The sequence below is a fragment of the Hathewaya limosa genome, from assembly GCF_030815255.1.
Taxonomy (GTDB): domain Bacteria; phylum Bacillota; class Clostridia; order Clostridiales; family Clostridiaceae; genus Hathewaya; species Hathewaya limosa.
Window position 1 is genome coordinate 1 of the sequence record NZ_JAUSWN010000009.1, and the last position, 57,671, is coordinate 57,671.

60 protein-coding genes and 1 riboswitch (1 of these 61 running past the window's edge) are annotated in these 57,671 nt (G+C 27.0%); of the genes, 6 read left to right on the forward strand and 54 right to left on the reverse strand.

What is annotated here, in order from left to right; translation table 11 throughout:
* Positions 1-103: 103 nt before the first annotated feature.
* The 43 genes from QOZ93_RS06150 to yedE all read right to left on the reverse strand — a co-directional run bounded on the left by QOZ93_RS06150 (position 104) and on the right by yedE (position 37,481).
* Entirely contained in the window at positions 104-1,000 is an 897-nt protein-coding gene (locus QOZ93_RS06150) for an RluA family pseudouridine synthase (RefSeq protein WP_307355532.1), read from the reverse strand.
* A gap of 77 nt (positions 1,001-1,077) precedes the next feature.
* Positions 1,078-1,458: a RidA family protein gene (locus QOZ93_RS06155; protein ID WP_162630432.1), complete on the reverse strand. Its 381-nt coding sequence runs from the start codon at positions 1,456-1,458 to the stop codon at positions 1,078-1,080.
* A gap of 17 nt (positions 1,459-1,475) precedes the next feature.
* The gene (locus tag QOZ93_RS06160) at positions 1,476-2,771 is read right to left on the reverse strand and encodes an LCP family protein (RefSeq protein ID WP_307355533.1); all 1,296 of its coding nucleotides are present in this window, start codon (positions 2,769-2,771) and stop codon (positions 1,476-1,478) included.
* A 10-nt stretch (positions 2,772-2,781) separates the two neighbouring features.
* Positions 2,782-3,348 carry a bis(5'-nucleosyl)-tetraphosphatase (symmetrical) YqeK gene (yqeK, locus tag QOZ93_RS06165; protein WP_307355534.1) on the reverse strand — a complete coding sequence of 189 codons (567 nt, stop codon included), beginning with the start codon at positions 3,346-3,348 and terminating at the stop codon, positions 2,782-2,784.
* A gap of 18 nt (positions 3,349-3,366) precedes the next feature.
* Positions 3,367-3,969 carry a nicotinate-nucleotide adenylyltransferase gene (nadD, locus tag QOZ93_RS06170; protein WP_111942972.1) on the reverse strand — a complete coding sequence of 201 codons (603 nt, stop codon included), beginning with the start codon at positions 3,967-3,969 and terminating at the stop codon, positions 3,367-3,369.
* Between the two features lie 70 nt (positions 3,970-4,039).
* Entirely contained in the window at positions 4,040-4,327 is a 288-nt protein-coding gene (yhbY, locus tag QOZ93_RS06175) for a ribosome assembly RNA-binding protein YhbY (protein ID WP_111942974.1), read from the reverse strand.
* Positions 4,328-4,337: 10 nt separating this feature from the next.
* The gene (gene obgE, locus QOZ93_RS06180) at positions 4,338-5,615 is read right to left on the reverse strand and encodes a GTPase ObgE (RefSeq protein WP_111942976.1); all 1,278 of its coding nucleotides are present in this window, start codon (positions 5,613-5,615) and stop codon (positions 4,338-4,340) included.
* A gap of 258 nt (positions 5,616-5,873) precedes the next feature.
* Positions 5,874-6,182: a 50S ribosomal protein L27 gene (rpmA, locus tag QOZ93_RS06185; protein WP_307355606.1), complete on the reverse strand. Its 309-nt coding sequence runs from the start codon at positions 6,180-6,182 to the stop codon at positions 5,874-5,876.
* Positions 6,183-6,186: 4 nt separating this feature from the next.
* Positions 6,187-6,519, reverse strand: a complete 333-nt coding sequence (locus QOZ93_RS06190; RefSeq protein ID WP_111942980.1) for a ribosomal-processing cysteine protease Prp — start codon at positions 6,517-6,519, stop codon at positions 6,187-6,189.
* A gap of 3 nt (positions 6,520-6,522) precedes the next feature.
* Positions 6,523-6,834, reverse strand: coding sequence for a 50S ribosomal protein L21 (gene rplU, locus QOZ93_RS06195; protein ID WP_111942982.1), 312 nt, complete (start codon positions 6,832-6,834; stop codon positions 6,523-6,525).
* Between the two features lie 168 nt (positions 6,835-7,002).
* Positions 7,003-8,397, reverse strand: coding sequence for a ribonuclease E/G (locus QOZ93_RS06200; protein ID WP_307355535.1), 1,395 nt, complete (start codon positions 8,395-8,397; stop codon positions 7,003-7,005).
* A 10-nt stretch (positions 8,398-8,407) separates the two neighbouring features.
* Complete coding sequence (locus QOZ93_RS06205) at positions 8,408-9,121, reverse strand: TIGR03936 family radical SAM-associated protein (protein ID WP_307355607.1); 714 nt, start codon at positions 9,119-9,121, stop codon at positions 8,408-8,410.
* Positions 9,090-10,961, reverse strand: a complete 1,872-nt coding sequence (locus tag QOZ93_RS06210) for a TIGR03960 family B12-binding radical SAM protein (RefSeq protein ID WP_111942988.1) — start codon at positions 10,959-10,961, stop codon at positions 9,090-9,092. Before QOZ93_RS06210 ends, QOZ93_RS06205 begins: the two co-directional genes overlap by 32 nt.
* A 65-nt stretch (positions 10,962-11,026) precedes the next feature.
* Entirely contained in the window at positions 11,027-11,887 is an 861-nt protein-coding gene (locus tag QOZ93_RS06215; RefSeq protein ID WP_307355536.1) for a M50 family metallopeptidase, read from the reverse strand.
* Positions 11,888-11,912: 25 nt separating this feature from the next.
* Positions 11,913-12,401 (reverse strand): hypothetical protein, encoded by a 489-nt coding sequence (locus tag QOZ93_RS06220; RefSeq protein WP_307355537.1) that lies wholly within the window; start codon positions 12,399-12,401, stop codon positions 11,913-11,915.
* Between the two features lie 122 nt (positions 12,402-12,523).
* Complete coding sequence (gene rodA / locus QOZ93_RS06225) at positions 12,524-13,612, reverse strand: rod shape-determining protein RodA (RefSeq protein ID WP_307355538.1); 1,089 nt, start codon at positions 13,610-13,612, stop codon at positions 12,524-12,526.
* 134 nt (positions 13,613-13,746) lie between these two features.
* Positions 13,747-14,010 carry a cell division topological specificity factor MinE gene (minE, locus tag QOZ93_RS06230; RefSeq protein WP_111942996.1) on the reverse strand — a complete coding sequence of 88 codons (264 nt, stop codon included), beginning with the start codon at positions 14,008-14,010 and terminating at the stop codon, positions 13,747-13,749.
* A gap of 10 nt (positions 14,011-14,020) precedes the next feature.
* Positions 14,021-14,818 (reverse strand): septum site-determining protein MinD, encoded by a 798-nt coding sequence (minD, locus tag QOZ93_RS06235; protein WP_111942998.1) that lies wholly within the window; start codon positions 14,816-14,818, stop codon positions 14,021-14,023.
* 20 nt (positions 14,819-14,838) lie between these two features.
* Positions 14,839-15,471: a septum site-determining protein MinC gene (gene minC / locus QOZ93_RS06240; protein ID WP_111943000.1), complete on the reverse strand. Its 633-nt coding sequence runs from the start codon at positions 15,469-15,471 to the stop codon at positions 14,839-14,841.
* A 179-nt stretch (positions 15,472-15,650) separates the two neighbouring features.
* On the reverse strand, positions 15,651-18,821 hold the full coding sequence (locus QOZ93_RS06245) for a penicillin-binding transpeptidase domain-containing protein (protein WP_307355539.1): 3,171 nt from the start codon (positions 18,819-18,821) through the stop codon (positions 15,651-15,653).
* A 10-nt stretch (positions 18,822-18,831) separates the two neighbouring features.
* Positions 18,832-19,323: a rod shape-determining protein MreD gene (mreD, locus tag QOZ93_RS06250; RefSeq protein WP_307355540.1), complete on the reverse strand. Its 492-nt coding sequence runs from the start codon at positions 19,321-19,323 to the stop codon at positions 18,832-18,834.
* 14 nt (positions 19,324-19,337) lie between these two features.
* On the reverse strand, positions 19,338-20,186 hold the full coding sequence (gene mreC / locus QOZ93_RS06255; RefSeq protein WP_307355541.1) for a rod shape-determining protein MreC: 849 nt from the start codon (positions 20,184-20,186) through the stop codon (positions 19,338-19,340).
* Positions 20,187-20,189: 3 nt separating this feature from the next.
* Complete coding sequence (locus tag QOZ93_RS06260; RefSeq protein ID WP_111943008.1) at positions 20,190-21,209, reverse strand: rod shape-determining protein; 1,020 nt, start codon at positions 21,207-21,209, stop codon at positions 20,190-20,192.
* 20 nt (positions 21,210-21,229) lie between these two features.
* On the reverse strand, positions 21,230-21,916 hold the full coding sequence (gene radC / locus QOZ93_RS06265; protein ID WP_307355542.1) for a RadC family protein: 687 nt from the start codon (positions 21,914-21,916) through the stop codon (positions 21,230-21,232).
* A 25-nt stretch (positions 21,917-21,941) separates the two neighbouring features.
* Positions 21,942-22,520: a Maf-like protein gene (locus QOZ93_RS06270; protein WP_307355543.1), complete on the reverse strand. Its 579-nt coding sequence runs from the start codon at positions 22,518-22,520 to the stop codon at positions 21,942-21,944.
* A 290-nt stretch (positions 22,521-22,810) separates the two neighbouring features.
* Positions 22,811-23,578: an SPOR domain-containing protein gene (locus QOZ93_RS06275; protein ID WP_307355544.1), complete on the reverse strand. Its 768-nt coding sequence runs from the start codon at positions 23,576-23,578 to the stop codon at positions 22,811-22,813.
* A 155-nt stretch (positions 23,579-23,733) separates the two neighbouring features.
* Complete coding sequence (locus QOZ93_RS06280; RefSeq protein WP_111943016.1) at positions 23,734-24,240, reverse strand: GNAT family N-acetyltransferase; 507 nt, start codon at positions 24,238-24,240, stop codon at positions 23,734-23,736.
* 148 nt (positions 24,241-24,388) lie between these two features.
* Complete coding sequence (locus QOZ93_RS06285) at positions 24,389-24,907, reverse strand: hypothetical protein (protein WP_307355545.1); 519 nt, start codon at positions 24,905-24,907, stop codon at positions 24,389-24,391.
* A 63-nt stretch (positions 24,908-24,970) separates the two neighbouring features.
* Positions 24,971-25,588 carry a superoxide dismutase gene (locus tag QOZ93_RS06290; protein ID WP_307355546.1) on the reverse strand — a complete coding sequence of 206 codons (618 nt, stop codon included), beginning with the start codon at positions 25,586-25,588 and terminating at the stop codon, positions 24,971-24,973.
* A gap of 49 nt (positions 25,589-25,637) precedes the next feature.
* Positions 25,638-26,525, reverse strand: a complete 888-nt coding sequence (locus QOZ93_RS06295; RefSeq protein ID WP_307355547.1) for a YitT family protein — start codon at positions 26,523-26,525, stop codon at positions 25,638-25,640.
* Between the two features lie 73 nt (positions 26,526-26,598).
* On the reverse strand, positions 26,599-26,931 hold the full coding sequence (locus QOZ93_RS06300) for an energy-coupling factor ABC transporter substrate-binding protein (RefSeq protein ID WP_307355548.1): 333 nt from the start codon (positions 26,929-26,931) through the stop codon (positions 26,599-26,601).
* A complete protein-coding gene (locus tag QOZ93_RS06305; protein WP_307355549.1) occupies positions 26,918-27,649 on the reverse strand; it encodes an energy-coupling factor ABC transporter permease in 732 nt (243 codons plus the stop codon). Before QOZ93_RS06305 ends, QOZ93_RS06300 begins: the two co-directional genes overlap by 14 nt.
* Entirely contained in the window at positions 27,636-27,779 is a 144-nt protein-coding gene (locus QOZ93_RS06310; protein ID WP_307355550.1) for a hypothetical protein, read from the reverse strand. Before QOZ93_RS06310 ends, QOZ93_RS06305 begins: the two co-directional genes overlap by 14 nt.
* A 16-nt stretch (positions 27,780-27,795) precedes the next feature.
* A riboswitch (cobalamin riboswitch) is annotated at positions 27,796-27,979 on the reverse strand.
* A 104-nt stretch (positions 27,980-28,083) separates the two neighbouring features.
* A complete protein-coding gene (yfcE, locus tag QOZ93_RS06315) occupies positions 28,084-28,629 on the reverse strand; it encodes a phosphodiesterase (protein ID WP_307355551.1) in 546 nt (181 codons plus the stop codon).
* Between the two features lie 137 nt (positions 28,630-28,766).
* Positions 28,767-29,144 (reverse strand): hypothetical protein, encoded by a 378-nt coding sequence (locus QOZ93_RS06320; RefSeq protein ID WP_307355552.1) that lies wholly within the window; start codon positions 29,142-29,144, stop codon positions 28,767-28,769.
* A gap of 170 nt (positions 29,145-29,314) precedes the next feature.
* On the reverse strand, positions 29,315-30,196 hold the full coding sequence (locus tag QOZ93_RS06325) for a M15 family metallopeptidase (protein ID WP_307355553.1): 882 nt from the start codon (positions 30,194-30,196) through the stop codon (positions 29,315-29,317).
* Between the two features lie 110 nt (positions 30,197-30,306).
* Positions 30,307-32,763, reverse strand: a complete 2,457-nt coding sequence (locus tag QOZ93_RS06330) for a heavy metal translocating P-type ATPase (protein WP_307355554.1) — start codon at positions 32,761-32,763, stop codon at positions 30,307-30,309.
* 26 nt (positions 32,764-32,789) lie between these two features.
* Positions 32,790-33,056 carry a metal-sensing transcriptional repressor gene (locus tag QOZ93_RS06335; protein ID WP_307355608.1) on the reverse strand — a complete coding sequence of 89 codons (267 nt, stop codon included), beginning with the start codon at positions 33,054-33,056 and terminating at the stop codon, positions 32,790-32,792.
* Positions 33,057-33,232: 176 nt separating this feature from the next.
* Positions 33,233-35,158, reverse strand: a complete 1,926-nt coding sequence (locus QOZ93_RS06340; RefSeq protein WP_307355555.1) for a GTP-binding protein — start codon at positions 35,156-35,158, stop codon at positions 33,233-33,235.
* Between the two features lie 142 nt (positions 35,159-35,300).
* A complete protein-coding gene (locus QOZ93_RS06345; protein ID WP_307355556.1) occupies positions 35,301-35,843 on the reverse strand; it encodes an ECF transporter S component in 543 nt (180 codons plus the stop codon).
* A gap of 110 nt (positions 35,844-35,953) precedes the next feature.
* Entirely contained in the window at positions 35,954-36,187 is a 234-nt protein-coding gene (locus QOZ93_RS06350) for a putative Se/S carrier protein (RefSeq protein WP_111943040.1), read from the reverse strand.
* A 9-nt stretch (positions 36,188-36,196) separates the two neighbouring features.
* Positions 36,197-36,400 (reverse strand): sulfurtransferase TusA family protein, encoded by a 204-nt coding sequence (locus tag QOZ93_RS06355; protein ID WP_111943042.1) that lies wholly within the window; start codon positions 36,398-36,400, stop codon positions 36,197-36,199.
* Complete coding sequence (gene yedE, locus QOZ93_RS06360; RefSeq protein ID WP_307355557.1) at positions 36,390-37,481, reverse strand: YedE family putative selenium transporter; 1,092 nt, start codon at positions 37,479-37,481, stop codon at positions 36,390-36,392. Before yedE ends, QOZ93_RS06355 begins: the two co-directional genes overlap by 11 nt.
* A 181-nt stretch (positions 37,482-37,662) precedes the next feature.
* Here yedE and QOZ93_RS06365 point away from each other — a divergent pair, with 181 nt between their 5' ends.
* A complete protein-coding gene (locus QOZ93_RS06365) occupies positions 37,663-38,811 on the forward strand; it encodes an aminotransferase class V-fold PLP-dependent enzyme (RefSeq protein WP_307355558.1) in 1,149 nt (382 codons plus the stop codon).
* 82 nt (positions 38,812-38,893) lie between these two features.
* On the opposite strand, the gene QOZ93_RS06370 is transcribed toward QOZ93_RS06365, so the two are convergent.
* The gene (locus tag QOZ93_RS06370) at positions 38,894-41,050 is read right to left on the reverse strand and encodes a YhgE/Pip domain-containing protein (RefSeq protein WP_307355559.1); all 2,157 of its coding nucleotides are present in this window, start codon (positions 41,048-41,050) and stop codon (positions 38,894-38,896) included.
* Between the two features lie 350 nt (positions 41,051-41,400).
* Between QOZ93_RS06370 and QOZ93_RS06375 the strand changes: the two genes are divergently transcribed.
* Both QOZ93_RS06375 and QOZ93_RS06380 read left to right on the forward strand, forming a co-directional pair.
* Positions 41,401-42,630, forward strand: a complete 1,230-nt coding sequence (locus tag QOZ93_RS06375) for an aminopeptidase (protein WP_307355560.1) — start codon at positions 41,401-41,403, stop codon at positions 42,628-42,630.
* A gap of 101 nt (positions 42,631-42,731) precedes the next feature.
* Positions 42,732-43,004, forward strand: coding sequence for a hypothetical protein (locus tag QOZ93_RS06380; protein ID WP_307355561.1), 273 nt, complete (start codon positions 42,732-42,734; stop codon positions 43,002-43,004).
* A 58-nt stretch (positions 43,005-43,062) separates the two neighbouring features.
* On the opposite strand, the gene QOZ93_RS06385 is transcribed toward QOZ93_RS06380, so the two are convergent.
* Positions 43,063-43,302 carry a GIY-YIG nuclease family protein gene (locus QOZ93_RS06385; RefSeq protein WP_111943056.1) on the reverse strand — a complete coding sequence of 80 codons (240 nt, stop codon included), beginning with the start codon at positions 43,300-43,302 and terminating at the stop codon, positions 43,063-43,065.
* A gap of 42 nt (positions 43,303-43,344) precedes the next feature.
* Positions 43,345-44,757 carry a DEAD/DEAH box helicase gene (locus QOZ93_RS06390; RefSeq protein ID WP_111943058.1) on the reverse strand — a complete coding sequence of 471 codons (1,413 nt, stop codon included), beginning with the start codon at positions 44,755-44,757 and terminating at the stop codon, positions 43,345-43,347.
* A 145-nt stretch (positions 44,758-44,902) separates the two neighbouring features.
* Here QOZ93_RS06390 and QOZ93_RS06395 point away from each other — a divergent pair, with 145 nt between their 5' ends.
* Positions 44,903-45,517, forward strand: a complete 615-nt coding sequence (locus tag QOZ93_RS06395; protein ID WP_111943061.1) for a hypothetical protein — start codon at positions 44,903-44,905, stop codon at positions 45,515-45,517.
* Positions 45,518-45,622: 105 nt separating this feature from the next.
* Here the strand turns inward: QOZ93_RS06395 and QOZ93_RS06400 are convergent, their stop codons facing one another.
* The 6 genes from QOZ93_RS06400 to QOZ93_RS06425 all read right to left on the reverse strand — a co-directional run bounded on the left by QOZ93_RS06400 (position 45,623) and on the right by QOZ93_RS06425 (position 52,946).
* Positions 45,623-46,114: a flavodoxin family protein gene (locus tag QOZ93_RS06400; protein WP_307355562.1), complete on the reverse strand. Its 492-nt coding sequence runs from the start codon at positions 46,112-46,114 to the stop codon at positions 45,623-45,625.
* 46 nt (positions 46,115-46,160) lie between these two features.
* Entirely contained in the window at positions 46,161-46,637 is a 477-nt protein-coding gene (locus QOZ93_RS06405) for an LURP-one-related/scramblase family protein (protein ID WP_307355563.1), read from the reverse strand.
* Between the two features lie 274 nt (positions 46,638-46,911).
* Positions 46,912-48,273: an MATE family efflux transporter gene (locus tag QOZ93_RS06410; protein WP_307355564.1), complete on the reverse strand. Its 1,362-nt coding sequence runs from the start codon at positions 48,271-48,273 to the stop codon at positions 46,912-46,914.
* A 143-nt stretch (positions 48,274-48,416) separates the two neighbouring features.
* Positions 48,417-49,709, reverse strand: coding sequence for an NCS2 family permease (locus QOZ93_RS06415; protein ID WP_307355565.1), 1,293 nt, complete (start codon positions 49,707-49,709; stop codon positions 48,417-48,419).
* A 280-nt stretch (positions 49,710-49,989) separates the two neighbouring features.
* Positions 49,990-51,102, reverse strand: coding sequence for a THUMP domain-containing class I SAM-dependent RNA methyltransferase (locus QOZ93_RS06420; RefSeq protein WP_307355566.1), 1,113 nt, complete (start codon positions 51,100-51,102; stop codon positions 49,990-49,992).
* Positions 51,103-51,251: 149 nt separating this feature from the next.
* Positions 51,252-52,946, reverse strand: a complete 1,695-nt coding sequence (locus tag QOZ93_RS06425; protein WP_307355567.1) for a M3 family oligoendopeptidase — start codon at positions 52,944-52,946, stop codon at positions 51,252-51,254.
* Positions 52,947-53,260: 314 nt separating this feature from the next.
* Here QOZ93_RS06425 and QOZ93_RS06430 point away from each other — a divergent pair, with 314 nt between their 5' ends.
* Together QOZ93_RS06430 and QOZ93_RS06435 are read left to right on the forward strand one after the other, a co-directional pair.
* Positions 53,261-54,184, forward strand: coding sequence for a glycosyltransferase family 2 protein (locus QOZ93_RS06430; protein WP_307355568.1), 924 nt, complete (start codon positions 53,261-53,263; stop codon positions 54,182-54,184).
* Positions 54,184-54,579, forward strand: coding sequence for a GtrA family protein (locus QOZ93_RS06435; protein WP_111943077.1), 396 nt, complete (start codon positions 54,184-54,186; stop codon positions 54,577-54,579). The genes QOZ93_RS06430 and QOZ93_RS06435 overlap by 1 nt, the downstream gene beginning before the upstream one ends.
* Before the next feature lie 113 nt (positions 54,580-54,692).
* Here QOZ93_RS06435 and QOZ93_RS06440 read toward each other — a convergent pair whose 3' ends face one another.
* Positions 54,693-56,480: a DUF6311 domain-containing protein gene (locus tag QOZ93_RS06440; protein WP_307355569.1), complete on the reverse strand. Its 1,788-nt coding sequence runs from the start codon at positions 56,478-56,480 to the stop codon at positions 54,693-54,695.
* A 331-nt stretch (positions 56,481-56,811) separates the two neighbouring features.
* A protein-coding gene (locus QOZ93_RS06445) for an NCS2 family permease (RefSeq protein ID WP_422723874.1) crosses the window boundary here: on the reverse strand, positions 56,812-57,671 show its 3' portion. Its footprint extends 448 nt past the window's final position; 860 of the gene's 1,308 nt are visible here — the last part of the coding sequence; its start codon lies beyond the right edge, outside the window; its stop codon occupies positions 56,812-56,814.

The following is a 57,671-nucleotide window of genomic DNA, read 5'->3' on the forward strand; positions in this document are numbered from 1 at the left end:
TATAGAAGGTAAAATATTATTAAATTTTCTATAAAACACAAAAAAACGCTGCCGCGTTAGTATAAATTTTTATGCTAATGCGACAGCCCCTTTTTTATTATTTTTATTTTAACATTTCAATTAACTTATTCATATCTTTTGGTAATTTTGATTCTAAAAATAATTCTTTCTTTGTCTTAGGATGTGGAAATCCTAACTTATATGCATGCAATGCTTGCCTATTTATGTATTGTAATTCTTCTTCACCATATAAGCTATCCCCATAAATAGGGTGTCCTATATAACTTAAATGAACCCTAATTTGATGAGTTCTTCCCGTTTCTAACTTTAACCTTACTAAAGAAGCATCTTTAAATTCCTCTATAACCTCATAATAAGTAATAGCCTTTTGACCCTCTTCCATTACTTCTCTTTTTAGACTTTCAGCACATCTTCTTCCTATGGGTGCATCTATAATACCTTTTTTCTTTTCTAACCTTCCATGTACTATTGCTAAATAAATTTTATCAATATTATTCTTTTCCATCTCTTTAGCCAGTGCCATATGAGAATGTTGATTTTTAGCTATAATAATAAGTCCTGATGTATCTCTATCTAATCTACTTACTAATCTCACAATACATCCTTCATTATTTTCTTTGAAATGATATAACACTCCATTCGAAAGAGTTCCGCTTTGATGACTTCTAGTTGGATGAACTACCATAAAAGGTGGTTTATTAATTACTATAATATCTTCATCTTCATAAATAATATCAAGTTCCATTTTTTCTGGTGTAATATTTTGGCTTTCTTCACTTTGAAGATCTATCTCTATAATATCATTAGACTTCATTACATAATTAAGTTTTACAATCTCACCATTTACTCTTATTCTTTTTTCTATAGCAGCTTTTTTAATCAATCTACTTGAAAGTTCCTGTTCATACTTTAAATATTCTCTTAACTTAATTTTCTCTAATATTTCTTTTACTTCTATTTTTAAGGTATTTTTGCTCATGCCTTATCTAAAGTTCCTTTCTTTTATATATAAAGTAATTTTAAGGCTCTGCTTTATTTTAGCAGAGCCTAGTTTTTTTAAACATATGCTATAGCTTCTATTTCAATCAATCCATCTTTAGGTAACTTAGCTACTTGAACACAAGATCTAGCTGGTGCATTTTCCTTAAAATATTCTCCATATACTTCATTAACATCTCCAAACATATTCATATCCTTTACAAAGATTGTTACCTTTACAACTTTATCTAAAGAACTATTTTGTTTTTCTAATATAGCTTTAACATTCTCCATAGATAATTTAGTAGCTTTTTTAATATCTTTACTTTCCATTTCTCCTGTTGCAGGATCAATTGGTAGCTGTCCTGAAGTAAAAATTAAATCTTTAATTTGAATTCCTTGAGAATATGGTCCTATAGCTTTTGGTGCCTTTTCTGTTGAAATAACTTGTTTCATTATAAAAACCCCTTTCATAATTATTCATTAATATAATCATGGTCATATCCCAATAATACAACCACATCATAATCGCCATCTTTTTTTTCATCATTATATTCTACATTTGTAATCTTAAAATCTTCCTTAATTACATTAGCAACATCTTTATTTAATCCATTAAATATAATTTTAGTTTTATTTTCCCCTGTTTTATTACCTGATGTAATATTTTTATATCCCTTTTCTTCTATATACTTCTGCAAATCTTTAGCAAGCCCTGCTTTTTTAGTTTGATTTAAAATATTTATTTTTATTTGATCTTTATTTATACTTATATAATCAGAATTTTTTATAGAACTTAAAACATCTGAGGATAATTTCTCACTATATACAAAATAAGAAATTCTATTTATATATCTTCCTTCTCCTCCTAGAGTTCTAATAGATATATCATTCTTTTTAACTCTCATTAATTTTAAAGAATAAGAGATTATATCTCCAGCACTCATATTAGTTTCTACACATTTAGGAATAGTAGAAACTATTTTAGGTAATCTAGGTATTATGGTAGGACTTTTTACCTTTTTAAACACTTCTTGTAAAAACTCATGTTGATTTTTAATTCTTCCTATATCACCTTCTGCAAGTCCTGTTCCATCATTATTTTTTCTCCATCTAAAGAATTGTTCAGCCTTTGCACCATCTAGATGTTCCTTCTGACCTTTTTTAAAATCAATATGCAAATCTTGTGCATCATCATCATATTTCATATTGGTCATAATTTCCATATCAATACCACCAATAGCATCAATTAGTCCTCTAAAACCAGAATAATCAACTTTGGCATAATAATCTATATGAATATCTAATAACTCTTCTACCTTTTCTACAGTCATCTTAGGCCCACCTAATGCATGAGCAACATTAATTTTTTGAGTTCTTCCATTTATATCTACTTTAGTATCCCTTGGTATAGAAACTAAGTTAAGTTTATGCTTTTTTAAGTTATAATTAATTAAAATCATAGTATCAGTTCTTTTGGGGTCATTAGGATTATCTGGATCTCCTATATCTACTCCCATAGCTAGAATATTAATAAATTCCTCATTTTTAGGTTTTGTTGAATTTAGTTCTACTGCATTGTTATTAAGTTTTCCTAAATGGTGCATAGCATATGCTAAAAAACTACAAATCAACACTAAAAAAATTACAAATATGTTTCTAAAAAAATGTCTCTTTTTCTTCTTTTTATATTTTTTAGAAGAATCATTTTTCTTTTCGCTTAATTTTGTCTTTTTTCTATTCTTTGAAGAATTCTTTTTTTCTTTACTCATAATTACCTCACTACATATTTTTTAAAATATAGTTTCTAGCCTTTATAGTATCTAAGTGCAAATACTCTCCTTTTTTAACTACAAATTCTATAGTATTATCAAAGGCTTTTAATAATGCTTTATCCAAATCCTCTTTGGCTAATTTTCTTAATTCTTCTACACCAGGATATACTCTATTTTCTTCAATAAAATCTGCTAAATAAATAACCTTTTCTAGTATAGTCATATCTTCTTTTCCTGTGGTATGATAAATTATAGCTTGCAAAACTTCTTCATCTGTAACATTCATCACATGTTTTGCTATATATGCACTACAAAATCCATGCATAATTTGTGGATTATTTTTTATAAGAAAGTCCAATTTATAATTTTCTTTTTTTAAGATTTCTATAATTTCTTCATCACACATATTTTTTGCTACATCATGTAATAATGCTCCCAATTTAGCTTTATTTTCATCACAACCATATTTTTTTGAAAGCTCTTCTGCAGCTTTAACTACACCTAAAGTATGTTTAAATCTATTTTCTTTAAGATGTGCTTTAAGATATTCTACCATCTTTTCTTTAGGCCACACTTATATCACCACCACTGTTTATTTATATAAATTTAATGCTCTAATAGTATTATATACCCCTTTAGGCATTAAATAATCTACTCTCTTGTTTTCTTTTAATCTTTTTCTAAGCTCTGTAGATGAAATTTCTAACAAAGGAGCTTGCAATATTTTAATCTTAGTATTATATTTTCTTTCTATATACTTTTTTTGATTTATAATATCTTTTTCATTATAACCTTTTCTAGGAAAAACTACAAGATTACAGTTTTTAAATATTTCTTCTGTATTTTTCCATTTTTCAAGATCAAATAAACAATCCGCCCCTGTTATGAAGTACCACTCTGTACTCTTTTCTTTTTCTTTAAAATACTTAACTGTTTCATATGTATAACTTTTTTTCTTTTTATTTATTTCATAATCGCATACTTCAAAAGCTTTTTCATCTCGTATAGCCATTTTTACTAATTCATATCTTAAGTAAGCTGAAGTAATATTATTTAAACTTTTGTGTGGAGGATTTCCAGTAGGTATAAAATAAAGTTTATCTAAGTTTAAATCATAAAATGTTTCATATGCAATATTAAGGTGTCCATTATGAATTGGATCAAAGGTACCTCCAAAAATTCCTTTTTTCATCATATTTAAAACCTCTTTTTAATATTTAAAATATAGAAATAAGTGCCAGAGAAATTCTAGCACTTATCTTATATTATAATTCAATTTTAGGTTTTTTAGTAGATTTTCTATATATAACAAGTTTATTTCCTATTACTTGAACTCCTTCACAATTAAGTTCCTCACATAGAATTTCGCTTGCTTCTCTTGATGTTATTCCACTAGTTTCTAAAACCTTAATTTTAATAAGTTCTCTAGCCTCTAATGCATCACTTATTTGATTTAATAAATTCTCTTCTACTCCATATTTTCCTATTTGAAAAATAGGGTCCATAGAATTCGCTAATTTTCTTAGCATAGCTCTTTGCTTTGATGTTATCATAAATTTCCTCCTAGAATATATACTCAAATTCAAAATCATTTACTCTTACTATATTTCCCTCTTGGATACCCATTGCTCTTAATTCATCAAGAATTCCTTTATTCTTTAATACCTTATGGAAATATCTTAGTGAATCTGCATCATTAACATTAACAGCGCTTAATAATCTGTCTACAAAAGAACCTGTAATAGTATATATTCCTTCTTCGGAAGTATCAATTTCATAAGTAAATTTCTTATCTTCTTCTATAAACTTATCTTCTTCTGCAATTTCAAGTTCAGTAACTGGTATAGTTGAAAGAATTCTAGCACTTTCTTTCATAAGTTCCTCAACGCCCTGACCTGTAGCTGCTGATATTTTAAATACCTTATCATAGCCTATTTCTTTCATTGCTTCTTCGAATTTTTTAAAGTCTTCCTCATCATATAACATATCAGCCTTATTAGCTGCTAAAATTTGTGGTCTATCCCATAGTTTAATGCTATAATTTTTTAATTCTTCATTTATTTTCTTAACATCCTCAATAGGATCTCTTCCTTCTAATCCTGATATATCAACTACATGAACAAGTAATCTGGTTCTTTCTACGTGTTTTAAAAATTCTATACCAAGTCCTACACCTTCTGCAGCACCTTCTATAATACCAGGTATGTCAGCAATAACAAAACTATCAATTCCTTTTAAATCAACAACTCCAAGGTTTGGTTTTAAAGTAGTAAAATGATAGTTTGCAATTTTAGGCTTTGCTTTAGATACTACAGATAAAAGTGTTGATTTTCCTACATTTGGAAAACCTATTAATCCTACGTCTGCAAGAAGTTTAAGCTCTAATTTTATATATCTTTCTTCACCTGGCATCCCTGGTTCTGCGAAATTAGGTGCCTGTCTAGTAGGTGTAGCAAATTTAACATTTCCCTTTCCACCTTTTCCACCTTTAGCAACTACACAAGTATCTCCATGGTGTGAAAGATCAGCCATTACTTTATTTGTATCATAATCAATAACTACTGTTCCCATAGGAACTTTAATAGATAAACTTTCTCCATCTTTACCATAACATTTAGATCCTGAACCATTAGTTCCTCTTTCTGCTACGTATTTTTTCTTATATGTGAAATCCATTAGTGTTGTCATATCTTTGTCTGCAATCAGAGTAACTGATCCACCTCTTCCACCATCTCCACCATCTGGTCCACCTAATGCTATATATTTTTCTCTTCTAAAATGAATGGATCCGTCTCCTCCATCACCAGATTTAACAAAAATTCTAGCCTTATCTATAAACATATTCTCACCTTGCCTTCTTATGTTTTATTATTTTTTATTTTCTTTCATGCTTTTATTATAATTTATATATCCGTTATATATCCATAAACCCATAAACTCCCAGAAACTTCCACGATATAATTTCTTTTTAGTAAAAAGTCTTTATCCTAACAAAACAATCCTTATATACTTTAATTATATTATTGACTACTTTATATTTTATAATCTATTTCTTAATTTTAAAAAAGCACCCAAACTAGGGTGCTTTAATTACACGTATTACTCAGCCATAGCTTCTTCTATTTCAACTTCAACTGGGTAAACACTTGCTTTTTTCTTATCTTTTCCAACTCTTTCGAATTTTAAAATTCCATCAACTTTAGCGTATAAAGTGTCATCTCCACCGATACCTACGTTAAAACCTGGATGGATTTTAGTTCCTCTTTGTCTTACAAGAATGTTTCCTGCAAGTACAAATTGACCATCAGCACGTTTAGCACCAAGTCTCTTAGACTCACTGTCTCTACCGTTCTTTGAGCTACCTACCCCTTTTTTGTGGGCAAATAACTGAAGGTTCATTAATAACATGGTATTACACCTCCTCTTCAATTACCTTAATGTAATCACCGTACAGTTGTTCTAAACTTTTTATTCCTAAAAGCATTGTTTTCATTAAAACTTGACTTTTTTCAATTTCTTCTAAGGAATTATGGCTTAAATCTAAACTCATTAATCCTTGATTTTCATCGACCTTAATCTCTGGCTCTATGTACAATATCTCTGTTATTCCATTTGCAATAGTATAACTTATAGAGGATACTGAACTACATATTATGTCAAAGCCCGGATCTGCATATCCTGCATGGCCGGAAATCTTAAAAAATACAATGTTATCATGCTTTCGTTTAAATCTAGCAGTAATCATAAATTATGCTTGGATCTTTTCTATTTGAAGTTTAGTGTATAATTGTCTGTGACCTTTTTTCTTTCTGAAGTCTTCTTTAGGTTTGTATTTGAATACGATAACCTTTTTAGCTTTTCCTTGTTCTAAAACTTTAGCAACAACTTTAGCTCCTTCAACTACAGGTTTTCCTACAACTAAACCTTCTTCTTTACCTACTGCTAAAACATCTTGTAATTCAACAGTAGCTTCAACTTCAGCATTCAATTTTTCAACGTATATTACGTCTCCTTCTTGAACTCTGTATTGTTTACCACCAGTTGCAATAATTGCGTACATTCGAAAGCACCTCCTCTATCCAATCTCGCCACTTAGGTACATTAATAAAATAATGTTTTCTAAAAACCATTGTGTGCGGCCTACAAAAGCCATTTTATCATATAATTAATTCTTTGTAAAGATTTAATTATACTTGTACTTTTAATTTTTTTTGGGCTTTCACTTCTTTTAAAAAAGAATTTTTTCTATTACTATTTTATCTAAATTTTCCTTAAAGTCAATATCTAATAAATAATTTTTTAAATTTATTTCCTTTAAAAATTTATTTTTATCTTTTTCAACGTCATTTTTATAAAACATAGGAATTGTTACTTTTAATTTCATATTATGTTCTAAACTTAAATTTTTAATTTTATTTCTTACATAAAATTTAAAATAATCTAAGCTTACTCTATTAATATTAATAAAATTATTATCAATACTTTCATCTAAATATTCATATATATTTTTCCCACGTCTTTCTCTAACTATGTGAACTAAATTTAATTCATTAAAATCTTTTATAGTAACTTTATTTCTATCTTTATAAAAACCTTTTTTTAAAACTTTTATAACTTCTTCTTTATGTCTTTTACTTTTTATATTGATAAAATCAATTATTATTATTCCGCTTAAATTCCTGCTCATAATAAGTGATGGGATTTTTTCTGCACATTGAAGGTTTATATTTTCTTCTTTTATATTAGGACATTCTATTTTGTTAGATCCTGAATTTATATCAATTACCGTTAAAGCTTCCATCCTATCAATTACCATATTACCGCCAGAATTTAAAAAAACCTTTTTATTTCTAAGATCTAAAATTTTTTCTTCTAAATGAAATTTTTCTATTAAGAAGCTCTCTTCTATAAATGTTACTTTAAAGTTTTTTCTCTGTTCTTCATTTATATTATCTATGTATTCGTCTACATATTCTTTTATAGTTTTATCATTTATAATAAACTCATAACTTTCATTTGCATCAATAGTATATATACATTCTTTTAAAATTCCATGACTATTATATACTTCTCCTACTTTGGTAGAAAAACTTTCTTTTTTTAATATTTCTGAAAATTTATTATGTAGTCTTGTAAATTCTTTCTTTATTTCTTCTTCAGAAACATTTTCACTTTTACCTTTAAAAATAATATCTAAATTTCCTACTTCAAATAGATTTTTAACATTACTTTTAAACTCTTTATTAACTATCTTTTTAGAACAGATTACTTTTCCTGTTCCTCTACTTAATACTATATAGTTTCCCCCTAATGAGATTTTAGAGGTTACAACTGCTCCTTTTTCTCCTATTTCTTCTTTTAAAATTTCCACAAGAACATATTCACCTATTTTTAAATTTTTATGTGCCTTTTCTTTATTCATAAAACAATTTTTATTTGTTCCTATATTAACAAAATAGCCATTAATTCTAGGGGCTATATTCTCTATAGCCCCTAAATAAATATGCCCTATTTTAGGTGAAAAATCTTCTTTCTCCATCAGACACAATATTATATCTTTTTCTTGGTCTAGTTTTAGAATTCTTGTGTAATTTTCATTTTTTTCTATGTAAACCTTGACCATTTAATACCACCTATTTACTTTCTCTAAAATAATCTGCAAGAGAAACGTATTTTTTATTTTTAATAATATACATTTCTTTTCTTTTTATATCTACAAATTTATCTTTATCCATAAAATCTGTATTATTTATTATGTACTCACTTAATAATTGTGGTGATAAGTTCTCTTTAGATCCACAACTAACTAAAACTTGCAATATAAATTGTTCATCTTTAAGCCAATACTTAATTTCTTTAATTTGTGGTTTTATGTTTACTAACTTTTCACCACTTTTACTCTTTTTTAATATTTCCCATTTTTCATTTTTTAGAAGTTGAGAAAATTTTTCTTCAACATTATTAGTATTTGAACATACAAATTTTATAGTATAGCTAGCAGCTTCTATTGCAGCCATAGCCTGTGGAAGTTTTTTTTGACCTTCTATTCTCGGAACAGCTACTGCTTCTAAAAAAGTAATTCCACTTGGAGCATTTTCATTTAATTTTTTTATAATTTCTTCCTCGGAAACTTCCTCTAATAATACAAGATCTAAATAGTCTCCCTCTGAATATACTCCGACTGCAAGTGGTTGACCTATAGAAAGAGACATATGAGGATTAAATCCTTTTGAAAATTCTACTGGAATCTCTGCTCTTCTTATAGTCCTTTGTATAGTTCTCATTAAGTCTAAATGTGATATAAACTTTATATCACTATTTTTTGCATACTTTATTAAGTAACGCACCTTCAAAGCACTTCCCTTCTTTAAAGCTTTTGTTTATTCCGCAATTTGCACATTTTTGTCTACAGTCTGGTGTAACTTCAACATTTTTAGCTTTCTCATTTTCTCTTATTAAAAATTCTTTACTAACACCAACATCTATGAAATCCCAAGGTAATATTTCCTCATATGAACGTTCCCTGTATGCATAGAACTCTGGATCTATGTTACACTCTTCAAAAGCTTCTTTCCATATTTCAAAATTGAAATATTCACTCCATCCATCAAACTTAGCGCCTTTTTCATGTGCTTTTAAAAGTACATCACAGACTCTTCTATCTCCTCTAGCAAATACCGCTTCCATAAAGCTCACTGGTGATTCATGCCAATTATAGCATATAGAACGACTCTTGATTTTACTATTTAATTGTCCAATTTTTTCTTTAACACTTTCCATTCTTTCTTGTGGTGCCCATTGGAATGGTGTAAATGGTTTTGGAACAAATATAGAAGTACTAATAGTAACCTTTAATCCTCTTTTTCTTTCATTCTTAGGAAGATTAAAATATTGATCCACTACTTTTTCACCTAAATCTGCAATACCTAAAACATCTTCCATAGTTTCATTTGGAAGTCCCACCATAAAATAAAGTTTAACCGTAGCCCATCCTGCTCTAAATGCACAACTTACAGATTTTATTAAATCCTCTTCTGTAACTCCTTTATTTATGATATCTCTCATTCTTTGAGTTCCCGCTTCTGGAGCTAATGTTAACCCTGATTTTCTAACTTTTTGTATTTCATTTAATATATCAACAAATAAGGAATCTATTCTAATAGATGGAAGTGATACCCCTATTTTCTTTTCTCCATATCTTTCTATAAATTGAGATATTAAATTTTCAATATTAGAGTAATCACAGATACTTAAAGAAATTAAAGAAACTTCATTATATCCTGTACTTTTTATTAAACCTTCAACCTGTTCTAAAAGTTTTTCCGTAGATTTTTCTCTAACTGGTCTATAAATCATACCTGCTTGACAAAATCTACACCCTCTTGTACATCCTCTAAAAGTTTCTAAGGTTATTCTATCATGTACTACTTCTGTATATGGAACTAATAATTTATCTGGGAAAGGAGCTTCTGTAAAGTTAGTTAAAATTCTTTTTTTAACCTTAGCTGGAACATCTTCATATTTAGGTTTAAATTCTTTAATTGTTCCATCCTCGTTATAACTAACATCATAAAGACTTGGTACATATATCCCTTCAATTTTAGCAAGTTCTCTTAAAAGCCATTGTTTATCTTTATGCTCTTTTTTATATATTTTAAGTACATCTAAAACGTCATTTAATTCTTCTTCTCCCTCACCTAATGCAAAAAAGTCTGCTACAGCATATAAAGGTTCAGGATTATATGCACAAGGTCCCCCGAAGAACACTATAGGATCCTCTTCTGTTCTATCCTCTGCCTTCAAAGGAATATTACTCATACTAAGCATATTTAAAATATTTGTATAGCTCATTTCATATTGAAGTGTAAAAGCCATAATATCAAATTTACTTAATGAGTCCTTAGTTTCTAGGGTAAATAATGGTATATTATTTTTTCTTAGTTCTGCTTCCATATCAGGCCATGGTGCATAACATCTTTCACAATATGTATCTTCTCTTTCATTTAATGTATAATAAAGGATTTTGCTTCCTAAATGAGACATACCAACTTCATAAACATCAGGAAAACAAAAAGCAAAACGAATATCAACGTTATCTTTATCTTTAACCACAGAATTAAATTCTCCACCTATATATCTAGCAGGTTTTTCTACCTTGTATAAAATGTGGTCAGAAATTTTGTTCATCTATATTCCTCCTTAAGTTTTTTACATCTTTTTATTTTATCACATAAAGTATGTTTTACAAAACATTATTTGTTTCCTATATTAGATTCATCTTCTACAAATTCCTCAAGAGTTATATTACCATATTTTTTAAGTGCATCAATAATTTCATCCTCATATATTATATCCATAACACACATTTCTTCATCTAATACAAGAAATACGTTATATTTATTTTTATCAATAAGTTCTAAAGCTTTTAATAAGTTGCTTTTATAGTAAATAGATATACTTTTATTTTCTAAATATCCTCTTCTTATAAATTTACCTTTTTTCTTCACAATATCCCCCATAATTATATATGACACCCTTTCCCTTTCTTTAAGTGATGTTGTTATAACTAATAGCGCTATTAATCCTATACTTATACCTCTGTATCCCTTAAAAAAACATAAAAAATATAAAAAACATAGTAAACACCCTATCACTACGCTTACATTTAAAGTTATTTTATTAGCTCTTCTGTATAACATTTTTAAAGATAAAAAATCCCTTAAAATTCTAGCCCCATCTAAGGGAAATGCAGGAATCAAATTAAAAATTCCTAAAACTAAATTGCAAATACAAAATCTATAACAAAAATTAACTTTAAACTTGTAATATATAAAATAAAATACCAAAGCCAATATAATATTCATACATGGTCCAGCTATAGATATAATAAAATCCTCAAAAGGTTCTGCATCATCTATATCCTGTAAATTAAGTACTGCTCCAAAAGGTAATAACTTTATTTCGTAAGCAGAAAACCCCAATTTTCTAGCTGCAAAGTAATGAGTTAATTCATGTAAAATAATAAAAATTAGAGAGATAAATATCTCTCCTCTAAACCCAAACAACAATAAGAGTAATACATATAAGGCAAATGATTTGGAAAATTTTATCAAGCTTATCCTCCTAATACTTATTAAGTTAAATTCCTAAAAAAAAGCTATCTAATTTATCTACCACATATTTTTCTATTTTTTTATTTTTAATTATATCCATCATAGTATTTTCTTTTAATTCTATGTAACTTTTAATGTCCTTAAGATTTATTTGTGAATATTTTTCTTTATACCTCTCTAAGTAATCTTTTAATCTTACTTCCTTTTTTAACGTGGTATTACAATAATAATAAATTTTCTTATTTTGTTTTATAGGAACAGCTTTTAAAAAAATAATACATAAAAATAAACATAAAACACAAATCAATTGTCTTTTAAAGATAATTAAAATTCTCTGTATACTAAAACCTCTAAAATTTTTATTTATATTATAATTGTAGTTATTATAATTATTTCTTAATCTATATTGTCCAAAAGCTTCCTTATTAAAGGAATCCTTACATTTATAATTAAATTTATTTTTTCTATTAATTCCTCTATAATATTTTTCATAATATTCATTATACGCCCCCATTACTCATACCTCCTTTCAGTTTCAAATTATTTTAAATCTCTATTATTTATATTTAAGGACGCATAATAATATGATAAAGTAGCAATAAAAAACTCTAACTAAATTTTAGCTAGAGTTTTTTATTAAAAGTTAATTTTTTTCCTTCTCATTCCTATATTTAAAACTAAGGCTATGGCCATAAAATTCGTTAATAGGGAACTTCCCCCATAACTTACTAAAGGAAGCGTTATTCCAGTAACAGGCATAATACTTAAATTCATTCCTATATTCTGTAAAATAGCAAATAGAAAATACGACACCAGTCCAGATACAATAATAGATCCAAAGATATCCTTAGATGTGGCGGCTATTTTAATCATTCTATACAATATAATTCCATACAGTAATAATAATGCCACTACACCTATAAAGCCCCATTGTTCTCCTATTACAGATATAATACAGTCTGTATGAGATTCTGGAACAAATTTTAATTGCTTACCTTTTAAAAAACCTGTTCCTGTTAATTGCCCTGAACCTATTGCAGTTTTAGATTGTACCGCCTGATATCCATATTGTCCTGACTGCTCAGGATTTATAAATGATGATAATCTTCCTCTCCAATAAGTAGGCATAACTGACCATACAATAGATATCATTAATACTACTGCAACAAGACCACTTATTATTACCTTTGAATTTAGTCCTGCTATAAAGAAAATGCCTAATATTATAAAGAAGCATACCATAGTCATTCCCATATCTGGTTGCTTTACAATAAGTAACATAGGTATTGCTGCATAAAAAATTAATGTAAAAAAGTTTTTAGGATTATTTATATCCCCTTCCATATCGTCAAGCTTTTTAGCAAGCATTATAATTAATCCTAACTTAGCAAACTCAGCTGGTTGAATGCTAACTGGACCTAATTTTATCCATCCTTTTGCCCCATTTACAACGGATCCCATAAATTCATTTAACACAAGCAAAAAAATAGTAAACCAATAAAAGGTACCAGCATAATTACTAAGAATTCTATAGTCAAAAATTATTATGCCATATGTTGCTATTAGTGATATTATAAGCCAGGTAAACTGTTTTTGAGCAAAATCTACTCCAACTACACTATAAATACTTACAATACCATAACATACAATTAGAATAGTTGTAATAAGCATAACTAAGTCTAGTTCTTTCCACAACTTAGAATTTATCTTTAGCCTTTCAAACATTGCTTTACTCCCTTCAAAAAAATTTACATATAGATTATATCACAAAATATAATAAAAATTTAGCTATAAAAAAAGGACTATACAAATTCATTTAAAATTAATGATTTATATAATCCTTATTTTAAACATAACCCTTATTCTTTAATATTTTTTATAGGAATACTAGCAATTAAAGCTGGTGAACTTCCTTCAATTTCCTCTGTTCTAGTAACCTTAACATCTAATTCTTGTGTATCAATCTCTACATATTTAGAAATTACCTGTAATAATTCTGTTTTTATTTTATCTAATAATTCAGGAGATACACTTGCTCTATCATGAATTAAAATTAACTTTAATCTATTGGATGCCGTATCTTTAGGGTTTGATTTACTTGAAAAAATCTTTAATAAATCCATTATGTTCCTCCTATTTTACTTTAAATATTTTCTTTAAAGCACCCCAAAAACTTGTTGTTTCAGTTTCAAAATTTTGAAACGGTACTTCTTCACCACAAATTCTTTTTGCAATATTTTTAAATGCTACACCTGCATTAGCTCCTTCATCAAGAACTATAGGTTCTCCCTTATTAGTTGATATAGTAACACATTTATCTTCCGGTACAACACCTATAAGTTTTACAGCTAAACATTCTATAATATCATCTACTCCAAGCATATCTCCATTTTTAGTCATTTCATAATTTAATCTATTTACTATTACTGCATGATTATTTACACCCTTACCATCAAGCTTACCAATTACTCTATCTGCATCTCTTACTGATGTAATTTCAGGATTTACAACAACTACAGCCCTATCAGCTCCAGCTACGGCATTTTCAAATCCTTGTTCTATACCTGCAGGACAATCGATTAAAACATATTCAAAATCTTTCTTTAATTCCTCAATTATTTTAAGCATTTCCTCTGATTTTATATCATCTTTATCCCTACATTGTGCTGTAGGTAATAAGTATAAATTATCAAAACGTTTATCTTTTATTAATGCCTTTCTTAAAGCACATTTATTTTCTATAACATCTAAAAGAGTAAATACTATTCTATTTTCAAGACCCATTAAAACATCTAAGTTTCTAAGTCCAGTATCTCCATCAACAACAACAACTTTTTTATTTAATGACGCTAGGGCTGTTCCCAAATTGGCAGTAGTAGTTGTTTTTCCTACTCCACCTTTTCCTGATGTAATTACTATTACTTCTCCCATACTAAAAATCCCTCCATATATTACAAATATTTATTAGGTAAATAGGGTTCTACAATTATGTTATTATTCTTCACTTTAGCAATTTCAGGATATGATGGTTTTTCATCATCTTCCGGAGCTCTAGTTACAATATTTGCAATTTGAAGAATCTGAGGTTGTAATCTTAAAGCTGCAATAAATGCTTTATCATTCCCTGTAAACCCTGCATGAACCATTCCTTTTAATGTACCTAAAACAATTATATTTCCGGCAGCATATATTTCTGCACCTGGATGAATATCTCCAACAACAACTAAATTTCCTTGATAATTTATAATCTGACCACTTCTAATTGTTTTTTTAAGAAACTTAGTTCTTCCTTCAACTACTCCATTAAAGATTTCATCTTTATCTTCTTCTGCATCTTCAAAAATACAATCTTTTATTAAAAACTCTTCAAACAGAATATCTTTTAATTTCCTGATATTTTTATTATCTATGTATCTTAAATCTGTTACTATCTTTACGGTACTTCCTTTATAAAATTTCTTTCCCTTAGATAATTTTTTTAAAAGAGATTCTGTCATTTCCTCAAAATCATTAAAAGCATTCATATTTATAATAACACTTAAACCTTCTCGATTGCCTTTTAAAACAATGTTACTTTTAACCATAAAAGCCCTCCAAAATAAGTACCTAAATTTATATTTCAACACAATATTTCAAATTCCTTCTAATTTATAAAATAAAATTTATAATAATATAAACAAAAATATTATTAATTTTATATTATACCTTAAAAAATTACATAAAAAAACCCGAGATTATACAATCACGGGTTCAAAAATTTGAATTAACCAGTACTCTTGGATTTTTCATCCCCATTAGTTACCTTATTTTTATTTTTCGACCTATCAACATTTTTTTCCTTTTCTGTACTTACATTAGTGGTCTTTGATTTTGAATTGCTTATGTCCGTTTCCTTTAATGATGTATTTTGTTTTTTATTCGTATTATCTTTATTATATTTTCCAGATATTTCTTTGCTTTTATCGGCCGCTTTTTTATCTTTTTCCTCTTTTTCTTTTTTTATCTTCTCAGGAACAGTTATATCAGGATATTTAAATTTATAATTTGAATTTTGCTTTAATAACTGTTCTTTAAAATATTGCTCATATATAGCTTTAACAACATCCGCAGCATATGAACCGTGTCCACCATCAAACAACATAACAACAACCGCTATTTCAGGGTCATCATAGGGTGCAAATCCAACGAAATTACCATATGATGTCCTTCCTATTTCATCTTGAGTATTACTGAATGTTGCTGAACCAGTTTTACCTCCATTAGTAATTGGGAAATCCTTAAATACTGATGAAGCCGTACCACCTTCACTAACTTCCTTCATACCTAATTTTACACTATCCACCGTAGCCTTACTTATAGTAGTTTTTCCTAACACTTGAGGCTCTTTAGAATAATCCTTAATAACCTTTCCTTCAGGATCAGTAATTTTATTTATCATGTGTACCTTATTTCTATTGCCTCCATTAACTAAAGTAGCTACATAGTTAGCTATTTGTAATGGTGTAAACTGATTTAATCCTTGACCTATAGAAGCATTATATGCATTTGTACCACTTTTTATTTCTCCTCTAGCATCATTTACAGAAGCCTGAATTGCTTCAATCATACTATCTAAATCTTTCGATGTATATGACTTCTTTTTTAATTCTGGAGAAATATTAATTAATTGACTTAAAAGTTTCTTAATATTCGATCCTATAAGTCCTTTATTTTTAGATGACATTTCTTTTTTTATTTCTTCAGTTAATTTTTTCTTTGTTTCATTAACTTTGGAATCTTCTTTATCCCTTGGTACAATATCTATACCTTTATATTTTATACCCCATATAGATGCCGTACCATTTTGAAGATAATCATATAGTTTTTGGGTATAAACTACTGTTAAAGTTCTTTTACCTGTTTCATAATTATATACCTGCCCAAAGTTTTCATCTAACTCTATGCCAGTGGAATAATTAGGACTATTCTCTGGATCGGCACCTAATCCTAATTGCCATGCATATTTTGCAATCATATTAAGCCCTTCCTTAGTTTCTACTCCACCTTTTGCAAAAAGTCTGTCTGCAATATCAAACATATAATAGTTATTAGAATCTCTAAGAGCTTCCTTTAGATTTTGATTACCATGACTTGATTTATACAAGTTATATTTCCAACTGGCACCTCTAAATTGTTTATATCTTTTATTATAAGGACCTGCATCATATATTCTAGTATCTGCAGTAATAACTTTTTCTTCAAGACCAGCTACAGAAGTTACAGGCTTAAATATTGATCCTGGTGGTATTAAAGACTTTGTAGCATAATTATAAAATGGTTTAGGATACAAATCATAATTATCCTCTCTTAAAGTTGTATTCCCTTCAATTCCTTTGGACAAAGGAAATAATTTATTCAATAAGTAATCCATTTTTTTACTATCACTTAGTTTTGAAATATCTTCTCCATTAAATTCTTTTAATCCTAGAAGTTCACTTCTTTTAATATATTCTTCTCCAAATTTTTTCAAATCGGGATTAAAATATTTTTTATATTCTTCTGGAGATAACTTTCCTGGTGTTGTAAATAAATTAGGATCATATCCTGGCCTACTTACCAATGCTAAAACAGCTGATGTTTTTACATTTAGTACAACTGCTGCTCCCCTAGTGGCATTTACTTTATTAGCATCATCTTTTTCGCCAGACGGCTTTCTATCTTTTAATTTTCTAAGGAAAGCTAATTTATCATCTAAAGCTTTTTCAGCTATTTTTTGAATATCTTTATCTATAGTAAGCTCTATATTATTTCCTGGATAAGGAGTTTGTTCACCTAATGTTTTAACTTTTCTGCCATATTTATTAGTTTCTATACTTTCTTGACCTTTAGTACCTTTTAAGATATCTTCATACTTTTCCTCAATACCTGCAGCCCCTATATAATCCGAACTAACGTCGTATCCTTTTTCTTCATATTTTGATTGTTCATTAGAATTAATTTTTCTAATATATCCTAGTATAGAAGAGCCTAAATCACCATTTGGATATTCTCTTATAGGTTGTTTTATAATAGATATACCTGGAAGATCGGATTGTAACTGTTCAAATATATATGCAAGTTCTTCTGATAAATCATTGGCAATTACTACTGGTTTATATCCTGAAAAACTTTGCATCTTAATCTTATCTTTTATAACCATATAATCTCTTATGGTCTTTAAATTGTATTTAGAATGCAAATATTGAACTTTATATGATTTTTCTAATCCGTCCCACTTATTACTTATTTCCTTAGTCCACTTTTCCTCATCAATTGAATCTTTATCTGTTACAGATTTCCATTGTTCTTTTATATAATTTTCCTTTGCAAGATCATATATTTTATATGATTTATCTGTAATTAAATTATCAAAAACTTCCTCTGCTGATATAGAATTTATTTTTTTATCTATTAGATTATTCTGTTCCTTAGTTAAATCTTCCTTTTTCTTTCCTGGAAACTCAGTTTTTAAAATAAATTCATCTATTCCTCTGTCTTTTTTAAATCTATTTTCATTCCACCTTTTAGCACTTTCCGCTGATACATTAAATTCAAATCTAAAAGGTTCAATTTTTAAAGGAAAATCATCCTCTATAGTAGATTTATTTTCTTTTAAAATATTAAATACCTTTTCCATGGTATTGTAAAATTCTTTTTTACTTTCCTCTGTCTCTGTAAAAATAAGCATAAAACTTTGTCTACTAGTTGCTAAAATTTTACCATTTTTATCAGTTATCTCCCCTCGTGGAGCAGACTTTAATATCATTTTATGAGTATTTGAATTAGCCTTTTCGCTAAAATAATCTCCTTTAATAACCTGTAAATAGAAAAGTCTTGAAACTATAGCTGTATAAATAAAGATTAAACAAATTGTAAATCCATAAAATCTATTAAAAGCTTTTTTTTTCTTTTTCATATTATCACCCTTAATACTTCCAATAATTTTTCATAAAAGTTTTTTCACTTAATTTGTAAATAAACTTATACATAAATAAACCAATAACAAAGTTATATAGACTTATAAATACCACAGAGTTAAGGGTAATACTTTCTTTAATAAAAAACGCTATTCCAAAAATTATCAATCCTTTAAGTAAACTAAGTATAAAATTACATACAATTGGAATAAGATATTTTTCTTTAAAAATAGCCTTACCAATTTGTGCTGCAAGAAGACATACTATTAAATTTGAAAATCCATTGACTCCTAATACTCCTGTAAAATACACATCTTGCATAATGCCAGACATTGCTCCTATAATAATAGCTTCTTCTGTGCCACTTATAAGAGAAAAATATATAGAAAAAATCAATAAAAGACTAGGATAATAGCCATTTATACTTATAAATGGCATAACACTACAATCTAATATTAAAAGTAAAATCATAATCCCTGACACTGTAAAAAATTTTTTCATATCTTTATCACCTTTTAATATTTAACCTGTCTCTTGTCCTTAGGAACTACAATAAATACTTCCTCTAATTTACTCATATTAATGGCAGGTTTTATTATTCCATATTTAACAAATTGACCCTTATCTTCGATTATTTTTGTTATTTTTCCGATTAAAATTCCTTTGGGATATATTTGTCCTAATCCAGAAGTTAATATAGTATCTCCCTCTTTTATGTCTGCCTCTAAGTTCGAAGTCTCCATTTTAGCTAAAACATTATTACTATCATCTTTATAGCCTTTTACTATACCATTAGCTTCTTGAGAACGTTGATTGAATCCAGCTACTGAGATATTTTCATTTCCTAGTGTTTGAATAATAGACCAATTACTACCTACAGATGTAACTTGCCCCACTAGCCCTTCACTGGTAATTGCTACCATTCTTTTTGATATTCCATCATTTGTTCCTTTATTTATTATATATCCATCTAAATAACTATTTCCTGCAATTCCAAGTACGCTACATCCTATATATTTGTATTTATCATTTTCATTTTCATAATTTACCATTTTTCTTAAACGCTTATTTTCTTTTTTTATGTTTTCGTAGTCAATAATTGAATTTTTTAATTTAGCATTTTCTTTTTTTAACTCTTCATTTTGATCTTTTACTTTACTAAAGTTAAATGCAAAACTTACAGTATTTTTTATCTTAGAATTAACCTTATAAAATAATTCTTGAATTGGATTTAAAATTACACCTACACCATTTCCAGCAAAATTAATATTACTTCTTTTGCTTGTGTATCCTATTAAAGCAAAAAAACCTATACACAAGCATATTATTATAATAATTAACTTATTCTTTTTCCAAAATTTCATTTCCTATTTTCTTCTCTTTTCCAAAAGTCCTATATTGTCTAATGCCTTACCTGCTCCAATAACTACACAATCTAATGGAGATTCAGCTATATTTACAGGCATATGTGTTTCATGGTGTATTAATTTATCTAATCCTTTAATCATTGCTCCGCCACCAGTTAAAGTAATACCTTTATCCATAACATCTGAAGCTAGTTCTGGTGGAGTTTTTTCTAAAGTTATTTTTATGGCATCTAATATCGCTGCTATTGGTTCATTTAGAGCTTCTCTTATATCATCTTCTGAAACTTCGATATTTTTAGGAAGTCCTGTAATTAAATCTCTTCCTTTAACAAACATTTTATTTACTTCATTATCGCCTTCTTCTTTATACACACATCCTAAATTAATTTTTATATGCTCTGCTGTTCTTTCCCCAATTGCTAAATTAAAGGCTTTTCTTATATAAACAATTATAGATTTATCAATTTCATCTCCTGCCACTCTTAAAGATTGGCTTGTAACAATACCACCTAAAGATAAAACTGCTACTTCCGTAGTTCCTCCACCAATATCAACAATCATGCTTCCTGTTGGTTCATTTACTGGAAGTCCTGCTCCTATTGCAGCTGCTTTAGGTTCCTCTAAAAGATATACTTCTCTAGCTCCTGCATTAGCAGTAGCACCTTTAATAGCCTTTCTTTCAACTTCTGTAACTCCTGATGGATAGCAAACTACTATCCTTGGACTAGCAAAAGCTGATTTTGGACATAGTTTTTTTATAAAGTAATTAAGCATTTTTTCAGTAACGTCAAAATCTGCTATAACGCCATCTTTCATAGGTCTTATAGCTACTATATTTCCTGGTGTTCTACCTATCATTTCCTTTGCTTCATTTCCTACAGCTAAAACCTTGTTTGTATCTAAATTAATAGCAACAACTGAAGGTTCCCTTAATACTATACCTTTTCCCTTAACATATATTAACGTGTTAGCTGTTCCTAAATCTATTCCCATATCTTTTGAAATCCCAAATAATCCCATTTGTCATTTCTCCTTTCGTTTTACAATAAGTTATGTTCTTTTAAACTTATAAATTTTCTATTTCCAATTATAATATGATCTAGTAATTGTATTCCTAAAATTTTTCCACTTTCTTTAATTCTTATAGTAACATTAATATCCTCTTTACTTGGCCATGGATCTCCTGAAGGATGATTATGAAAAATTATAATAGAAGCAGAATTTTTTAAAATAGCTTCTTTAAATATTTCTCTTGGATGTACTATAGATGAATTAATAGATCCTATAGAAACATTTTTTTCAAAGATGACCTTATTTTTAACATTAAGCATTACCACCTTTAAAATCTCTTGCTCTAAGCATCTCATTTCCTCCATAACATAAAATGCAGCATCTTTAGGAGATGAAATTTTATATTCTTCTCCTGCCTTATAACTTTTAAATCTTTTAGATATTTCTCCCAAGGCAATCAATTGTGCTGCTTTAGCCTCACCTATTCCTTTAAGTTTTAAAAAATCTTCTTTAGTACATGATAAAAGCTTATTAAATCCTCCAGCTTCCTTTATAATCCTAGAACTTAAATTAAGTATATTTTCTTTTTTATGTCCTGTTCTTAAAATTATAGCAATTAACTCTGTATTAGATAAATATTCAGGTCCATACCTTAAAAGTCTCTCTCTTGGTCTTTCGTTAACAGGTAATTCTTTAATAATTATGTTTTCCTCCATTCTTAGAAAACCAACCTTTCTATTATTAAATTACCCTCATTCCCCTTAATGTTTTATACAATTTATTTAAAGGAAGACCTACTACATTAAAATAACATCCGTTAATTTTTTCAACAAAAATTGATGCTTCTCCTTGTATTCCATAGGCTCCTGCTTTATCAAAACAATCTCCCTTTTTTATGTAATTATTTATTTCTTCATCACTAATTTCTATAAATCTAACCTCTGTGCAACAACTTTCTTCTATAATTTCATTAGTAGTTGTATTATATATAATAAAACCAGAATAAACCTTATGTGCATTACCACTTAAGGCTTTTATCATGTTAAAAGCATCTATTTCATTTTTAGGTTTTCCAAGTACTTCCCCATTTAAGAATACCAGTGTATCACAAGCTATAATTAATTTTCCCTCTCTATCATTTAATGAATTATAGACATCTAAAGCTTTTCCTCTTGAAATTTGTTTTACATATAAAGAAGGGTCTCCTTTAAATTCTATACTTTTTTCATTAAAATTACTCTTCATAACCTTAAAATCATTAAATATAACTTTTAATAATTCCTGTCTTCGTGGAGAACCTGATGCAAGTATAACTTCCACTTTATCACTCTCCTATTAGAATTATTAGCTTTTTATTGTTCTAATAACCTCTAAATTTTTAAATAAGTATACATATTTCATTTTACTTTAGTATACTTATTATATCTTATATAGTTTATCATTTAATAAATTTATACACAAGTATATTAAAGTCCATTTTATAAATTTTTTAAAATTGTAATCTTTTCGTAAGATTATCTATTTATTTAAAAAACTTCAATGAATTTAACAAAAAGATCTTGCATTATGCAAGATCTTTTTGTTCTTTAAATATATTTTATAATTAAGTATTAATTTAAATTTTTTAAAAAAACATATATATAATTATAATTTTCACTTAAGCTTTTTCTATTAATTTCCTTAGGTAGTTTTTGTATATATTTTTTTAATTCATTTAACTTAAGATAATTAGGATCATTTTCTATTTTTCTATTAGAGCTTAATTGTGATGTCCATTTTTTTAATTGACCTGTATTTATAGATTTTATATTAGGATCATTAAATTTGTTTAAAATCTTTAATGTTCCATCTATAATTTTACCTATTTGTGCTGTACCTTCATCTTGCATATTAACTTCAAATTTAGCCTTATTATATTCAATCCCCAAACTATTAAGTTTTTGTATAACTGTATCTACATTATTTTCTAAAAAAACTCCTCCAATAATTTTATAAAATTCTCCATCATGTATCACAGTAGGGTATACTATGTTTTTTATACTTTCTAAAACCTTTTTAGCATTTTCTTCACTTTTAAATACTCCACATTGTACCCCATAAAACTCCATATATCCTTTTGAACTTTCTTTAACATTCTTATGATCTTTATCATTTTTATGTATTTTTTTTTCATTGTCATTATCTGAATTATTAATTTTATTTATTCCATTACTAATATTGGGTAGCTTTTTTCCAATATCGGTTTTAAAAAAATATTTTGAAAGTAATATTGCACTTAATCCTATACATACTATAAAAGTTAATATTATAATAATAGAATTTTGTGAACTTTTCTTTCTTTTTTGAATCCCTCTTATATTATATTTAGTATACTTCATTTTTATCCCCCCTGTTTATTTCTATATTTATATTATATGGGATTTAATTCTAAATATAACTTTAATTTTATTTTTTATCAATATGAGTGCAAATATTATTTTCTAATTAATATGAATATAATATCTTATTGTCTTAATAATATCAGTATATGAACTTATTGTTTCACTAATATGAGCATATCTTTTTTCTTTTCATTTATATCGAAAAACTCTTTAGATATTCTTTCAATACAGAATCCATTTTTCTTCCAAAATCTTAGATTATCTTTTTCCTCATTTAATATGCCAGTATAAAACACTTTAATATCATATGTTTTTTTTAGAAATTCAATAATTTTAATAATTAATTTACTTCCTATTCCTTTATTTCTATATTCTTTATTTATATGGATACAATTTATCCATACTTTGTTACTTTTTTTAAATTCTACACGTCCTCTTAAAAAACCTATAAATTTATGTTCACATTCAAACTTAGCAAAGAATTCCCCTTCTGTTAAGTAGTATTCTAAGAACCTGTCATAAACCTCTTCTATATTCATATATTCTTTATTTCCAACAAAAAACTTTTCTTTTGTTATAGAATTATAAATTTTTATTACATCATTCTTATTTACATCTTTAACTTCTATATCTTCTACAACTAAATTAAGATTTAACATATGCTCACCACCTTACAATAATAAAAATTCTACATTTTTACTATTTTTCCTCTTAATTTATTTATAAAATAGTTTTAAGCTATAATATTTTTTAGTATAAAAGGAAAAGACTTGCAATTAGCTATTACAAGTCTTTTTAATTTATATATTATCTATTTGAATATTTTAGTGTTAATTTTATAATACGCATAATTATTCTTTTACATTGTTCTGCTGGAATACAATATCTTCTCAATGCATCAAAAATTTCTGGATTACACTTTCTTATTTTCATATAAATTCTATTTACATCACAGTTACAATGACAATGATGTTTATGTCCTCTTAATAAATCTTCATTTTCTTCCTCGTCATCCATATATCTTTCTTCTATAAATAGAGGTACTCCAAATACAGGTTTAAATGTTCTATTATCCCTTTTTAAATCCTCATCCATATAAGATAAATCCTCTAATTCATTAAATTCATCGAATTCATCAAATTCATCCTTAATTTCAGATCTTTCACCTCTATAATCATTTTCATCATATAAATATGTTTCATTTGAATCTCTTGTATAGTTTTTCTCTATTTCTTCTTCTAAACTAATTCCAGACTTCATTGGAATCATAGCATATTCCTCATCATCTAACAGTAAGCTTGGATATTTTTCTAACTCATTTATCATTATAAAACCTCCATAAATAATCACATTATTAATTTATGATTTTATTCCTAAAATGATACATAATTATGTGATTTTTAATAATTGCTCTGCTTTTAATAATCTTCGTTTTACTACATCCCAATTTATCGTCTTTAAAAATGTATCTATATATGCCTTTCTATCAATTCCAAAGTCTATCATATATGCATGCTCATAAACATCTAAAACTAGTATAGGAATTGAATTCCAAATACCTCCTTCATCATGTGCATCACAACCATATATGTGTAATTTATTATCAATAGGTTCTAAAGCAACAACCACCCATCCCCTAACAGATAATGCTGACTTAGTAAATAAGTCTACGAATCTTTCACAGCCTTGAAAATCCTTTTCTAATCTTTCAAGTATTTCATATGGCATACTTGGTACGTTATACTCACTATTATTTAAACATATATTTTGAAAATATAATTGATGCAACTTTACCCCATCTAATGCAAAACTTTGACCTTTTAATAAAGCTCTTAATTTACTATAAGTTTGATTTCCTTCCATAAACTTTGGAGTATTGTTTATTATATTATAAATTTCATTTGTTTTGCTTACATATCCTTCATAAAGTTTATAATGCTGTGTTAATTGCTTCATTGATAGACCTTTAACTTTAGTAAAATCATAATTTTTAGCTATTATTTTCAAATTTATTTCTCCTAAAAAATACTCTTCCATTTATAATATTCAAATCTTTTTAAAAAGATACAGATTTAAATCCTTTTCCTTGAACTTCTGCAACCTCCATTATAGTTATTACTGCTGTAGGATCTATTTTATTTATTAATTCTTTTCCTTTTGCCAATTGTTTTGATGACATAACAGAGTAAATAATTTTTTTATCTTCTCCAGTATAAGCACCTTGTCCATTTAAAAAAGTTACTCCCCTACCTAACTTATTTAGTATTACTTCCTTGACCTCTTCTGGTTTTTTAGTTATTACAAAAAGCATTTTTTTTCTATCTAATCCTTCTATAACTTTATCCATAAAGGCAGATTTCATGTACATAGATATTATAGTATATATTGCAATTTCTATACTACCTCCCACTACTGCTCCTAAAATTACAATACATATATTTATAATAAAACTAATAGTACCTATGGTAACCCCATATTTCTTTTTAACTATAACAGATATAATATCCGTTCCACCTTCTGATCCCCTACATCTAAATACTATTCCCATTCCCAATCCACCTATTACTCCTCCACAAATACTAGATAGAAGGATATCATTCATGTGATATGCTTTAGTAAAATCTTTTGTTATAACTAGAAATAAAGACATAGACATCATTCCAATAAAACTACATATTCCAAATTCCTTATCCAAAAATTTAATTCCCATTATAAACAAAGGAATATTTAATAAAAACACAAATATACCTGAGGGAATATAGGTTAAATATTGAATTATAATAGCTACTCCTGTTACCCCGCCGGCTATTAATTTATGTGGTGTAATAAATAAGTTAACCGAAAGTGAATAAATAAATGTTCCCAAGATAATCATAAATAATCTATAAGTTCTTTCCTTAGTAAAAAATTCTTTAAATTTAATTTCTTTCTTTAACCCTTTCATTATTATCCTCCTAAATTTTAAATAATAAAAATAAAAAGCCCAAGAGAAATACCTCCTGAGCTTTTTATTTTTACTAAGATTCTTTTATTGAATTTTTGTTAGTTCCTTGCATTTTTTCTTGTACCGGTGATTTTCTTTTACCTTTCATATATCCAAAATAATAAGCCACAACTGCTGTACCTATAGATGCTTGAACAGCAAATAACAAACTTTCGACTTCTCCACTTGGTGGTTCCCAAATATGTTCTGCCCATGGCTTATAGTTTTTATTTATCTTAGTTATAGCATCTTCTGCTTGATCATCTGCTCCAGCAAATTCAGCACCTGATTTTAAAATTAATGGTGCTACAATGATGACAATTGCAACTAAAAATAATATTATATTAGTCTTTTTAGATGATTTCATCAATTGATCCCTCTTTTCTATACTCTATTAATAGATTAAACACTATAGCTGATAAAATTCCCTCTGCAATTGCTAGTGGAATTTGTGTAACAGCAAATATACCTAAAAACTTAGTACAGGATGCCATAATTCCACCTACAGGATCTGGATGAGCTATTGCAAGTTGAATTGCAGTTACAACATAAGTTAATAAATCCCCTAAAGATGCGGCAAAAAATATTGCAACTGCTGGTTTAACATTTAATTTTTTAAGTATTTTAAATACAAAATATGCAACTAATGAACCTACTATAGCCATTGAAAAAGTATTGGCACCTAAAGTAGTAAGTCCTCCATGCGCTAATAAAATTGCTTGGAATAAAAGTACTATAACTCCTAATACAGTCATTACTGTTGGTCCAAATAAAGCTGCTCCTAATCCTATTCCTGTTGGATGTGAACAACTTCCTGTAACTGAAGGTATTTTAAGAGCTGAAAGTACAAATACAAATGCACCTACTAATGCTATAAGCATTTTTTGATTAGGATGCTCTTTAAAAATTTTCTTTAAATTTATAAGTCCTATGATAAAAAATGGTGCTGATGCTAAAAACCAAATTATTGCCCATTTGATTGGTAGCATTCCTTCTGCTATGTGCATAGCATAAACATATCCTGGTGCACATACCAAAGTAATTAAGAAAAACAAAAATACCCCTATTCTTTTACTTTGTTTCATAACTTTTCCTCCCTAAAGTTTGTCTCAATTTATTTTTAAAAATAAAAAAAGCCTTAACCTTTCCTTGGTTAAGACTTATAATAACACTTGCAAGAACTAAAATACATTCACAATCAATAACAAGTATCACACTTCCCTCCGAAGGTTACTTATTCGTGATTTAGGCAGGTCTCCTGACTTAAGATTCGCTTTACTCCTTATCCTTCCCATATATTTCTATACAGTGGCTATTATAAGTTTCATCCTCTTTTACAGTAGCGGGGGCTGCAGTGGAATTACACCACTTTCCCTATTAATCTACAAAGTAGAACCTAAATCCCTTTATTTATTTATCAATTTTCATTAAAAATTCTACAATCATGTTACCATATTTAAATAAATTATGCAAGTTTTTATAAAAATTTTAACAATTTTCTGTCACTAATTTATTAACTTTATATTTTAGCTTTTAAAACCTCTTCACCATTTAAAGTTTTTATAGTAAATATATCGTTTTCTAGTATTCCGTAAGAATTAGAGGAACCCCCCTTAGGAATAGAAATCGATCCTGGATTAATAAAAGTTATTCCTTTATCATTTTTCTCTATAACTGGTATATGTGTGTGTCCATAAATAAATACATCACCCTCACTTAGATAGGGCATATTATCTTTATTAAAAACATGTCCATGAGTTAGGAAAAGTCTTTTATTATTATAAAGTATAATATTATAATCGCTCATTATAGGATATTCTATAAGCATTTGATCCACTTCCCCATCACAATTTCCTCTTACAGCAACAACCTTATCTTTTAACTTATTTAAAGTTTTTGCTACTTCTTTAGGATTATACTCCTTGGGTAAATCATTTCTTGGACCATGATAAAGTTCGTCTCCTAATATAATTATATACTGTGGTTTCTCCTTTTCAACACATTTTAATGCCTCATCTAAATAAAATTTTGAACCATGGATATCTGACATAAAAAATAATTTCATAGCTAGATTAACACCTCTAATACATTATAATATTTTTAATTTATACTTTTTATTATATCATACTTATAAAATATCAAATTTATATTATTTAATCTAACAAAAAAGTGATAACTAAATTTAATTATCACTTTTTTATATTATTCTATTATAAATCTTTCCCTTAATTCTTCAGGTGATATATACATATCCTTAAGACGTTTTTCAATAGAAGGTTCTAACATACCTATGTCCCCTCCTAAATTTTCCATTATCGACTTAAATTCTGGTCTAGAATACGCATATATATTTTCATTCCTACTTCCCAGATAATTCAACTTTCTAAAGTCTTTATTTTTGATCCATGAATTTTTGTCTAGAACCCATAATTCCAGTAGTATTACATTTTGACCTTTATATCTACTTTCAAACACTATATGCTCATAGGAATCTTTTTCTTTTATATGTACCTTTTTATAGTTTTTATCCCATGTTTCAGGTACCTTAAATTGAATTCCTAATTTTTTATTTGTATACATATGTTTTGAACTACTTGTATTGCAACCACTAAAAACAATATTAATAAAAAGAATAAATAAGAAAAAATATATACTATTTTTTTTCAACTTTAAGCACCTCTTAAAATTATATAATCTAGTATATATTATTTCCTTTTATTTTTCATAAATTCATGATTTACAAATATATTTTATTTATTATAAAATTCTTCTAAAGTTAAGTGATTTTTCGTTAAATATTGTGCTAAATCCTTACCTACATATCTTATATGCCATGGTTCATATGCATAACCTGTGATAAGTTCCTTTCCTTCTGGATATCTAATTATAAATCCATACTTATAACAATTATCTTTTAGCCATTTACCTTCATTTGTATCAGCAAAGGTATCAAGTAACACATTTTTTATCTTATCACAACTTAAATCCATAGCAAGCCCTGTTTGATGTTCACTTTCTCCAGGTCTAGCAGAATATTTAAGCGCTGAATTTACCCCTTCACTTTGCACCTTTGATGAAAAAATCATATTTTGTGTTTCATAAGATCTAAACCCCGAAACACCTTTAAAATAAATTTTATCTTTTAGAGCATCTTTATATAACTTTTCTAAATTAATTGCCATTTCTTTTCTTGCTAATCTCTCATGAGAACTTTCTGGCTTAACAAAAGGTATATTTACCTTAACCAAATCTTTAGGTACATATTTTTTTGGTAAACTCACTATTTTATTAACTAAAAAAGTGTAATTACTATCTTTTAAAAGTTCCATAGAAATTTTATTTATATTATTAAAATCATTTTTATTTAAAGATAGATTCTTAAATTTTTCAAGTTTTAAAGGATTTACATTAGAATTTCCTTTATTATTTTCTAAAACAATTTTATTTATTCTATTTAATTCACTTACTTTAAACTGTATGCTATTTGTATTTGCAAAAACATTCATGTTCTTATTTTCTATTATTAAAGTACTAAAACATAACCCTATACTTACAAAACCCGTAATTATAAAAATTCTATAATTTTTTAGTTTTTTATTGATCTTATGTTTATTAATTCTTTTTATAAGCAATTAACTTTTCACCTCCATACTTAAGTTTAAGTGCCAATATTTTGAGATATATAACATTATATCACATTTAATATTATACTAAAAAGAATATTACTTTAACACTAGCTTTATTATGAATGTAAAGGTTTAAATTTTTTTAATCTTAAAGCATTTAACAAAACAGAAACCGAACTAAAACTCATTGCTGCAGCACCTATCATAGGATTTAAAAGAGGACCTCCAAAAATATATAAAATCCCCATAGCTACAGGTATTCCTAAACTATTATATCCAAAAGCCCAAAATAAATTTTGTTTTATATTTCTTATAGTTCTTTTACTTAAATATATAGAATTTGCTACATCCATTAAATCATTTTTAATCAACACTATGTCTGCTGATTCTATGGCTATATCAGTACCTGAACCAATAGCTATTCCTATATTAGCTCTGGCCAAGGCTGGTGCATCATTAATTCCATCTCCAACCATAGCAACATTTTTACCATTATATTGAAGTTTTTTTATTTCTTCGGCTTTATTTTCTGGTAATACTTCTGATAATACTTTACTTATTCCAACTTCTTTTCCAATTGCATCTGCAGTATTTTTATTATCACCTGTAATCATAATAATTTCTATTCCCATTTTTTCTAAAGTTTGTATAGCTTTCTTACTACTATTTTTTACTGGATCCTGTACTGCAATTATACCCAGAGCTTTATTACCTCTAGCAATATACATAGGTGTTTTTCCTTGTTGTGCTAGATCGCTACATTCTAGTTCTAAATTCTCAATATTGATATTTTCCTTATACATTAATTTTTTATTTCCTAGGAAAATATTGTCTCCTAAAATTTGTGCTTTTATTCCATGACCAGGTATTGCTTTAAAGTTTTCTATTTCTTTTAAAGTTAACTTGCACTCTTGAGATTTTTTTAAAATAGCCTCTCCCAATGGATGTTCCGAAGCTCTTTCACAACTTGCCGCTAAAATTAATAGTTCTTTTTCTGAAATTCCTTTTGTAATAATATCTGTTACTCTTGGCTTTCCTTCCGTTATAGTTCCTGTTTTATCAAAAACAACCGTTTGTATTTTATGTGCATTTTCTAATGCAACTCCACTTTTAATTAAAATTCCATTTTCCGCACCTTTACCTGTTCCAACCATTATTGCAGTTGGTGTTGCCAATCCTAAAGCACATGGACACGCAATTACTAATACAGAAATAAATATAGTCAAAATAAAAGTTAAATCCTTACCTGCTATATACCAGCCTATGGCACCTATAGATGCTAAAAAAATTACAGTAGGTACAAAATATCCTGAAATAATATCAGCTAACTTAGCAATGGGTGCTTTAGAACCTTGAGCCTCTTCTACTAAATGTATTATTTGTGCCAATACGGTATCTTTTCCAACCTTAGTTGCTTTATATTTTATTCTTCCATTTTTATTAATACTTCCACCTATAACTAAATCATTTTCAGATTTTTCCACTGGAATACTCTCCCCAGTTAGCATTGATTCATCAACAGATGTACTACCTGAAATAATCATTCCATCTACAGGAAGTTTTTCTCCTGGTTTCACTACTATAATATCAGATACTTTAACTTCATCAACTGAAACTTGAATTTCTTTTCCATCCTTCTCTATAATTGCTTTTTTAGGAGCAAGATTCATAAGTTTTTTTATAGCTTCTGAAGTTTTACCCTTTGTAATAGATTCTAAATATTTTCCTAATGTAATTAAAGTAAGTATTGTAGCTGATGATTCAAAATAAAGATTAAATGCATACTGACTTTGACCATTAAAAATTTTAAAAACAGAATACAAACTGTAAATAAAAGATGATAAAGTTCCAATAGATATTAAGGAATCCATATTAGGACTTCCTTTAAATAATAATCTAATTCCAACCTTAAAAAATTTTCTTCCTAAAATTAATACAGGTATGGTAAGCAATAATTGAACTATAGCAAAATTTTTAGGATTTATTATTGGATCTATAAACTGAGGTAAATGCATATTAAACATTTCTAAAACCATATGTCCCATAGAAATTAACAGTAATGGTACTGTAAACATTAAAGACATTATAAATCTTTTCTTTAAACTTTTACTTTCATTTCTTTTACTGGCTTTTTCTATATTATTATTAGAAAGTTCATCTCTTAATTGAAATCCACCCTTATTCACCTTTTCCTTTATATAGGAAAGTTCAACCTCATCTGTATCATAAACTAAATTTAACTTTTCCGTAGCAAGATTTACACTTGCATTTTTTACTCCATTTATTTTATAACAAATTTTTTCTATAGACTTAGCACAAGCCGCACAACTCATTCCTTGCACATTTAAAATTATATTTTTATAGTTATAAATTAATTTAAAACCACCTTTTTCTATGGCTTTTTCAAGTTTATTAAAATCTAATTCTTGTTCATTATACTCAATACTTAACTTTTCTGTAGCTAGGTTAACCCTTGCTTCCTTAATACCATCTTGTTTCTTACAGATTCGTTCTACTGCTTTAGCACAAGCTGCACAACTCATTCCCTCTATAGAGAAATTTTTTTCTTTCATTTTGACCTCCCCTTTATTTGTATAAATTATTTATCAATTAACTTATTCATAACAGAGATTATTTCATCTACTTTTTCTTCCCCATTGTCATGCATAAAAGCTTCCTTAACACAATGATTTAAATGCTGCTTTAAAATAAGTAAATTTGCTTTTTTTAATAAAGATTGAGCCGCTATTATTTGGTTACTAACATCTATACAATATCTACCTTCCTCAATCATCTTTATGATTCCTTCAATTTGTCCTTTTGAAGTTTTTAAACTTTGGATGGCTTTTTTCTTTTCCTCATTCATGTTACTCATAATTATACCTCCCCACCCCTAGGGGGTGTCTTTCATTATTATTATATATTTATATTGTTTAGTTTTCAATATATCTTTTATAGTATTTTGTGTTTTATATTTTAAATTACTTTTTATAAATAAAACAAAGATTAAAAGAGATTTTTAGCTCAATTAACCTTTGCTTATTAGTATACTTTTTTCATCTTTCTATTTTCTCTAAATAATGATATAGAATTATATATTGATGTATCCTTATACACTTTATTATTTTCATCTTTTAATATTTTCTCACTATTATGACAATCAATATATCTTGAAAAACTTAAACTTATAGAAGCTTTTCCAGAAGTCATAGATGCTAGTTCAATAGGATAATTCATAGCATTTTGAATAGGTACTTCTCCATAAATCTTCACCTTATCCTCAGTAATTTTAGGTTCTTTAAATTCTCCTTTCATTTTTAAAATATCAGACATTATTTTTCCCATATATTCTAGTGGTGCTACTATATCAAACTTATATAACGGTTCTAATAGTTTACAATTGTTTTCTTCTAAAGCTTTCTGCATAGCTCTTATAGTTGCTATTCTAAAGTCTCCTCCATGAGTATGTTCTAAATCATACTTTCCACCAATTAATTTAACCTCTATATCTGTAACTCTTTCTCCTAACACAATCCCGTGTTTTAAGGCTTCATTCATAGTTTTTTCTATAAGATTCTGAAATTGCAAAGGAAGTATATCTAAACTTACATTAGAAACATATGTGAATCCCTCTCCTAACTTTTTAGGAGAAATCTTTAATTCAACCTCAGCATAATGTTTTTTAGGTTCATAATGACAAAATCCTTTACTTGACTCTGTAATTGTTTCTAAAAAATTCACTCTTGGAGTTTCTAATTTAATATTTAAACCAAATCTATTTAGAAATACTTCTTTTATAATTTCCATATGAACAATACCCATTATATTAATAGTTGCCTCTTTGATTTCATTATTAATTTGTAAGTTTAAACTTGGATCTTCTTCATTTAATATCTTTAATGCTTTTAAAAGATCCATATATTTTTCATTATCTTCTAAAAATACTTTTGTTCTTAAACAACTTTCTATATTACTAAAATAATTTTTTTCTGTAGTTTTACCTATAATATCCCCCACCATAGATGTCTTAAGTCCACATATTGCTCCAATATCTCCACATTCTAATTTATCTGTAGTATAGCACTTTTCTCCTATATATTTTCTTATAGATGAGATTTTCTCTTCTTCCCCATTTATAAAAAATCCATCTCTTATTTTTACCTGTCCACTAAGAACCTTTACATATGTAAGTTTTCCAATTGAAGGATCATGCTTTACCTTATAAACTAACATTGTAGGTTTTTCTTCACTTTTACTTTCATAGAATGGAATATATTCTAAAATGGCATCTAATATATTTTTAATTCCTTTTCCTTCTATAGCACTCCCTATAATTAAAGGAAATAACTTTCCCTCATGTGAAAGTTCAGTAATTGCATTTTTTAAAACATCATTTTCTATATATTCATTATCTAGATACATTTCTAGTATTTTGTCATTTTTATCACTAAGTTTTTCTATAAGATCATTTCTTTCTTTATTATTAGAATTTAAATTTTCTAGAATAACAAAATCTGAAGTTAAAGAGCTTTCTATATTATTAAAAGTTTTATTTAAATCAACTCCAACTCTATCTATTTTATTTATAAAAATTAATGTAGGTATATTATAATTTCTAAGAACTCTCCATAATTTTTCCGTATATCCTTGCACTCCTTCTAGAGCAGAAATTATTAAAATTGCACCATCTATAGGCAAAATACTTCTTTGTGTTTCAGAAGAAAAATCCAGATGTCCGGGAGTGTCAATTATATTAATAGTTGTATCTTTCCATTTTAAAGATACTTCTTGTGAAAATACAGTAATGCCTCTTCTCTTTTCTATTTCATTATAATCTGTAACTGTTTCCCCTTTATCTACACTGCCTAAATTTTTAATTTTACCAGATAAAAATAACATTTGTTCTGTTGTTGTTGTTTTACCTGCATCTACATGTGCAAAAATCCCTATATTCTTTATGTTTCCCATACCCCACGTTCTCCTTATAATTATTTAAATAAACTTTCATATTCATATAATACCATATTTACCTATAAAAAATTAAAACTCCCTTAAACTTTAAAAGAGAGTTTTAATAAATTAATATTTAATTATATATACTAAAGATTACTTAATTTTCTTCATAAATTTTTACTCCACTTTTGTTAATAACAGGTTTTAATATTAAAGAGACTGGAATTGTAACCGCAACCCCTATACCTGTAGTTACACTGGAAGCTATCATCTTTAATAAAGCTGGATGGAAACCATAAAAAACTAGCCAGTTAAATATAAAATAACCAAATAAGGATATTAATCCTCCCACTACAAAAGCAACTATGTTCTGAACTTTTGAATTTCCTTTTGCTCCATTAAGAAAACAAATTTTCCCTACTATATATCCTGTTAATCCTTTTATTATAAGTGTTGGTATTGTCCATGCAACATGCTTAGGACTCATTAAATCAAATAAAGCACATCCTATTCCTGCAGAAATTCCAGCATCTGGACCTATAAAAATAGCTGCTAAAAAAATAGCCGTAGTCCCTAGATGAATCATTGTATCATTTCCTCCACCTAGTGGTAATTCTATTTTTAATTGAGTTCCCACAAAACATATAGCAGTAAAGAGTGCTGTAACTACAATTCTTCTAGTTGATATTTTTCTTTTCAAGATAAAAACCCCCTATAAATATTTCTTAGATAATTTTATTCCCAAGAAACATTATAGAGGGTTATTTGTTTAGGTCAAATGTATGGATACACTATCATATACAATTAATACTATTCATCATCATATAATAAATTATACTGTTCATCTTTTATTTCATATATTTTTTCAATATCAGAGGTTATATACTTTTCATAGTTATCCACCGAGAATCTTGCCCCTATACCACAATTAGAACTTAATTTTCTAGGAACAGGCATAAGTTCACATTGAATATCGTGACTACTTAAAACCCTTTTATACTTCATAGCCCCTGAGTGTGTAAAAAATAAAGCTATATATTCCATAACTTCTCCTTATTTTCTCCCTTGAAGAATAAATCCTTCTTCATCTTCTTTTATAATAACTTTATATCCTGAATTAGTTAAAAATCTGCTTACATTTTCTTTTGGAGCACCTTCATCAACTAAAACAGTTATATCTTTAGGATTTTGTTCTATAGCTTTTTTTGTTAAAATAACTGGTTGAGGACAAGATAATCCTCTTGCATTAATTTCCATTTACTTTCACCTCATCCTTACTTTTAATTTGTGTTGTAATTTTTTCAAAATTAAAGTATGAAATTAGTCCTAAAACTATAATACAAATTATAACTGCTACTTTTCCATTAGGTGTTGGTCCTTTTGGACTTGAAGCTAAAGCAAAGTTATGGCAGAATGCTGCACCAATAAGCATTCCTAATACAGTTATAACTGAATCTATATTTCCTTCACCACCTAAAATTAATTGTCTAAATGGACAGCCACCAAGTAATACGCTTCCCCATCCTACAACAACCATTCCTAAAAAGTTCCATAGAAAATCATTGTGAGCTATAGGTTGTCCTGTAAAACCTACATGTACATTTTTAAATATTAAATTACCTATAAATGAAAATACTAAAATTCCTATAAATCCACTAATTAAGTAACTATCTTTAAATAAGATTAAATCTCTAATACCACCAACCATACAAAGTCTTGTTTTTTGAGCTAATATACCTGAAATAAGTCCAACTGACAATGCAATCCAAATTGAAGCATGAGCAGCTCCTGGGCCTTTCTTACTAAAGAATATAATAGCCGGTGCTGAAATAAGTAATACTAAAAGTGCTACATTAATTATTGGAAATATAAGTCCTTCTGACTTATTTAATTTATAGCTTCTTTTTAATGAGAAACCTTTATTTAAGCAAACTATACCTATACCTATACCTACAATAAATCCAACTAATCCTGTAATCGCATTTAAATCTCCACCTGCAAGTCTTAAAACCATTCTCATAGGACATCCTAAAAACATTAATGCACCAATCATAACCATAAATCCTAAAACAAATCTAGTAAATGGAGAAGATCCTCCCTTTGTTTTGAATTCTTTGTTAGCAATGGCCATAATAAATGCTCCTAAAACTAGTCCAATAACTTCTGGTCTTATGTATTGAACAACTGGTGCTCTATGAAGTCCAACTGCTCCTGCTATATCTCTAATGAAACAAGCTATACAAAGTCCCATATTACCTGGATTACCCATTTTAACAAGTACAGCAGATAAAATACCAATAATTGCGCCTGCTATTAAAATCCCTTTTTTATTTTTCATAATATTCCTCCTAATGCCATTTTTCACACATAATTATATCAATATGTTACAATTATGTTAAATTGTTATTTTCAATAGATATTTTTTTTCTATAGTTATTGTAAATACAACAACTTAAAACACTTATAGTGTTTTAATATGTAATAAGAAAGTGAATTTTGTCATTATGGAGGATATATATATGCAAAAAATTTATTTAGATAATGGTGCAACCTCTTTTCCTAAAGCACCTACTGTTGGAAAATCTATTTATGATTATATAGAAAATTGCGGATGTTCTGTTAATAGAAGCACTTATAATGAAGCTTTTCATGTAGAAGATACGGTATTTGAAACTAGGGAATTACTTTGTGATCTTTTTAATTTTTCTAATCCTGAAAATGTAGTTTTTACAAAAAATATTACAGAAAGTTTAAATACTATTCTAAAGGGTTTTCTAACCTCTGGTGATCATGTAATAGTCTCTTCTATGGAACATAATGCTATTATGAGACCTTTAACAAATTTACAGGGTTCTGGTATAGAATTTTCTAAAGTATTATGTTCAAATAAGGGTGATTTAAATCCAATTAATATAGAACAACATATAAAATCTAATACTAAAGCTATTATTATGACACATTGCTCTAATGTGTGTGGAACCATTTTACCAATTAAAGAGGTAGGTGAAATATGCAAAAAACATAATCTATTTTTCATAGTAGATTCTGCTCAAAGTGCAGGAGTGTTAAATATAGATATGATAGATTACAATATAGACTGTCTCTGTTTTACAGGGCATAAATCTTTACTAGGTCCTCAAGGCATTGGTGGCTTTTTAATAAAAGATAAATTTAATGCTTTAGTATCCCCATTAATAGAAGGTGGAACTGGAAGTTTATCTGAAAAAGAAAATCAGCCAAATTATATGCCTGATAAATTTGAAGGTGGAACTCCTAATACATTAGGCATAATTGGATTAAATTCTGCACTTAAATATATAAAAAATATAGGTATAGAAAACATTCACAAAAAAGAAATGCAACTTACAAATATATTCTTAAAAGAATTAAAACAATTTAAAAACCTTAGAATTATAGGTCATGATGATTGCACTAGCAGAAGTTCTACTATATCTATTGAACTTCCTAATATGGATATGGGGGAATTTTCTTATAAACTTAGTAAAGAATTTAATATCAGCACTAGATGTGGATTACATTGTGCTCCTTCTGCACATAAAACCTTAGGAACATTGCCAAATGGTACTATAAGGTTTAGCATAGGATATTTCAATACTGAAGATCATATAAACTATACTTTAGATGCATTAAGAAAACTATTAACCTAATAGACTATAATTCTAATAGTTTAATTACAAAAGCACTATAAAAATTTTCATACTAGAAACTTTTTATAGTGCTTTAACTTTATTATTCTTCTCCTGCTAGACCAGTTTCCTTAAATTTTTCCACAAAATTTTTATTTATTTTTCCTAATTTACTCTTTAGTAAAAGTGCTATTAATATAGCTATAACAAAGTAACTAATTAGAATAAATGTATTATACCAAACTGTATCCCACATTACTCCTGCTACTGCCTCTCTCATACTAGAAATAGCATAAGTAAATGGTAGCAATGGATTTAACTTTTGAAAAAATGGTGGAGTCACTTCTATAGGAAAAGTTCCTCCAGATGCAGATATTTGCAACACTAATAATATCACTCCTAAAGCCTTTCCTACATTTCCAAATACAGAAACCAATGTATATATGATAACTGTAAAAATTACACTTATAAACATACCATATAATACAAACATACATGAGTTAGCTGGCTTAACCCTTAATATTAAAATATCACCTATGGTAACTACTAAAGCCTGTAAAATTCCTAATGTCATAAAAATTAAATATCTTCCAAAATATTCTTCATACGATTTAAGCTTTCTTTGAAAATTCTTAACTTCAGTACTTAATATTGAAACTAATATCAATGCTCCTACCCATAATGATAATGTTGTAAAAAACGGTGTCATAGCTGAGCCATAATTTTCAATTGGGAAAATTCTATTTTGTTTTATGTTAACAGGACTAGCTATAAACTCACTTTCTACCCCAGCATCTTTTTTCAAAAGAGTTATAATATCATTTAACTTAATATCATTATTTAGTGTTTTTAATTTTTCATTTAATTCTTCAATTATCTTTTCAGCCTTTGGCAGTTTTTCCTTTAAAATTTTAATTTCACTTTGTCCTTTAATACTGATATCTTCAGCTTTACCTAATAATTCATTTACTGTTGGTAAGCTTTTTTTAGCATCATTAAGTAATTTTAAACTATTATCCATAACAACAAAAATATCATCTACTAGGTTTTTAAGTTTTGGTGATACTTTTGAATTAAAATAAGTTAAAACTTTATTAGTTCTATTATTAAATTCTAATTTTTTATTCTTTATTTGATTCAACAAATCTTCAGTTGCATTACCATTATCTATACCTTCTATAACCTTATCTGTAAGATTAATTTGGATTTCGATGCTATTATGCAATTCTTCAAGTTTACTTATTAATAAAGTTATTTCATCTTTAGGCTTAAATTCATTTAATTTTTTTAATGAATTATTTATGTTATTTATAATTTTACTTAAATTATTTAATCTATCTTTTACTGAAATAATCATTTCTCTTTCTTTTGTTTTATCTCTTCCGACAAACTTTATTGCCTCATCTAAAAATCCATCTATTGAATCCGAAATTTGTTTTACAAGTTCTAAATCTTTTACAATGTACTCATTAATATTAGAAAATGCAGATTTAGATTTATTTATAAACTCCTCACCTGTATTTACAATATTAATAGATTTATTAATAGTTTCATTAATTAGTGGAATTTCTCCTTTAACCTTTTTACTGAATTCTTCCAAAGTTATAGTTCCACTTTCAACTTCATCAATAGCCTGATTTATTTCTGGAATTTTACTATTAAGTTTAAACACGGTCTCTGTAAATTCATTTAACAAAGGTTTTTTATTTTGAAGTTCAATACCTATTGAATTAAAAACTTGAAAGATTGATTTATTTACAACCTGAACAAAAGATTTAGTAACTTCTTGTTGAAGTGAAGTTACACCTTTCTCTGTAATTTTAGGTGCTACAGCATTTCTTTTTTCATTTACTGTATAAATAAGTTCTGGTTTTTGTATATGATCACTTAAAAGAGATGAAATTTTTTTAGAAAAATCTACTGGAACTTCTATAGTAGCATAGTATTTTCCATGTTTAATTCCATACTTTGCCTCTTCTTCTTTTACAAAAATCCATCCTATTTTATTATTTTTTTTTAACTGTTTTACTATATCATTTCCTATATTTACATTTTTACCATTAAAATTAGTACCTTTATCATTATTAACTATAGCAACGGAAATTCCTTTTGTATTACTATATGGATCCCAGGAAGATTTAATATTAAACCAAGCATATAATGATGGTAAAATTATAAGTCCCAACATTACTACAATAGCAATAGGATTTTTTATTACATTTTTTATATCCTTCTTATATATTTTAAATATATTTTTCATAAGTTCTGCAACCTTTCTTCTTATTTTTAATCTTATCTTTTGTTATTTTTCAAATGTATATTTTTATATGTATTTTCTGTAATAAAACGTTTTTTTATTTTAACTTGTTGATATGATTTAAATTTTTTACACTATAATTAGTAAATGACAAATAAATTTTAAATTAAATTATATATGTTTAATATATACTGTTATATGTCTTTTTATAATTTTAATAAAAAAATTTTATATTTTTACTTTAAAAGACTTTTTAAAATCTTTTATAATAATAAAGGTTAATATATATTTGTAGAGAAATAGATATATATTACATTAAAAAATATTTTATATAGGAAAGGAAATGATTTGATATGGATAAAGTATTTTTAAAACGATATGCCGAATTGGCTGTAAAAACAGGTGTAAATATTCAAAAAGGACAAAAATTATTTATAAACTCTCCTATTGAATGTGCTGACTTTACAAGATTAGTAGCAGATATGGCTTATGATAATGGAGCAAAAGATGTAATCATAAACTGGATAGATGAAAAATTTTCAAAAATAAGATTTATGAAAGCTCCTAAGGAAGTATTTGAAGAAATGCCTGATTGGCAAAAAGAATTTTATTTATCTAATGTAAAAGATGGGGCAGCTTTTTTATCTATTCATGCATCTGATCCAGAACTTTTAAAAGATGTTGACCCTAATATAATTTCCATAGCTCAAAAAACTAGAAGTATTGCATTAAAAGAATATAGTGAACGTTTAATGAGTAACAAAAATGCATGGTCAGTTATATCTATTCCAACGGAAGGCTGGGCTACAAAGGTATTTCCTGAATTATCTCCTAAAGATGCCATGAAAAAACTTTGGGATTATATATTTAATATAGTTAGAGTGGATAAAGAAAATCCTGTAGAAGCTTGGAAAGAACATACTAATAATCTTAAAAACAAAATGAATGCTTTAAATTCATATCATTTTAAATCAATGCATTATAAAAATTCATTAGGAACTGATTTAACTGTAGAACTTCCTAAAAAACATTTATGGCTTGGAGGTTCAGAACACACCGAAAATGGAATAGAATTTTTAGCTAACATGCCTACCGAAGAAATTTTTTCTCTTCCTCTTAAAACTGGTGTAAATGGAACCTTAGTTAGCTCAAAACCTCTTAACTATGGTGGAAACTTAATAAATAATTTTTCTTTTACTTTTAAAGATGGTAAAATAGTTGATTTTAAAGCTGAGCAAGGCTATGAAAGTTTAAAACATTTAATAGAAACAGATGAAGGATCTCATTATCTAGGTGAAATTGCCTTAGTTCCTTTCCATTCACCTATTTCTAATTCTAATATTATATTCTTTAATACTTTGTATGATGAAAATGCTTCTTGTCATTTTGCCATTGGTAAAGCTTATTCTGTTTGTATAGAAAATGGTGCAAACATGGATGAAGACCAACTTAAAGAAAACGGAGTTAATGATTCATTAACTCATGTAGATTTTATGGTAGGTACGAATGACTTAAGTATTATTGGTACAACATATGATGGCAAAGAAATTGAAGTTTTCAAAAATGGTGATTGGGCTATTTAGATTTCAATAATTAATCTTCTAAAAGTTGTTACTAAGGTTTATTAATAAATTTATAGATTTTATAAATACTATTAGTAATAAGCTTTTAGGAGGTGATATATATGTATAATGAAAATACCATTAATAAAAATTTAGATACAAATTTAGTAAATGAAAAATCTAATAGTAAAGAAATTACAGAAGAGATTAAAGAAGAAATGGAAAATCGATTAGATAACATAGCTGAGGATATAGAAAAAGGTGCGGAACAAGCTAAAGAATATGTAGTGGATCAAGTTTCTACTGGTGCAGATTTATATAATAAGACTTTAAATCAAGCTAAAGCAAAATACTATACTGCCAAAGCCGAGTATTACGATAAAAAAAGAAAATAATACAGAAAAAATCACTTCATAATTTTGTGAAGTGATTTTTTATTAAAGTCAATTTTATTTATCCATTTATAAGTATAAGTTTTTCTTTTCTACTTAATTTTTTTATAGCACATTCTCTTTTCATCGCTTCTTCTTTTTCTATAAATTCTTCAAAATATCTTAATTTTACAGGAGTTCTTGCCTTAGTATATTTAGCACCTTTACCTGTATTATGTTGATTTACTCTTCTCTCTAAATCTGTTGTCCATCCAGTATATAAAGTTCCATCACTACATTCTACTATATAAGTATATGGCATAAAAATCCCCCTAAACTCTATAGTTTTTAATTTCCTATATAATTATTCTCTTGCCTTACTTATAGACATTGGTTTACCCTTTATAGGTAATTCCTTATTTTTAATTACATCTTTTCCATATCCATTAAGTATATCCACATAACTATAATTGTCAAAGATATCAATAATTCCAATAGAATCTGCTGGCACATTACAACTATTAATTATGGTACCTACTATATCTCCTCTACGGATTTTTTTCCTTTTTCCACCTGCAATATAAACTTTTATTACATCGGAACCTACAGTTGTTTTCTTTACTACTGTTTTTATTTGTTTTTCAGGTATTTTTTCTATTTCTTCTTTTGTAGGACGAATTGCCTTAGTAATGTTCATATTTATAAATTCTTCTATAGCTTCCAAAAACTTTTCTTCATATGGAGTAACAAAAGTTATAGCCTCTCCTTTTCTTCCTGCTCTTCCTGTTCTACCTATTCTATGAACATATGCTTCCAATTCTAATGGAATATCATAATTTATAACATGAGTAACTCCACTCATATCAATTCCTCTTGCGGCAACATCTGTAGCTACTATAAAGGTAAATTCGCCATTTTTAAATTGTTTTAATGTATCTAACCTATCACTTTGTTGCATATCCCCATGAAGTTCACAAACTGAATATCCTCTACCTTTCATCTTAGTATAAACTTCTGCTACATTTTTTTTCGTTCTACAAAAAACTATACATTGATTTATATCATTTATTTTTACTAAATCTCTTAATAATCCAAACTTCCTATCTTCTGCTATTTCATAATATACTTGATTTATTTTATCTACTGTTAAAGTTTTAGCTTCTATTTCTACAATTTTAGGATTTTTCATATGTTTTTTTATAAGAACTTTAATTTCTTCTGCTAATGTTGCTGAAAACATTAATGTTTGTCGTTCAGTATGTATCTTACATATAATACTTTCTACCTGTTCTATAAATCCCATGTTAAGCATTTCATCAGCTTCATCTATTACTAAATACTTTACTTCACTTAAATCTAAATTCCCACTTTCAATATGATCTAAAGTTCTTCCAGGTGTTCCTACAACCACATGTACCCTTTGCTTTAACTGTGTTTTTTGTAGTGATACAGGTTGTTTTCCAAATACAGGCACTGATTTGATTTTCTTGTATAATCCTAAACTTCCAAAATCCTCATTAATTTGAACCGCTAATTCTCTTGTTGGAGTTAGAATTAATGCTTGAACTGCATTTTTTTCTATATCTATATTCTCAATAATAGGTATAGCAAATGCTGCCGTTTTACCACTTCCTGTCTGTGATTTAACTATAACATCTTCATCTTTTAAAACTAATGGTATTACATTTTCTTGAACTTCTGATGGTTTTTCATATCCCATATTCTTTATTGCTTTAAGTAAATTTTTATCTAAATTAAAATCTTCAAATTTATGCATTCTAAATTCCCTTACTTTCCTTATTTTATTTAAACATAACTTTTTAATTATAACATATTTTTTAATCTATAATTTACTATTTGCTTTTTATAAAACTTTTATGATGTTATAATATTTTTATACCTAATAAAAAGGGAGGAATTTAATGAGTACTACTAAATACATAAAAAAAATAATAAGAAAAGAGCCAAAAGATAAATCACAAAAAAACAAAAAAAATAATGATAAAAATTTTATAGATTTCGATTATCCATCAGCAAGAATATTTTTCGATAATTATAAAGAACAATATACTTTAATTTTTAAAAATAACAGAAATATAAATCTACGTTCTATGATATTACTAATAATTAATACACTGACTATTTTATTTACTTTAGTTTTCGTTTCTAACTCAAAGTTTATTATATTAAAAAATCATAACATTACTAATATAACATTATTTATTTTGGAACTTATGGCTTTAATATTAACATTTAGCTGCATTATAAGAAGTTTATTTCTCACTTTAAAATTATTTAATTTTAAATCCTTGAAATATTTTATACCAAACGAATTAACTGAAAATATGTATATGAATGAAACAGATACTACTTTTTTTTCTTTATCCTCAAAATATAAGGAAATAATTAATTACAATCTAAGTATTCTTAATGAAAAAAACAATTTTTTTACCAATACATTAAAATTAACTTCTTACTCATTTTTATTTGTAACTTTATTTATACTTTTATACTTTGTTTCATTAAATTTATTATAATAAAAACACCTGGTATATATAATATTGAAAGTTATTTCATAATTTTATCCATTATATATACCAGTTATTTATATTTTTCATAAAACACTGCTCCATTTCTATAATTTAAGAAACCTGTAGTACTTTAACGACCTTCTTTAAAGTATTTTTAAACTCTTCCGTTTTTATATCTTTATTTTTTATCGTACAAAGTTTAGTTATTGATCCACTAAAGATTTCTTCCATTTTTTTGTCATATTTTTCTTCGCCACTTCCACCATATACACTTATATAAAAAATTTCTTTAGGAAATTTTTTTCTATTAGTTAATATGTAAGTTCTTAATGCTGGGCTTATATTTGCCGCCCATATAGGTCCACATAAGATTAGTTTACTATATTTATGAGATAAATTATTTTCATAGTTTATACTTGTTATATTTCCATTTAATGCATCCCTTCCCCCTTTTATGAACCCACCTATCCCTTTTCTATTTTTTAGATCTTTAATTTCATCTATATGACAATTTAATAGATCTTTTAATTCATATGCAATCTTCTTTGAATTTCCACTTCTTGAATAGTACACAATTAAAATGTTTTCATTTTCTACACTCATATTACTTCTCCCCAAATATATTTTATATTTATCTTACATAATCAATTTAATTATCAAAATAAATTTGATCAATAACTATTACTAACGCTAACAATAATAGATACGAAACTTCATTATCATCTATCCATATTTCATATCTATCTCCAAAGGAAAAATATTTTTTATCAATGCTAGCCACCTTCTTACTTCTATTATATATAGAAAAATCATGTGCCAAAAAATCACCTTGTACCTTATAGTGACCTGTATTACTACGGATTTTAAACTTTTTCTCAAAGAAACTCAGTTCTTTTTCTATGGTTGCTAATAATTTCTTTCCTATATATAACTCATATACAGGCAAGAAAACCAGCGAAACTTGTTTAATAAAAACTAACTCCTTTCCTCCTTTATCATATATATGTAGCTTATTGCCTATTGTAAATATTTCTCCTTCAACCCTAAAACATTTACAGCCTTGTTCGTCTAAAATATCAAAATTATCACCTATTGAAAAACATTTCTCTTTAATATAATATTTCATATCCCCTATTTCTCTCCTTATATAGCAAAAAGAATTTATTTACTACATAATAATTCTACTACAATAATTACTATCTTGAAATAATAGTGTAATTTATTCAAAATTAAACCATTTTATTTTATTATAGTTCTTATAAATTAATATTTCAACGTCTAATAAATTTAGTTTAATATTATAATAAATACTAAAGTATAATTTTTGTAATTGTTTGTAAAATCAAATTTAATTTATTTAAATTTAATTTATTTTTTATTTTAAGTATTAATTTTTTTATCTATCCCTTTAGAACTTTTTCTTTCCATATACCTTTTTTATAAATACAAAATCCATATATACATATTATTAAGTTACTAAAACTCATTGAAAACCATATAGCTGTTGATCCTATATTAGTAAAGTACTTAAATAATAATATCATAGGAATTCTTATAAACCATAGTCTTCCAATCTCCATAACCATAGAATATTTAGTGTGTCCTGAACCTTGAAATATTCCTTGAAAAACGCCAAATATCCCCATTAAAGGCATAGATGCAGATATATATCTAAGATAAATTATTCCTTCATTTATTACTTTCATATCATCCTTAGATTGCATAAAAAAGTTTATAACAGTTCTATCATTGAGAATTAAAAGCATACATCCTACAATTGCAATAATAACTGTAATTATTACTGATTTTTTAAAAGCTTCCTTAACTCTTTCTATTTTTCTACATCCTAAATTTTGTCCTACAATAGCAGTTAGAGCGGCTCCTATTCCCATTGCTGGTTGCATTATAAGAGATGTTATTCTATTTACCATTCCAAAAGCAGCCATAGTGGCCGTACCATAAGATGCTATAAAACTATTTAAAACTATAAATCCTAGCGCTGATCCTGATTGACCTAATGACGAAGGCAAAGCTACCTCCACTATTTTTTTTACTAATTCCTTTTTAAATTTAAAATTTTTGAATTTAGGACATAATATATTAGATGGTCTCATTATTATGTACAACCCTAAAAAGGCTAAAATTGCCTTAGAAATTAACGTAGCTATGGCTGCTCCACCTATTCCTAATTTAAATACAAAAATAAAAATAGGATCTAATATAACATTTAATATGGCACTAATAGCACTAAGTACTGTTGGTGTTAATGTATTACCTTGTGCATTAAGTATAGAATTAAAATTAAATATAAAAAATGTAAATGGAATATCTAAAAAAGTTATTTTTAAATAGATATTACTATACTTGGCTAACTCTTCTGTAGCACCCATTAAATTTACTATTAATGGAGTTGTAACATATCCTATAATAGCAAAAATAATAGAACAAATTAAAGATAACATTATAATTTGATTAGTATATTCTATTCCCTCTTTATCTTTATTGGAGCCTAATAACTGTGATAATATAGCTGTACCAGCTATTGAAATTCCCATTCCTATGGAGATAAACAAATAAATAACTGGCCATACAAATGCTGTAGCAGCAAACTGAATGGATCCTAATTTACTTACCCAAATTCCATCTGCTAAATTATACAAAGTTTGAATTAAATTATTAAACATAATAGGTATAGATAATGTAAGTATTACTTTATACATATCTCCTGTAACTATTAATTCTCTTCTGTTCTTTATATCCATTAGATTTCCCCCTAAATTGCTTTTTGAAAATTTAAACTATTTATATTATATCATTATTTTTAATCCATAATAAAAAGCCCTACAAAACTTTTAAAAAGTTTAAATAGAGCTTTTATATTGTAAAATGAAGTTTAAAACATATTCTATATGAAAAATTTAAGTACAAATACTATTCCTATAAATACTGTAGTCCAACTTATTTCTTTATATCTTCCTGAAAAGACCTTTAAAATAATATATGAAATTACACCAAATACTATTCCCTCTGAAATACTATATGCAAGTGGCATCATTATTATTGTTAAAAATGCTGGAAGTGCTTCTGTATAATCTGTAAGATCTATTTCCTTAATAGGTTCAATCATGAATAATCCTACTAATACTAAAGCTGATGAAGTAACTGCTGGTGTTATAACACCAAATAATGGTGCAAGAAATAATGCTAAGAAAAACATAACTGCTGTAGATACCGCTGTTAATCCTGTTCTTCCGCCTTCTGCAACTCCTGATGCACTTTCTACAAATGTACTTACTGTGCTAGTACCTAAACAAGCACCTAAAGTAGTTCCTACTGCATCTGCAAATAAAGCTTTTTTAATATTAGGTACTTTTCCATTCTCATCTAACATTTTCGCTTTTGTAGCTACTCCTACTAATGTTCCTATAGTATCAAACATATCCATAAATAGAAGTGTGAATAATACAATAGCCATGTCTATTGAAAAAATATTATTCCATTGGAACTTTAGAGCTATAGAACCGATTGATGGTGGCATACTAATAATTCCTTTTGGCATTGGAGTTATTCCCATAGGTATACCGATAATAGCCGTAACTACCATTCCAATAAATAAAGCACCCTTAATATTTCTTGAAATTAATATTCCCGTAATTAATATTCCTATTATTGCAAGTAATGCTGGACCTTGTGTTATGTTTCCTAACCCAATTAATAAATCTCCACCTTTTGGATGAACAATAACACCTGCACCCTCTAATCCAATAAGTGCTATAAATAATCCTATACCAACAGAAATACCTCTTTTAATATTTACCGGAATTGAATCCACAATAGCTTCACGTATATTAAAAACTGTTAAAAGTATAAAAATTATTCCTTCTAAAAAAACGGCTGTTAATGCAAACTCATAAGAATATCCCATAGCTTTTACTACTGTAAAAGCAAAAAAGGCATTAAGACCCATTCCTGGTGCTAATGCAAAAGGTAATTTTGCATATAATCCCATTATTAAAGTTGCTATTACTGCAGATAATGCTGTTGCAGTAAACACTGCACCTGTATCCATACCTGCTGCCGCTAATATGGCTGGATTAACCACTAGTATATATGCCATAGTCATAAAAGTAGTTATTCCTGCTACAATTTCCGTTTTAATGTTCGTATTATTTTCTTTCAATTTAAAAAATTTCTCCATTTTACCCCTCTTTCGTTTACTTTCGACATTTACACTATATATAATAATACATTTTTAAAATTTTTTAAACCCTTTTACGAATATTTTTTTATTATTTTGTTTGATTTTATGTATTATTTTTTATATCTTAATTTAGTATATTTCTATTTTAATAATTTAAACCTATTTTCCCTAATTAATGCTATAAATAAAGCTATACTTATAACCTATTCATATTTAACTAATATGACAGTTATAAATATAGCTTTTATTCATTGTATAGGAATATTTTCTATCCTACTTATTTCGCAAAATATTGATAAAAATAACATTTTAATTTTCCATTATAAAGTTTTCTGTTCTTATCTGATTTTTTTCCAAAACATTTTTCAAAATTAGGATGAGAAGTTACTACAAAATAAGACCAATCAGGTAAATTTCCAAATACTTTTCCCATAGTACTATAAAGACCTTCAACCTCTTTCATGTCACTAAGTCTTTCTCCATAAGGAGGATTAGTAATTATTAATCCATTTTTCTTTTTAGAAGAAATATCTTTCATATCCATTGTTTGATATGTTATTACATCATCTACCCCTGCTTTTTTAGCATTATCCATAGCTGTTCTCAAAACTCTTCCATCTATATCTGATGCAAAAATTCTAAATTCATCTTTCTTGATAACATTTTTAGCATATCTTCTAGCATCTGTCCATAATTTTTGTGGAATTATATCCCACTTTTCACTAATAAAATCTCTATTTAAACCAGGTGCCATATTTTTTCCTATCATAGCCGCTTCTATAGCAATAGTACCAGATCCACAAAATGGATCCATTAAAATTTTAGATATATCCCATTTACTTAAAAGTACCAAAGCAGCTGCTAGTGTTTCCTTCATTGGGGCAGCTCCAGCATGTTCTCTATACCCTCTTTTATGTAATCCAACTCCACTAGTATCTAAATTTAAACTCACTATATCTTTAAGAATAGATACTTCAATTTTATATTCTACACCAGTTTCTGAAAATACTTCCCTATTATATTTTCTTTTCATACTTTCTACTATAGCTTTTTTAACAATAGATTGACAATCTGGTACACTAAACAGTTTTGATTTAACCGATTTACCGCTTACATGCATAAATCCGTCTATAGGAATTATATTTCCCCATTCTACATTTACAGTTCCATTAAATAATTCTTCAAAGGATTCAGCTTTAAATTCTGCCATTTGAATTAACACTCTATCTGCTGTCCTAATCCACATATTACAGGTAACTATATCCATCTCGTCACCTTCAAAAGTTACTTTTCCATTTTCTATCTTTAGATCTTCATATCCTAACTCTCTTAATTCATTTGCTACTACTTTTTCTAATCCAAAAGTTGACGTTGCTATTAATGTATACATTCTTTCTCTCCTATTCACTTTCAAAATACATATTTATATTCTACCATTAAAATATAAAATATAAACTAAAATAATAAAATTTAAGTAACTTTTTCTAGTTATTATTAAAAAATTAAAAAGGAATATGTTTTCATATTCCTTTCTAATTACTACATATTACTATCATCTACTGAATCTAACCATTGTTTAGCTGGTTTCATAACACTTTCTATACATCCATTTTCAAAAGGATTTTTTAGATTTGCTATATCTATAAGCTCTAAGAAAGATTTACTTCCACCAACCTTACATAATCTTAAATAATCTTCCCATGCTTTTTCTCTGTTTTCATTACATTTAACCCAAAATTGTAATGCACAAACCTGAGCTAGTGTATAATCTATATAATAAAACGGTGTTTGGAAGATATGACTTTGTTTAAACCAAAATCCTCCTCTATTCAAGAAATCGTTATTCTCATAATCTTTACCTTTTAAATATTTCTTTTCAATTTCTCTCCAAGCATGTTTTCTTTCTTCTGGAGTTGCCTCTGGATTTTCATACACAAAATGTTGAAACTCATCTACTGTAACTCCATAAGGAATAAAGGTTATTGCACTACTTAAATGTGCAAATTTATATTTCAGTTCATTTTCTTCAAAAAATAATTTCATCCATGGCCATGTTATAAATTCCATACTCATAGAATGAATTTCTGCTGATTCACTAGTAGGGAAAGCATATTCTATTACACCTGAATTTCTACTACAGTATGTTTGGAATGCATGCCCTGCTTCATGTGTTAATACATCTATATCTCCTGATGTTCCGTTGAAATTAGCAAAAATAAATGGTGCCTTATACTTTTCTATAAACGTACAATATCCTCCACCAGCTTTGCCTTTTTTACTTAAAAGATCCATAAGTTCATGTTCAATCATAAAACTAAAATATTCATCAGTTTCTTTTGATAATTCCTTATACATTTTCTTTCCATTTTCTATAATCCAATCTGGATCACCCTTAGGAGTTGCATTTCCTGTTAAAAATTCTAATGGCTCATCATAATATTTAAGACTTTCTAGGCCTAATCTTTTAGCCTGTCTTTTTCTTAACTCTTCTGCTAAAGGCACTACAAATTCTAAGACTTGCTTTCTATAATTTGATACCATTTCAGAATTATAGTCAAGTCTCATCATTCTTAAATAACCAAGATCTACATAGTTTTTGAAACCTAGCTTCTTAGCCATTTTATCTCTTACTTTAACTAATTTATCATATATTTCGTCAAACTTTGCTTCATTTTCTTCGTAAAATCCAGACCATGCTTCATATGCTCTTTTTCTCATAGCTCTATCTTTAGATTGCATAAATGGTTCTAACTCTGATAAATTTCTTTCCTCACCTTCAAACATAATTTTAGCTGAGGCTCTAAGCTTATCATATTCCGTAACCAATTTATTTTCTTCTTTTAAATCTTCTATAATTTCAGGACTAAATGATTTTATTTGAAATTCTGCTAACTTAAAAAGTTGTTTTCCATAAACTTTTTCTAATTCAGTTCTAAATTGAGATTTTATTAAAACCTTATAATATTCTGAAATTACACCTTCATATACAGGCATATTTTCATTCATAAATTCTTGTTCTTTTTCATAAAACTCATCAACAGTATTTATAGAATTCCTTATTTCAACCAAAGTTGCCATAGTTTCTACTTCACTTCTTAAATCATATATATCTTTCATAATAGAAAGTTGTTCATCTAAAGTCTTAGATTCACTAAAATCTTTGATTAATGTCCTAAATTCCTCATTAACCTTTTCCATATTTGGTCTGCAATATTTATAATCCTTAAACTTCATTATACTTCCCCCTTTCACAATATACTTACTATATTATCATACTTCTTTACTATAAAATATAACTATGAATAAGTTTTTACACAAAATACCCTTTTTAGCCAATTTTTCTTTAGACTTTGCAATTCTTGTTTAATTAAGTATAATCAATATATGCATAATTTTTTAATACACCTTTAGAAATCCTTTTCAAATAGGTTTAACTAATTTTTTAAGATATTTAAAAAATTAGTAATTTTAGTACATGCTATTATACTTATAAAAATTACTTTAATTTTCATAAGTATTTACTAAAAAGAAAGGAGTAAAAAACTAAAATGAAATTATTATCTATAGTTGTACCCTGTTATAATGAAGAAAAAGTTTTAAATCTATTTTATAAAGAAATTACTAATGTATTATCACAAATAGATATAGATAAAGAAATTATTTTAATAGATGATGGTTCTAGAGATAGCACTTTAAATCTTATGAAGGAACTTTCAAATCAGGATAATCATATACGATACATAAGTTTTTCTAGAAACTTTGGTAAAGAAGCTGCTATTTTGGCTGGACTTACTGAATCTAGAGGAGATTACATAGTTTTAATTGATGCAGATCTACAACATCCTCCTACAAAAATATTAGAAATGTATAATAGAATAACTACTGAAAATGTAGATATGGTTGCTACAAGGAGAATAACTCGAAAAGGTGAACCTCCTATTCGTTCTTTCTTTGCTAAATTATTTTATAAAATAATAAATAAAATTAGCCAAGTAAAAATAGTTCCAGGTTGTCAAGATTTTAGAATAATGTCTCGTGAAGTAGTAAATTCAATCTTAAAACTTACGGAATATAATAGATTTTCAAAAGGAATTTTTAATTGGATAGGATATAACACTGTCTATATAGAATTGGAAAATATAGAACGTGCCGCCGGTGAAACCTCTTGGAGTTTTTGGGGACTTTTAAAATATGCCCTAGAAGGCATAGTAGCATATACTACAGCTCCTTTGCAAGTAGCTACTATATTAGGTTTTTTAACCTCTTCTATAGCCTTTATTTATTTATTATATATTATTTTTAAAACTATATTATTTGGCAGTGATATTTCTGGATTTCCAACGATAGTTTGTTTAATATTGATTTTAGGAGGATTTCAACTTATTTCTTTAGGAATTATAGGTGAATATCTATCCAAAACATATTTAGAAACTAAGAAACGACCTAAATACTTCATAAAGGAGAAAAATTAATGAGATTATTAAATAAATTTTTCTCCTTAGAATTTTTACGTTTCGTATTTATAGGAATCATAAACACTTTAACTCACAATGGAGTATATATAGTTTTATTAAACTTTATTCCCTATTTAGGTGCTAACACCATTGCTTTTATACTAAGCACTATTATTTCTTTTTTCTTAAATTGTTATTTTACCTTTAAGGTAAAACCTACTTTAAAAAAATTTATAATTTTTCCGATTTCTTGTTTACCTAATTTTGTAATTCAAAGTACGGGAATAACTATTTTAATAGAATATATTAAAATTTCTAAAACATATGCAGCTTTTTGTGCATCTATAATAGCAATACCAATTACTTTTATCTTAATGAGATTTTTAATTAAGTTAGATCCTAGCAAAAATTAAACTAATAAATTAAATTTTAAAAAGGTTGCCTTAAAATATTTTTAGGACAACCTTTTTTTAATAAAATATAATTAAAAAACTTTTATAAATTTTATTCTATGTCTAATTATTATTTAAAATCCTCTAGGAGAAAATACTACATAGCCATCTATTTCTTTAATTAAAGCTTTATATTTTGATCTTAATACTTGATCTATAAACTCTTTATTATATGCTACTATATATAAACTATCTGTCTTGAAAGTACCATTTAATATTGCTTCTTTATTTTCTTTTAACTTATTCTCTAAAGTCTTAGGATTTCTAGCAAAATAACCATAATCCATATCAAAATTATTCATAGATGCAAAATATGCTATAGGACCATAATCACCTAATTTTTCGGTTACACAGATATGTTTATATTCTTTTTTTACTTTATTCCAAAATTCATCCTTTAATGGATTTTTCCATTTTTTTTGATATATAAATTCATTTCTAGTCTTTATATACATTCCACTTAAATCCCAAATTTGTAATCCTAAAATTATAAGAACTATTATAGTAACATTTTTTTTACTAGATTTTATTATTTTAAAGAAAGAATAAATAGTCATAATATACCATACAGGCCATATCATTCTTCCTGTAGCTCTTACCATGGTCCAAATTTTAGTTAAAGTTTTGCCTATGGGAATTGAAATTAAATGTCCTGCCCAAGTTATATTATTAGAAAGAGAAATCATAGTAAATATTATACAAGTAACTATAAGGGTTATATAAAGCTTTGCATTAGCTTTATCAAAACCATTTCTTAATAAATCAATTACTGCAAGAAATACTAATAATATTCCTCCAAAACCTAAGTATGCAAATCCTTCATATTGTCCTGAAAAAGCCAAAAATGAATTCATAAACTGTGATGTTCCTATAGGATTAAAAAAACCATTTAAATTAAAACTAAACCATCCAAAGCCCACATCTAAAACTTGAGCATTAACTTTAAAATATCCATTAACATACATAAGAAAAAAAACCAGTGCCACTGTAATACCTATAAAACTTATAGATTTTTTTATATTTAGTTTCTTATCAATCAAAATACCTTTAAATATATAAATTATGAATATAATATATACCATAAATAAGAAATATGGATGTATAATAACTGTTAATCCAACTAATATAGTCCAACTAATTAAATGCTTTATTTCATACTTTTCATTTATTAGTAAATAAATTGCCCATAACACAAGCCAATGACTAGTTAAAGATGTATGCCCTCCTATTCTTAAAAACATCATAGGAGTAGGTATAAAAAACAAAGTTGCCAGTACTTTTATAGTTAATTTATCTGTTATTTTATTAAAAATAATTCCAATAAAAGCTCCCATTAATATAAAAGATAGGTATAACCACATACCTAAATATTGAAAGATAGGAGGCAATATTAATTTAAACATTTTAAAAAATACTGCTGCTATGGGAATAGAGTCTGTGAATATAACACTCATTCCATTTGGACATCCCCAATTTTTATAAAACCCTAAAGGAAAGTTCCAGCTATCTTTCACAAAAAAATTCCAACTTAAAAAATGTTGCCTTCTATCCGTTTCATTCATAATCCACCCAATATTAGTTGGTTTTAAAGTTTTCACGCCTATTAAAATCATAGCTAAAGATAGTCCTATTAGAGCACCTATAATTATAGCCTCATACCTGCTTTTATTTTTTTCAAAGGTATCTTTATACATAGCGTATATCCATATACTCATCTGAATAAGCATAGCTGTAATATCTGCTATAGTTTGAAAACGTGAATGTCTAGGTGCTGAATATTTCCATAGACAACTATATACTAAATAAATAATTACAATGCTTATTATAGATTTTATTAAAAATTTAATTTTACCTTCCTTCATACATTACCCCTCGTTTATTTATACAATTAATTTAAATACTTAATTTACATTTAACCCTCTATTCATTTAACATTTTCATGGTATTTTTACCAAATATCTATATTATATCATATTTTGAGTAAATATCTTATATTGTGCGCCCTATTCTTAACTTTTATTTGATGTACATAATATATTATAAAAACATATAAATTAAGTTTTTTACCTAAATAAAAATAAAAACCGTACAAAAATAATGTACAGTTTTTATTTTTATTTAACTAACTTATGTTAAAAACATTTTAAATAATTTTTTCTATAAAAATCAATTTTTAATACTATAAGTACTAAATTATCCTAATGCATGTAATATAAAATTTACTAAAAACATACAAGCTATTACATACATAGCAATTGATACATCCTTTGATTTTTTATTAGCTATTTTTACTATTGGATATGCTATAAATCCAAAAGCCATACCATCAACAATACTATAAGTTAATGGTATCATAGCAATAATTAAAAAGGCTGGAAAACCTTCTGAAAAATCATTAAAATTAATGTTTAGAGCATTCTTTATCATTAATGCACCTATAATTATAAGTATAGGTGATATGGCACTATTTGGTATAATTTTTATAAATGGTAGTAAAAATAAAGATGCTAAAAATAATATCCCTGTAACTACAGAAGTTAATCCTGTTTTTCCACCTGCAGCTATACCAGCAGCTGTTTCCACTGTGGCTACCGTTGGACTTGTTCCAAAAATTCCACAAGTTATTGCAGAAATAGAACAACATCTAAAACAGCTTTTAAATTTCTTAGGTTCGTCTAACATAACATTAACATGCCCATGTAATAATCCTAGATTTTCAAATACCAATACTAGCGCTAGTGAAAATACTGCTACCCAAAATGTAACAGACCCTATAGCACTAAAATCCATACTCATAAATACATTTTTATAGGCACCTAATGAAAAATTGGCAAAATTTAATTTAGATATATCGACTAAACCAAAGAAATAGGATATAATTGTTCCACCTATCATACCAATCAAAAAATTTCCTGGTATATTACATATAAATAAAATCAATGTAAGTATTAAATTTATAAATGTTACATACACCATTGGATCGTTGAAATGTCCTAAAGCTACTAATGTTGACTCACTATGTATTACTATACCACTTTTTTGTAACCCTATAA

Excerpts from the sequence above, each read along its gene's own strand:
- QOZ93_RS06405 (WP_307355563.1), bottom strand. The coding sequence starts at position 46,637 with ATGAAATATTATATTAAAGAGAAATGTTTTTCAATAGGTGATAATTTT.
- rodA (WP_307355538.1), bottom strand. The coding sequence starts at position 13,612 with ATGTTTGAAAGGCTAAAGATAAATTCTAAGTTGTGGAAAGAACTAGAC.
- QOZ93_RS06335 (WP_307355608.1), bottom strand. The coding sequence starts at position 33,056 with ATGAATGAGGAAAAGAAAAAAGCCATCCAAAGTTTAAAAACTTCAAAA.
- obgE (WP_111942976.1), bottom strand. The coding sequence starts at position 5,615 with ATGTTTATAGATAAGGCTAGAATTTTTGTTAAATCTGGTGATGGAGGA.
- QOZ93_RS06160 (WP_307355533.1), bottom strand. The coding sequence starts at position 2,771 with ATGAGTAAAGAAAAAAAGAATTCTTCAAAGAATAGAAAAAAGACAAAA.
- minD (WP_111942998.1), bottom strand. The coding sequence starts at position 14,818 with ATGGGAGAAGTAATAGTAATTACATCAGGAAAAGGTGGAGTAGGAAAA.
- QOZ93_RS06365 (WP_307355558.1), top strand. The coding sequence starts at position 37,663 with ATGCAAAAAATTTATTTAGATAATGGTGCAACCTCTTTTCCTAAAGCA.
- QOZ93_RS06440 (WP_307355569.1), bottom strand. The coding sequence starts at position 56,480 with ATGAAGGAAGGTAAAATTAAATTTTTAATAAAATCTATAATAAGCATT.
- QOZ93_RS06350 (WP_111943040.1), bottom strand. The coding sequence starts at position 36,187 with ATGGAATATATAGCTTTATTTTTTACACACTCAGGGGCTATGAAGTAT.
- QOZ93_RS06375 (WP_307355560.1), top strand. The coding sequence starts at position 41,401 with ATGGATAAAGTATTTTTAAAACGATATGCCGAATTGGCTGTAAAAACA.
- QOZ93_RS06355 (WP_111943042.1), bottom strand. The coding sequence starts at position 36,400 with ATGGAAATTAATGCAAGAGGATTATCTTGTCCTCAACCAGTTATTTTA.
- nadD (WP_111942972.1), bottom strand. The coding sequence starts at position 3,969 with ATGATGAAAAAAGGAATTTTTGGAGGTACCTTTGATCCAATTCATAAT.
- QOZ93_RS06415 (WP_307355565.1), bottom strand. The coding sequence starts at position 49,709 with ATGGAGAAATTTTTTAAATTGAAAGAAAATAATACGAACATTAAAACG.
- QOZ93_RS06380 (WP_307355561.1), top strand. The coding sequence starts at position 42,732 with ATGTATAATGAAAATACCATTAATAAAAATTTAGATACAAATTTAGTA.
- QOZ93_RS06330 (WP_307355554.1), bottom strand. The coding sequence starts at position 32,763 with ATGAAAGAAAAAAATTTCTCTATAGAGGGAATGAGTTGTGCAGCTTGT.
- QOZ93_RS06275 (WP_307355544.1), bottom strand. The coding sequence starts at position 23,578 with ATGAAGTATACTAAATATAATATAAGAGGGATTCAAAAAAGAAAGAAA.
- QOZ93_RS06390 (WP_111943058.1), bottom strand. The coding sequence starts at position 44,757 with ATGCATAAATTTGAAGATTTTAATTTAGATAAAAATTTACTTAAAGCA.
- QOZ93_RS06430 (WP_307355568.1), top strand. The coding sequence starts at position 53,261 with ATGAAATTATTATCTATAGTTGTACCCTGTTATAATGAAGAAAAAGTT.
- radC (WP_307355542.1), bottom strand. The coding sequence starts at position 21,916 with ATGGAGGAAAACATAATTATTAAAGAATTACCTGTTAACGAAAGACCA.
- QOZ93_RS06400 (WP_307355562.1), bottom strand. The coding sequence starts at position 46,114 with ATGAGTGTAGAAAATGAAAACATTTTAATTGTGTACTATTCAAGAAGT.
- QOZ93_RS06210 (WP_111942988.1), bottom strand. The coding sequence starts at position 10,961 with ATGAACAAAATTTCTGACCACATTTTATACAAGGTAGAAAAACCTGCT.
- minC (WP_111943000.1), bottom strand. The coding sequence starts at position 15,471 with ATGGTTAAAAGTAACATTGTTTTAAAAGGCAATCGAGAAGGTTTAAGT.
- QOZ93_RS06425 (WP_307355567.1), bottom strand. The coding sequence starts at position 52,946 with ATGAAGTTTAAGGATTATAAATATTGCAGACCAAATATGGAAAAGGTT.
- mreC (WP_307355541.1), bottom strand. The coding sequence starts at position 20,186 with ATGAAATTTTGGAAAAAGAATAAGTTAATTATTATAATAATATGCTTG.
- QOZ93_RS06245 (WP_307355539.1), bottom strand. The coding sequence starts at position 18,821 with ATGAAAAAGAAAAAAAAAGCTTTTAATAGATTTTATGGATTTACAATT.
- QOZ93_RS06420 (WP_307355566.1), bottom strand. The coding sequence starts at position 51,102 with ATGTATACATTAATAGCAACGTCAACTTTTGGATTAGAAAAAGTAGTA.
- QOZ93_RS06260 (WP_111943008.1), bottom strand. The coding sequence starts at position 21,209 with ATGGGATTATTTGGGATTTCAAAAGATATGGGAATAGATTTAGGAACA.
- rplU (WP_111942982.1), bottom strand. The coding sequence starts at position 6,834 with ATGTACGCAATTATTGCAACTGGTGGTAAACAATACAGAGTTCAAGAA.
- QOZ93_RS06200 (WP_307355535.1), bottom strand. The coding sequence starts at position 8,397 with ATGGTCAAGGTTTACATAGAAAAAAATGAAAATTACACAAGAATTCTA.
- QOZ93_RS06295 (WP_307355547.1), bottom strand. The coding sequence starts at position 26,525 with ATGAAAGGGTTAAAGAAAGAAATTAAATTTAAAGAATTTTTTACTAAG.
- rpmA (WP_307355606.1), bottom strand. The coding sequence starts at position 6,182 with ATGTTATTAATGAACCTTCAGTTATTTGCCCACAAAAAAGGGGTAGGT.
- yedE (WP_307355557.1), bottom strand. The coding sequence starts at position 37,481 with ATGAAAAATAAAAAAGGGATTTTAATAGCAGGCGCAATTATTGGTATT.
- QOZ93_RS06220 (WP_307355537.1), bottom strand. The coding sequence starts at position 12,401 with ATGGGGGCGTATAATGAATATTATGAAAAATATTATAGAGGAATTAAT.
- QOZ93_RS06435 (WP_111943077.1), top strand. The coding sequence starts at position 54,184 with ATGAGATTATTAAATAAATTTTTCTCCTTAGAATTTTTACGTTTCGTA.
- QOZ93_RS06410 (WP_307355564.1), bottom strand. The coding sequence starts at position 48,273 with ATGGATATAAAGAACAGAAGAGAATTAATAGTTACAGGAGATATGTAT.
- QOZ93_RS06395 (WP_111943061.1), top strand. The coding sequence starts at position 44,903 with ATGAGTACTACTAAATACATAAAAAAAATAATAAGAAAAGAGCCAAAA.
- QOZ93_RS06385 (WP_111943056.1), bottom strand. The coding sequence starts at position 43,302 with ATGCCATATACTTATATAGTAGAATGTAGTGATGGAACTTTATATACT.
- QOZ93_RS06285 (WP_307355545.1), bottom strand. The coding sequence starts at position 24,907 with ATGATAAATGAGTTAGAAAAATATCCAAGCTTACTGTTAGATGATGAG.
- QOZ93_RS06150 (WP_307355532.1), bottom strand. The coding sequence starts at position 1,000 with ATGAGCAAAAATACCTTAAAAATAGAAGTAAAAGAAATATTAGAGAAA.
- yfcE (WP_307355551.1), bottom strand. The coding sequence starts at position 28,629 with ATGAAATTATTTTTTATGTCAGATATCCATGGTTCAAAATTTTATTTA.
- QOZ93_RS06280 (WP_111943016.1), bottom strand. The coding sequence starts at position 24,240 with ATGTTAAATCTTAATTTAGTTGTAGAAGATATAGAAGTTAAAGATGTA.
- QOZ93_RS06305 (WP_307355549.1), bottom strand. The coding sequence starts at position 27,649 with ATGAAACAAAGTAAAAGAATAGGGGTATTTTTGTTTTTCTTAATTACT.
- QOZ93_RS06300 (WP_307355548.1), bottom strand. The coding sequence starts at position 26,931 with ATGAAATCATCTAAAAAGACTAATATAATATTATTTTTAGTTGCAATT.
- mreD (WP_307355540.1), bottom strand. The coding sequence starts at position 19,323 with ATGAAAAAATTTTTTACAGTGTCAGGGATTATGATTTTACTTTTAATA.
- QOZ93_RS06190 (WP_111942980.1), bottom strand. The coding sequence starts at position 6,519 with ATGATTACTGCTAGATTTAAACGAAAGCATGATAACATTGTATTTTTT.
- QOZ93_RS06340 (WP_307355555.1), bottom strand. The coding sequence starts at position 35,158 with ATGGGAAACATAAAGAATATAGGGATTTTTGCACATGTAGATGCAGGT.
- QOZ93_RS06320 (WP_307355552.1), bottom strand. The coding sequence starts at position 29,144 with ATGTATACAAATAAAAAATTAGGAATTCAATTTAAGGTACCTGAAACA.
- QOZ93_RS06370 (WP_307355559.1), bottom strand. The coding sequence starts at position 41,050 with ATGAAAAATATATTTAAAATATATAAGAAGGATATAAAAAATGTAATA.
- minE (WP_111942996.1), bottom strand. The coding sequence starts at position 14,010 with ATGGATTTATTAAAGATTTTTTCAAGTAAATCAAACCCTAAAGATACG.
- yhbY (WP_111942974.1), bottom strand. The coding sequence starts at position 4,327 with ATGATAACATCAAAGCAAAGAGCTATGCTAAGAAAATTAGCGAATTCT.